53 protein-coding genes and 3 tRNA genes (1 of these 56 only partly in view) are annotated in these 57,671 nt (G+C 54.7%); 13 read left to right on the top strand and 43 right to left on the bottom strand.

Features of this window, described 5'->3' with window-relative positions:
• Positions 1-117 precede the first annotated feature (117 nt).
• The 26 genes from AC5JQH_RS18385 to AC5JQH_RS18260 form a co-directional block, all read right to left on the bottom strand.
• On the bottom strand, positions 118-396 hold the full coding sequence (locus tag AC5JQH_RS18385) for a hypothetical protein (protein WP_273155930.1): 279 nt from the start codon (positions 394-396) through the stop codon (positions 118-120).
• Positions 397-1,685: 1,289 nt separating this feature from the next.
• Entirely contained in the window at positions 1,686-2,084 is a 399-nt protein-coding gene (locus tag AC5JQH_RS18380) for a hypothetical protein (protein ID WP_493805819.1), read from the bottom strand.
• Between the two features lie 95 nt (positions 2,085-2,179).
• The gene (locus tag AC5JQH_RS18375) at positions 2,180-2,635 is read right to left on the bottom strand and encodes a hypothetical protein (RefSeq protein ID WP_058342149.1); all 456 of its coding nucleotides are present in this window, start codon (positions 2,633-2,635) and stop codon (positions 2,180-2,182) included.
• 895 nt (positions 2,636-3,530) lie between these two features.
• Positions 3,531-4,031, bottom strand: coding sequence for a hypothetical protein (locus tag AC5JQH_RS18370; RefSeq protein WP_493805818.1), 501 nt, complete (start codon positions 4,029-4,031; stop codon positions 3,531-3,533).
• A gap of 1 nt (position 4,032) precedes the next feature.
• A complete protein-coding gene (locus AC5JQH_RS18365; RefSeq protein ID WP_474544779.1) occupies positions 4,033-4,347 on the bottom strand; it encodes a hypothetical protein in 315 nt (104 codons plus the stop codon).
• A gap of 1,726 nt (positions 4,348-6,073) precedes the next feature.
• On the bottom strand, positions 6,074-6,352 hold the full coding sequence (locus tag AC5JQH_RS18360; RefSeq protein ID WP_058342148.1) for a hypothetical protein: 279 nt from the start codon (positions 6,350-6,352) through the stop codon (positions 6,074-6,076).
• Positions 6,353-6,469: 117 nt separating this feature from the next.
• Complete coding sequence (locus AC5JQH_RS18355) at positions 6,470-6,748, bottom strand: hypothetical protein (protein WP_228346582.1); 279 nt, start codon at positions 6,746-6,748, stop codon at positions 6,470-6,472.
• 1,713 nt (positions 6,749-8,461) lie between these two features.
• Entirely contained in the window at positions 8,462-8,878 is a 417-nt protein-coding gene (locus AC5JQH_RS18350; RefSeq protein ID WP_493805817.1) for a hypothetical protein, read from the bottom strand.
• Positions 8,879-9,337: 459 nt separating this feature from the next.
• Positions 9,338-9,667, bottom strand: a complete 330-nt coding sequence (locus AC5JQH_RS18345; RefSeq protein ID WP_493805816.1) for an SMI1/KNR4 family protein — start codon at positions 9,665-9,667, stop codon at positions 9,338-9,340.
• An 87-nt stretch (positions 9,668-9,754) separates the two neighbouring features.
• A complete protein-coding gene (locus tag AC5JQH_RS18340) occupies positions 9,755-10,246 on the bottom strand; it encodes a hypothetical protein (RefSeq protein WP_493805815.1) in 492 nt (163 codons plus the stop codon).
• A gap of 36 nt (positions 10,247-10,282) precedes the next feature.
• Positions 10,283-10,573 carry a HigA family addiction module antitoxin gene (locus AC5JQH_RS18335; RefSeq protein WP_493805814.1) on the bottom strand — a complete coding sequence of 97 codons (291 nt, stop codon included), beginning with the start codon at positions 10,571-10,573 and terminating at the stop codon, positions 10,283-10,285.
• Positions 10,574-10,590: 17 nt separating this feature from the next.
• Positions 10,591-10,881, bottom strand: coding sequence for a type II toxin-antitoxin system RelE/ParE family toxin (locus tag AC5JQH_RS18330; RefSeq protein ID WP_493805813.1), 291 nt, complete (start codon positions 10,879-10,881; stop codon positions 10,591-10,593).
• A gap of 559 nt (positions 10,882-11,440) precedes the next feature.
• Positions 11,441-11,845, bottom strand: a complete 405-nt coding sequence (locus AC5JQH_RS18325; protein WP_493805812.1) for a VOC family protein — start codon at positions 11,843-11,845, stop codon at positions 11,441-11,443.
• A gap of 906 nt (positions 11,846-12,751) precedes the next feature.
• The gene (locus AC5JQH_RS18320; RefSeq protein ID WP_200365435.1) at positions 12,752-13,066 is read right to left on the bottom strand and encodes a HigA family addiction module antitoxin; all 315 of its coding nucleotides are present in this window, start codon (positions 13,064-13,066) and stop codon (positions 12,752-12,754) included.
• A 10-nt stretch (positions 13,067-13,076) separates the two neighbouring features.
• A complete protein-coding gene (locus AC5JQH_RS18315; protein ID WP_349557827.1) occupies positions 13,077-13,355 on the bottom strand; it encodes a type II toxin-antitoxin system RelE/ParE family toxin in 279 nt (92 codons plus the stop codon).
• 95 nt (positions 13,356-13,450) lie between these two features.
• A complete protein-coding gene (locus AC5JQH_RS18310; protein ID WP_493792027.1) occupies positions 13,451-14,332 on the bottom strand; it encodes a COG3904 family protein in 882 nt (293 codons plus the stop codon).
• Between the two features lie 166 nt (positions 14,333-14,498).
• Entirely contained in the window at positions 14,499-14,795 is a 297-nt protein-coding gene (locus AC5JQH_RS18305) for a hypothetical protein (protein ID WP_008171112.1), read from the bottom strand.
• A 479-nt stretch (positions 14,796-15,274) separates the two neighbouring features.
• Positions 15,275-15,595 (bottom strand): helix-turn-helix transcriptional regulator, encoded by a 321-nt coding sequence (locus tag AC5JQH_RS18300; RefSeq protein WP_493805811.1) that lies wholly within the window; start codon positions 15,593-15,595, stop codon positions 15,275-15,277.
• 104 nt (positions 15,596-15,699) lie between these two features.
• On the bottom strand, positions 15,700-15,885 hold the full coding sequence (locus tag AC5JQH_RS18295) for a type II toxin-antitoxin system RelE/ParE family toxin (RefSeq protein ID WP_493805810.1): 186 nt from the start codon (positions 15,883-15,885) through the stop codon (positions 15,700-15,702).
• 572 nt (positions 15,886-16,457) lie between these two features.
• Positions 16,458-17,120 carry a hypothetical protein gene (locus tag AC5JQH_RS18290; protein WP_493805809.1) on the bottom strand — a complete coding sequence of 221 codons (663 nt, stop codon included), beginning with the start codon at positions 17,118-17,120 and terminating at the stop codon, positions 16,458-16,460.
• A gap of 917 nt (positions 17,121-18,037) precedes the next feature.
• A complete protein-coding gene (locus AC5JQH_RS18285; protein WP_493805808.1) occupies positions 18,038-19,822 on the bottom strand; it encodes a hypothetical protein in 1,785 nt (594 codons plus the stop codon).
• Positions 19,819-20,298: a hypothetical protein gene (locus tag AC5JQH_RS18280; protein WP_475165004.1), complete on the bottom strand. Its 480-nt coding sequence runs from the start codon at positions 20,296-20,298 to the stop codon at positions 19,819-19,821. Before AC5JQH_RS18280 ends, AC5JQH_RS18285 begins: the two co-directional genes overlap by 4 nt.
• Positions 20,298-21,476 (bottom strand): dsDNA nuclease domain-containing protein, encoded by a 1,179-nt coding sequence (locus tag AC5JQH_RS18275; protein ID WP_493805807.1) that lies wholly within the window; start codon positions 21,474-21,476, stop codon positions 20,298-20,300. The genes AC5JQH_RS18280 and AC5JQH_RS18275 overlap by 1 nt, the downstream gene beginning before the upstream one ends.
• Before the next feature lie 191 nt (positions 21,477-21,667).
• A complete protein-coding gene (locus AC5JQH_RS18270) occupies positions 21,668-22,066 on the bottom strand; it encodes a DUF6930 domain-containing protein (protein ID WP_008170669.1) in 399 nt (132 codons plus the stop codon).
• Positions 22,067-22,180: 114 nt separating this feature from the next.
• Positions 22,181-22,498: a hypothetical protein gene (locus tag AC5JQH_RS18265; protein WP_053113006.1), complete on the bottom strand. Its 318-nt coding sequence runs from the start codon at positions 22,496-22,498 to the stop codon at positions 22,181-22,183.
• A gap of 521 nt (positions 22,499-23,019) precedes the next feature.
• Positions 23,020-23,298, bottom strand: coding sequence for a hypothetical protein (locus tag AC5JQH_RS18260; protein ID WP_228346582.1), 279 nt, complete (start codon positions 23,296-23,298; stop codon positions 23,020-23,022).
• Positions 23,299-24,060: 762 nt separating this feature from the next.
• Here AC5JQH_RS18260 and AC5JQH_RS18255 point away from each other — a divergent pair.
• Entirely contained in the window at positions 24,061-25,047 is a 987-nt protein-coding gene (locus tag AC5JQH_RS18255) for an integron integrase (protein ID WP_405419159.1), read from the top strand.
• 45 nt (positions 25,048-25,092) lie between these two features.
• Here AC5JQH_RS18255 and AC5JQH_RS18250 read toward each other — a convergent pair whose 3' ends face one another.
• Positions 25,093-25,440, bottom strand: coding sequence for a 4a-hydroxytetrahydrobiopterin dehydratase (locus AC5JQH_RS18250; RefSeq protein WP_008172116.1), 348 nt, complete (start codon positions 25,438-25,440; stop codon positions 25,093-25,095).
• A gap of 128 nt (positions 25,441-25,568) precedes the next feature.
• Between AC5JQH_RS18250 and imuA the strand changes: the two genes are divergently transcribed.
• From imuA to AC5JQH_RS18235, 3 genes are read left to right on the top strand one after another with little or no spacing between them, the layout of a single operon-like run.
• Entirely contained in the window at positions 25,569-26,258 is a 690-nt protein-coding gene (gene imuA, locus AC5JQH_RS18245) for a translesion DNA synthesis-associated protein ImuA (protein ID WP_092031874.1), read from the top strand.
• A gap of 9 nt (positions 26,259-26,267) precedes the next feature.
• Entirely contained in the window at positions 26,268-27,686 is a 1,419-nt protein-coding gene (locus tag AC5JQH_RS18240) for a Y-family DNA polymerase (RefSeq protein ID WP_008172120.1), read from the top strand.
• Complete coding sequence (locus AC5JQH_RS18235) at positions 27,686-30,805, top strand: error-prone DNA polymerase (protein WP_273157770.1); 3,120 nt, start codon at positions 27,686-27,688, stop codon at positions 30,803-30,805. The genes AC5JQH_RS18240 and AC5JQH_RS18235 overlap by 1 nt, the downstream gene beginning before the upstream one ends.
• 52 nt (positions 30,806-30,857) lie before the next feature.
• Here the strand turns inward: AC5JQH_RS18235 and AC5JQH_RS18230 are convergent, their stop codons facing one another.
• The 4 genes from AC5JQH_RS18230 to dbpA form a co-directional block, all read right to left on the bottom strand.
• Positions 30,858-32,192 (bottom strand): sodium ion-translocating decarboxylase subunit beta, encoded by a 1,335-nt coding sequence (locus tag AC5JQH_RS18230; RefSeq protein ID WP_039881922.1) that lies wholly within the window; start codon positions 32,190-32,192, stop codon positions 30,858-30,860.
• 14 nt (positions 32,193-32,206) lie between these two features.
• Complete coding sequence (gene oadA / locus AC5JQH_RS18225) at positions 32,207-33,994, bottom strand: sodium-extruding oxaloacetate decarboxylase subunit alpha (protein ID WP_273157769.1); 1,788 nt, start codon at positions 33,992-33,994, stop codon at positions 32,207-32,209.
• Positions 33,995-34,035: 41 nt separating this feature from the next.
• Complete coding sequence (locus AC5JQH_RS18220) at positions 34,036-34,287, bottom strand: OadG family protein (protein WP_008172126.1); 252 nt, start codon at positions 34,285-34,287, stop codon at positions 34,036-34,038.
• Positions 34,288-34,510: 223 nt separating this feature from the next.
• Positions 34,511-35,884: an ATP-dependent RNA helicase DbpA gene (gene dbpA, locus AC5JQH_RS18215; RefSeq protein WP_008172127.1), complete on the bottom strand. Its 1,374-nt coding sequence runs from the start codon at positions 35,882-35,884 to the stop codon at positions 34,511-34,513.
• Between the two features lie 106 nt (positions 35,885-35,990).
• Between dbpA and AC5JQH_RS18210 the strand changes: the two genes are divergently transcribed.
• On the top strand, positions 35,991-36,527 hold the full coding sequence (locus tag AC5JQH_RS18210; RefSeq protein WP_008172128.1) for a DUF2058 domain-containing protein: 537 nt from the start codon (positions 35,991-35,993) through the stop codon (positions 36,525-36,527).
• 133 nt (positions 36,528-36,660) lie between these two features.
• Positions 36,661-37,101: a hypothetical protein gene (locus AC5JQH_RS18205; RefSeq protein WP_491713715.1), complete on the top strand. Its 441-nt coding sequence runs from the start codon at positions 36,661-36,663 to the stop codon at positions 37,099-37,101.
• Between the two features lie 85 nt (positions 37,102-37,186).
• On the opposite strand, the gene AC5JQH_RS18200 is transcribed toward AC5JQH_RS18205, so the two are convergent.
• Positions 37,187-38,845 (bottom strand): choice-of-anchor F family protein, encoded by a 1,659-nt coding sequence (locus AC5JQH_RS18200; protein ID WP_092031879.1) that lies wholly within the window; start codon positions 38,843-38,845, stop codon positions 37,187-37,189.
• A 681-nt stretch (positions 38,846-39,526) separates the two neighbouring features.
• On the opposite strand from AC5JQH_RS18200, the gene AC5JQH_RS18195 reads away from it, so the two are divergent.
• Positions 39,527-41,383 (top strand): HAMP domain-containing methyl-accepting chemotaxis protein, encoded by a 1,857-nt coding sequence (locus AC5JQH_RS18195; protein WP_053114927.1) that lies wholly within the window; start codon positions 39,527-39,529, stop codon positions 41,381-41,383.
• A gap of 16 nt (positions 41,384-41,399) precedes the next feature.
• On the opposite strand, the gene AC5JQH_RS18190 is transcribed toward AC5JQH_RS18195, so the two are convergent.
• From AC5JQH_RS18190 to alaS, 8 genes are all read right to left on the bottom strand, one after another.
• Positions 41,400-41,909, bottom strand: coding sequence for a BCAM0308 family protein (locus tag AC5JQH_RS18190; RefSeq protein ID WP_053114926.1), 510 nt, complete (start codon positions 41,907-41,909; stop codon positions 41,400-41,402).
• Between the two features lie 37 nt (positions 41,910-41,946).
• Positions 41,947-42,138: an SPOR domain-containing protein gene (locus AC5JQH_RS18185; protein WP_053114925.1), complete on the bottom strand. Its 192-nt coding sequence runs from the start codon at positions 42,136-42,138 to the stop codon at positions 41,947-41,949.
• A gap of 364 nt (positions 42,139-42,502) precedes the next feature.
• Positions 42,503-42,579: transfer RNA gene (locus tag AC5JQH_RS18180), tRNA-Arg, on the bottom strand.
• A gap of 25 nt (positions 42,580-42,604) precedes the next feature.
• A tRNA-Arg gene (locus AC5JQH_RS18175) sits at positions 42,605-42,681 on the bottom strand.
• 63 nt (positions 42,682-42,744) lie between these two features.
• A tRNA-Ser gene (locus AC5JQH_RS18170) sits at positions 42,745-42,834 on the bottom strand.
• Between the two features lie 126 nt (positions 42,835-42,960).
• On the bottom strand, positions 42,961-43,158 hold the full coding sequence (csrA, locus tag AC5JQH_RS18165) for a carbon storage regulator CsrA (RefSeq protein ID WP_008172808.1): 198 nt from the start codon (positions 43,156-43,158) through the stop codon (positions 42,961-42,963).
• 189 nt (positions 43,159-43,347) lie between these two features.
• A complete protein-coding gene (locus AC5JQH_RS18160) occupies positions 43,348-44,586 on the bottom strand; it encodes an aspartate kinase (protein WP_014576751.1) in 1,239 nt (412 codons plus the stop codon).
• A gap of 105 nt (positions 44,587-44,691) precedes the next feature.
• Positions 44,692-47,322 (bottom strand): alanine--tRNA ligase, encoded by a 2,631-nt coding sequence (alaS, locus tag AC5JQH_RS18155; protein ID WP_008172812.1) that lies wholly within the window; start codon positions 47,320-47,322, stop codon positions 44,692-44,694.
• A gap of 141 nt (positions 47,323-47,463) precedes the next feature.
• Here alaS and AC5JQH_RS18150 point away from each other — a divergent pair, with 141 nt between their 5' ends.
• A complete protein-coding gene (locus tag AC5JQH_RS18150; RefSeq protein ID WP_008172814.1) occupies positions 47,464-48,003 on the top strand; it encodes an RDD family protein in 540 nt (179 codons plus the stop codon).
• 29 nt (positions 48,004-48,032) lie between these two features.
• On the opposite strand, the gene lptG is transcribed toward AC5JQH_RS18150, so the two are convergent.
• Positions 48,033-49,094, bottom strand: a complete 1,062-nt coding sequence (gene lptG / locus AC5JQH_RS18145) for an LPS export ABC transporter permease LptG (protein WP_062784951.1) — start codon at positions 49,092-49,094, stop codon at positions 48,033-48,035.
• Positions 49,081-50,190, bottom strand: coding sequence for an LPS export ABC transporter permease LptF (gene lptF / locus AC5JQH_RS18140; protein ID WP_008172817.1), 1,110 nt, complete (start codon positions 50,188-50,190; stop codon positions 49,081-49,083). Before lptF ends, lptG begins: the two co-directional genes overlap by 14 nt.
• Positions 50,191-50,432: 242 nt before the next feature.
• Between lptF and AC5JQH_RS18135 the strand changes: the two genes are divergently transcribed.
• The 5 genes from AC5JQH_RS18135 (at position 50,433) to AC5JQH_RS18115 (ending at position 56,831) form a co-directional block, all read left to right on the top strand.
• Entirely contained in the window at positions 50,433-51,926 is a 1,494-nt protein-coding gene (locus AC5JQH_RS18135; RefSeq protein WP_491713857.1) for a leucyl aminopeptidase, read from the top strand.
• Positions 51,913-52,425, top strand: coding sequence for a DNA polymerase III subunit chi (locus AC5JQH_RS18130; RefSeq protein WP_092031892.1), 513 nt, complete (start codon positions 51,913-51,915; stop codon positions 52,423-52,425). Before AC5JQH_RS18135 ends, AC5JQH_RS18130 begins: the two co-directional genes overlap by 14 nt.
• 83 nt (positions 52,426-52,508) lie before the next feature.
• Positions 52,509-55,361, top strand: coding sequence for a valine--tRNA ligase (locus AC5JQH_RS18125; protein WP_092031894.1), 2,853 nt, complete (start codon positions 52,509-52,511; stop codon positions 55,359-55,361).
• Between the two features lie 5 nt (positions 55,362-55,366).
• The gene (locus AC5JQH_RS18120; protein ID WP_053114922.1) at positions 55,367-56,260 is read left to right on the top strand and encodes a ketopantoate reductase family protein; all 894 of its coding nucleotides are present in this window, start codon (positions 55,367-55,369) and stop codon (positions 56,258-56,260) included.
• Between the two features lie 13 nt (positions 56,261-56,273).
• Positions 56,274-56,831 carry a cob(I)yrinic acid a,c-diamide adenosyltransferase gene (locus AC5JQH_RS18115; RefSeq protein WP_493805806.1) on the top strand — a complete coding sequence of 186 codons (558 nt, stop codon included), beginning with the start codon at positions 56,274-56,276 and terminating at the stop codon, positions 56,829-56,831.
• 46 nt (positions 56,832-56,877) lie between these two features.
• On the opposite strand, the gene AC5JQH_RS18110 is transcribed toward AC5JQH_RS18115, so the two are convergent.
• Positions 56,878-57,671, bottom strand: the 3' end of a protein-coding gene (locus AC5JQH_RS18110) for a methyl-accepting chemotaxis protein (protein ID WP_053114921.1). The gene runs 1,237 nt beyond the window's last position; the window shows 794 of its 2,031 coding nt (coding positions 1,238-2,031); its start codon lies off the right edge, out of view; its stop codon occupies positions 56,878-56,880.

Below are 57,671 nucleotides of genomic sequence, written 5' to 3'. Positions count from 1 at the left end.
AAAACACCAAACCCAAGAACACCGGAGTAAGGCCTTTAACGCCTGCGGTAACCGGTGCCGGAGCGCAGCGGAGGGAACCAAAAGCGCCCCGCTTTTGGCGTCCGGTTGACCGCCTGGTTATACGTTTTCACCCAAGGCCTGTTTCATCAGGACAAATGCTTGGTCCAAGCACTCGCCAGCTTTTGAGTCATAGTAAGTATTTGACTCAAGCATCATGCGAAGAATGGAGTACAGACCATTCTTGTGGGATGGGATGATGCTGCCCATACCTTGAATGCGACTAATCAGTTTCTCAGTATCTTTAACCGAGCCATCTAAACCCTCAGATTTCAAGATAGGCACAGCTTTACTTAGCTGATCAACTATCTCTTCAAATTGTGGTTGTCTGGTAGACATGCTCAATTCTTCTTTTACGTATAACGCCGCTCAGCATGCGCGGCTGCGGAATGGAGGCGAAGCCGCAATGTAGTAGGCGTCGCCGTGACTGGCTTGGTTATATCAGATATACAAGTCGTCATCCCGACGAAACTCTAACAACCCATGCCCGACATAGATTTTTTGACAAGATGGGCATTTGTAAAGCTGCTTGGGGTCGTTGACAACAAGTATGTGATACCCCAAACAAACGAGCACTCCAAATACACTCACGACGCTTTGAAAAACGGCAGCAAGCGCAACGCTGAGAATCAGCAGCAAGAGAGAGCGTTGGCTCCGGCTGTCTCCGGTCCATGTAAAAGCCCCAAAGGGATAGCCCACGTACGGGGCAGCATTGAGCTTCACGGTGCCCGCCTTGACTAGCTTTGTGCTACACCTCTTACACCGGAGCATAATTTTTCATTCGGATATAACGCTTTTGTTTAGCGGCGACTACGGAGCGCAGCGTAGTAGGCGTCCGGTGTAGGGCCGTCGGCCCGGAACGTACTACAACTACTGGTTAGAAGCCGGTTCACCCGTTGGTTTCCAGCCCTGCTTCTCGGCTTGCATGCGAACGCCAAAGAAGCCCCGCATCGGCTCGTGATCCGGCACCGATACTAACCACCAAACTACCCGTCCCGAGCAAATTTTGCGGTGAACAGCCCCACAACCTGGGCACCCTGCCGATAACCCGAAAGATGCCAACGCTGGTTTCCAAATTGGGCGACAGAGTTGCTGGCCTTGGCAACGATGCGAAACCAAAAGCTACCACCGAATTTGCCGCCAAGGCCCATGCACCCAGCTACTATAAAAATGACCGATGCCTTGGCTTATAACGCTAAGGTAACCGGCGCCGGAGCGCAGCGGAGGGAACCAAAAGCGGTACGCTTTTGGCGTCCGGTTGACCGCCTGGTTAATGGCCGTTCACCACCGCGGTTGAGTCTGGAATCAAAGGCCGCATGCCCTCTCCCGGACAACTTGCACCAACTCAACGGATGCGACAGGGACCAGAACGCAAAAGCCGCCGGCCCGATTACCGTTTAAGACGGACGGCCCCGAGACTGGGGCACGCCATGAATACCAATACCGCAGACTATTTTGGCAACCAAACCCGACAGCGAATTTTCCGGCCTTGGCGATCACCAGCATGAGCGGGCTTTGCACCAAACCTGATGCCAAGGCCTTTGCACCGCACCAGCCAAAAACGCAAAAGCGCCTGGCCGTTAACGCCTTGGTAAGCTGCCCCGCCAGGGGTCAGCTTGAACAATTTGTTATGCATTTTTCCACAATATTACTGAATCTGATTTTTTACTCATTGGATCGCCATACTGTAACCTGATACGCTCTCCAAGAGATTTGTCTACGTCAATCATTAGGACAACTTTACTATCAAAGCTACAGGTTTCTAGGTAGATCCATAGCGATCCTGCTTGGTCTTGGACATGTAACGGTTGCAGACCCAATATACTTTCTGGTAGATCCGCTAAATCAATACTTTTAATTCCTTCTTGGCTCAAAAGCTTTTGGGAGTCCTCAAAAATTGATTTCAATTCGCCTTGATTGAGATTCATAGTTTTTTGAACTATATCAGAACCTTCATTGCAGGAGTCATCAACTCCACACCCTTGGAGTAATAGACTTACAACAAAAGCAACATATATATGCCTCAAGCTCTAATACTCCTAATGCATAACGCTGAAATAAGCGGCGGCCCGACAGGGGCGTCCGGTGGAGGCCGAAGGCCGGAACGAACTTGATTGACTTGTTACAGGGCATTGGTCAGCTCCTGAATTTGGCGCCTACGCAGGGCTTCGTAGTCTCCGAAAACCTGATGGAAACGATCCTTTCTTACGAAGGGAAACTGGAGATGGTAGTGACGGCTAAAGCCCTGTACGTGACAAGTTTCTTTGCCGTAGATCGGGTTTTCGTCACACCACTCATTGTTAACGCCACGCACGGTAGCTCTGTAAACACTAATGGTTTGATCTTTGATATCCACGATGTAGGTGGCAAACGCACCTTTGATAAGGAGATAACCTTTGCATGACGACTGCTCAACGAACTTTGAGTGATCGGTTTGTCCAATCATGACCGGGACATCCCTAAACGTCTCAATTTCACCGAAATTCGTTTTGATCGTCATGCCGTAGGCATCACAACCCATCCGGAACTCTCCGAGAGGGTTGAGCTCAATATGCTCGACTACCGCTTCCCTTCTCATGACCTGCTTTGCAATTCCCTGTAACGCGAAGCTAAGCGGCGCCCTGACAAGGGCGTCCGGTGGACGGCCGTCAGGCCGGGAACAAACTTAAGCGACTGGTTAGCTGGGGGTAACTGAGGAACCTGATCCCTGGCAAACAACACGACGGCCTGCTCCATTGCCCTTGCACCGACACCTGCCAATGCAACGTGATTAAAACCACCGCCATTGATGCGGTGAATGAACCTGAACTTCAGAGTAGCAGATCGCGATTCAGTTTTCGGCGGATTGCCCCGCACGGTGAACACCGAGTTTGATACTTACCCAATATTCCGATTGAGCTGACAGCAAGACCGCGAGTTTTAACGGCCTTGGCGCAACTCCGAAAGTACCAGTTTTGCTACCCGCTTGCGGCCAAGGCCCAATGGCACCGAACCACCCAAAAGCCCCAAGGCACTACCAGCTAACGCTGCGCACAACGGCGCCCTGACAAGGGCGTCCGGCGGCCGCAGGCCGCGTATTGATGCGCCTGGTTAAGGGCCGTTCACCCGATTACTTATTTTGGCACCCAATGCTGAATGCCCACTCTCCCTGTACTGTGTACTAACTTGATCCATGGCGCCAGGAACCAGAACACCGAATGGACGGAAGCTGACCAATGAATGCGCCGGATTGCCCCGCGACCTGAGCACCGGAATAGCGACTAAAACCGTAGCCGAACCGGGGGCTGTTTACTTGCGAGGCCAAACACCGGAACCGACACCAAACACCGCGCCCAAGAACACGACAGCCAGGCCTTTAACGCTTGCAGCATGCGCGCCCACGGAATGGAGCCGAAGGCGCAATGTAGTGGGCGTCGCCGTGCCTGCACTGGTTATGGGCTTTAGAGTGATAACCGAAACCAGATTCAGGGGAATTAAAGGTGACTGGCGAATATTTTTTTGATTTCCTTTTTACTTAAAAAATTCGACTCTATTTTATATGTTTTATTGCCGGAACCTTCTTCTAATAAAAATACCGTAGATTTATCAGACCCGATAAAGTAGAAAATCTCTTTATTGCCACTTCGCCAAGTTCCCGAATCTCTGTTTTTCATAAAAACGTAACGAAAAGACTCAACAGCCTCTTCGTCACATTCAGATGCGTCTTTGCCTAGCACAGATTTAAAGAAAACCCTCGGGCCACAGCCACCAGTATTTACCTCCTTATCTAAACTGAAGCCAATAATACTTTTCCCTGGCTCGTCGCTATATTTTGCAATTAGAATTTCGCTATCTGTTCCAAGATATCCAATCACGCTAGGATTGCTGGGAATATAGAAATCGAGTTCTCCGTAAACTACACGCAAATCATTTCCACTCGCCCACAAAGACAGAGGAATAATTGACATAATCATAAAAACAAAAAGTGTTTTCATATTAAAGGCCCCACAATGCCGCGCGAATATGAGTTTTATAATTCGCCGCAACTTGATCCCGGCACATATTGTACAAAGAGGTATCTCCGGAAATTATGCGTTGCCCAATTTTTGCAATTTCTTTGATTATGTAATTAATGCTTGGCGTGTAAGTCGGTCTTGGAACTAAATCTATAGAAGCAGTACATGACTGCGCCTCGGTAAGGGCCTCGTACATCACTTTTGCTGCATTCTCGTTCACTGAGTGAGGTTGTGCCAAACCTTGCCAGAAAAAATTGATTACAGCAGCTATGTATTCCCTGTCATCTGATTGCATTCCGTTCTCCTTTTTGCAATGACTCTTCGGCATCTTCCTATGCCGGCAAAATTCTACCAAGACGGCCCATGTACCTCCAGAATTGAACTCGATGAGATTTACGATGGCCAATGCCCATAACGCTGATGGTAACCGGCGCCGGAGCGCAGCGGAGGGAACCAAAAGCTGTAAGCTTTTGGCGTCCGGTTGACCGGCTGGTTAGTGGCCGGTCACCACCGAGGCCTCCCCAGGCACCCAACCTTGCATGCCCTCTCCCGAACAACTGCACCTACCCAACGGATGGCGAAAGGAACAAGAGCGCAAACAGCACCACCCCGATTACCGTTTGAACTGGACGGCCCCGCGACTGGGGCACACCCTGAATAACCATGCTGCGGGTGAGGTTGGCAACCAACCCCGACAGCCACTTTTCCGGACTTGGCCATCACCCACATCAGCGGCTTTGCAGCCACACCCGGTGCCAAGGCCTTTGCACTAACCCAGCCAAAAATGAAGAAGGCCAGGACCAATAACGCCAGCGCACAACGGCGTACTTGTAGTGGAGGCGCAGCCGCAACGAAAAGGGCGTCCGGCGGCCGCAGGCCGCGAATTGATGCGCCTTGTTAGATGCCGGTAACCCCGGCAATTTATTACGGCACCCAATGCCGAATGCCCACTCCCGATACCTTGCACCAGCGCGACCCATAGCGCTAGGAACCAGAGCACTGAATGAGCGGGAGTTGTCCGCGTCTATGCCGGATTACCCCGCGATCCGAACACCAGATTAGCTGCGAAAACCGCTGCCAAACCGAGGGCTGTGTTCTGCCCAAAAACCACTGCCAAGCCGCGCCCAAACACCAAACCAAAGAACGCCGGAGCCAGGCATTTAACGCGAAGCTTAGCGGCGCCCTTGTAATGGAGGCGAAGCCGCAATGAAAAGGGCGTCCGGCGGCCATCGGCCGCGTACTACAGCGACTGGTTAGTGGCAGGTAATGACACTGCCGGCTCCCTGGCACTGACCTTGACGGCCTACTCCGTAACCCGGCACCGACATGAGCCGATGCACTCTGTTTGAAACACCGCCAATGATGCGGTGAATGAACCTGAACTCAAAGGTAGCAGATCCAGACCCAATTTTCGGCGGACGACCCCACACGGTGAACACCGAATTTCCCGCCAAAACTCTTGCTTACTGATGCAACCAAACCGAACGCGGATTCGGACGGCCTTGGTGCTCACCAGAATATGCGGGTTTGGCAACCAAGCACGGCACCAAGGCCACTGGCACACCGCAGCCCAAAAGGACCGAAGCCACAGCCACTAACGCTGAGGTAACCGGCGCCGGAGCGCAGCGGAGGGAACCAAAAGCGGTACGCTTTTGGCGTCCGGTTGACCGACTGGTTAAGGGCCGGTTACCCGTTGTTTTGTATTGGCACTCAATGCTGAATGCCCACTCCGGATACTTTGTACCAACTTGACTCATGCCGCCAGGAACCAGAGCACCGTATGAGAGGATTTCCTCCAGGGAATGCGCCGGATTGCCCCCCGACCTAAACTTCTGATTGGCCGCCAAAACCGTTGCCAGACTGAGGGCTGTTTTCTGCCTGCAGGCAACCACCCAAGCCGCGGCAAAACACCAAACCCAAGAACACCGGAGTAAGGCCTTTAACGCCTGCGGTAACCGGCGCCGGAGCGCAGCGGAGGGAACCAAAAGCGCCCCGCTTTTGGCGTCCGGTTGACCGCCTGGTTATACGTTTTCACCCAAGGCCTCTTTCATCAGGACAAATGCTTGGTCCAAGCACTCGCCAGCTTTTGAGTCATAGTAAGTATTTGACTCGAGCATCATGCGAAGAATGGAGTAAAGACCATTCTTGTGTGATGGGATGATGCTGCCCATACCTTGAATGCGACTAATCAGTTTCTCAGTATCTTTAACCGAGCCATCTAAACCCTCAGATTTCAAGATAGGCACAGCTTTACTTAGCTGATCAACTATCTCTTCAAATTGTGGTTGTCTGGTAGACATGCTCGATTCTTCTTTTACGTATAACGCTGAGCTAAGCGGCCGGTTTGGAGTGCAACGGAAAACCGGTCCGGTGGAGGGCCGACGGCCCGGAGCGTACTTAAGCGACTGGTTATGTGGCTAGGCATAGAAAGCTATCCCCACTGCCGCAAAAACCACGATCTTAATGATTAACTCTCCGATCGAGCGATGCCATGTTGCCTTCGAACCCTCTGGGTTTGACCACTCACCTGGAGCGTCATCGTCCAAGGTAACCAAATGACCCAACGCAGCCCAACCAGAAAAAACTAGTGCAGGCGCAGCGATATACTTGGCTGGAGATTGATACCCCATAAACATCGCGACGGCAGCTGCCAAAAGCGAGGCGACAAAAATCCCTATAACAACTCGTTGCAGCATCCTCAATTACTCGCTGGTTCTGCCCACATAACGCTGAATGTTAAGCGGCGCCTGCGGAGCGCAGCGTAGTAGGCGTCCGGCGGACGGCCGCCAGGCCGGTAGCGAACTTGAACGATTGGTTATACATAAGGCTACCACCCCCACCAATGCCAAACCTTGGCTATGCCGCGCCAGACACCCCCGAGAATAGACGGAAACAGTTTCGGGAGCAGCAACGCCAACACCGCGAAAACTACGATGCAGGAAATAAGGTAACGACTGCTGAGAAAGCCATCCCAGTAGACGGCCAACTCCAAATTGACCCAGAGCCAAACGAATACTGCCGTTGGGATAGAGAAAAACAGCGATGCAAAAAGGCTGATCAACCTTGTTTCAATCGGCCCATCTTGGCCGCGATTCCTTGCCATGATCTATGAACATTCCTTGTGTATAACGCTGAGCTTAGCGGTGCCCTGACAAGGGCATCCGGTGGACGGCCCTTGGGCCGGGAACGTACTACAGCGACTGGTTAGTTGGGGGCATCAATAAAGCCCAATCCCTGGCAACCAACATCGCAGCCTACACCGCTGCCCTTGCACCCAAATTCGCCGGTGCATCATTATTGAAACCACCGCCAACGATGCGGTGGATGAACCTGAACATCAGAGTAGCAAGTAAGCAAGGAACCGTTTACCGGCGGACAGCCCCACACGGCCAACGCCAAATTTTAAACCACTACCGATAGCCAGTTGGGCTGCCAGCAAGGCGACAATTTATCGGGCCTTGGCAGAGCAATAAACCGTCCGGCTTTACTGCCAGCTTTCGGCCAAGGCCTTAGAACCCAGCCACCCACAAGGGACAATGCACTACCAACTAACGATTAGGTAACCGGCACCGGAGCGCAGCGGAGGGAACCAAAAGCGGTACGCTTTTGGCGTCCGGTTGACCGCCTGGTTAATGGCCGTTCACCACCGTGGTTGAGCCTGGAAACCCAGACCGCATGCCCTCTCCCGGACAGCTTGCACCAACTCGACGGATGGCGAAAGGAACCAGAACGCAAAGGCTACCCGCCCGATTACCGTTTGAGACGGACGGCCCCAAAACTGGGGCACGCCATGAATACCAACACCGCTGGCCATTGTGGCAACCAAACCAGACAGCGAATTTTCCGGCCTTGGCGATCACCAGAGTGAACGAGCGTTGCAACCAAACCCGGTGCCAAGGCCTTTGCACCGCACCCGCCAAAAACTCACAAATGCCGGGCCAATAACGCTGAGGTAACCGGTGCAGGAGCGCCAGCGGAGGGAACCAAAAGCGGTACGCTTTTGGCGTCCGGTTGACCGCCTTGTTAATGGCCGTTCACCACCGTGGTTGAGCCTGACACCCAGGCCGCATGCCCTCTCCCGGACAGCTTGCACCAACTCGACGGATGGCGAAAGGAACCAGAACGCAAAAGCCGCCGACCCGATTACCATTTAAGACGGACGGCCCCACGACTGGGGCACGTCATGAATACCGACACTGCTGGGCATTGTGGCAACCAAACCAGACAGCGAATTTTCCGGCCTTGGCGATCACCAGAGTGAGCGGGCTTACAACCAATCCCGGTGCCAAGGCCTTTGCACCCCACTTGCTAAAAACTCACGAATGCCGGGCCAATAACGCAAAGCTAAGCGGCGCCCTGCTAAGGGCGTCCGGTGGAGGCCGTAGGCCGGAACAAACTTAAGCGACTTGTTACACAGCACCGAAACGCCCTCGGAGAATGAACAAAATAGGCATCAGAAGCACAAACGCAACAAAAAAAGCCGGGAACAACGACCGAGCCAACAATACCGAAAAGGTAGGCCTCGTATTCAGAATCACCCCTGGAAGTTCATCTGAAACCCAAACTTCCATTTCAGCACCTACCACCAATTCTTCGTCGGGGGTGTATGGAGGAGGGGTAATAAAATGAATCGGCCCCTTCCCTTCGATTCTAATGCCCAGTCGAGCCAATTGATCCAGAGCAGCACGGTGATTTTGCTCAACCAACGCTTGGGTTTTTCTGGCCCCGAACAATGGTTTTAGTTGAGAAAAACGAACCAATGCGACCAGTAAAAAAATCGCTGAGACCACTATCACGTAGTAAACAATAAACTCTGATGTGCTCATGGCCTATTCATGGTGTGTAACGCTGATGGTAACCGGCGCCGGAGCGCAGCGGAGGGAACCAAAAGCGGTACGCTTTTGGCGTCCGGTTGACCGCCTTGTTAATGGCCGTTCACCACCGTGGTTGAGCCAAAACCAAGTGCCGCATACCCTCTCCCGGACAGATTGCACCAATTCGACGGATGGCGAAAGGAACCAGAACGCAAAAGCTGCCAGCCCGATAACCGTTTGAGACGGACGGCCCCATGACTGGGGCACGCCATGAATACCAACACCGCTGACCACTTTGGCAACCAAACCAGACGGCGAACTTTCCGGCCTTGGCCATCACCAAAGTGAGCTGGCACTGCAACCAATCCCGATGCCAAGGCCTTTGCACGGCACCAGCCAAAAACCTACAAGTGCCTGGCCATTAACGCTGAACGAAGCGGCGCGTCTCACGCGTCCGCCTTCCGTGACTTGTTAGGGCTTGGGGTCAATGCCGAACTTTTTGGCAAATTCAGGATCGACCCAAACCGACTTGACCTGCCCAGGCTCCAGTTCCACTTCTGACGGAGCTGCACACCCGGCGATAAACTCATTGACAGAATTCGCGAGGATCGTAAATTTGCTGGTTTCATGATCCCAAAAATGAATGCTTCGATTCTCTCTGACGAAATAGTTTCCACACTCATCTTCAGCGATAACATCTGACTCTGAAAGCTCTTCAGGGAGCGGCGCTGAGGTCTTTCTAATGACCCCGAACTCACTGCCGTCGCTGGTTCTGAAGACTTTGCCGAAAATTTGGTTCACGATTACGAGCCCTAACGCTGAAATAAGCGGCGGCCCGACAGGGGCGTCCGGTGGAGGCCGAAGGCCGGAACGAACTTGATTGACTTGTTACAGGGCATTGGTCAGCTCCTGAATTTGGCGCCTACGCAGGGCTTCGTAGTCTCCGAAAACCTGATGGAAACGATCCTTTCTTACGAAGGGAAACTGGAGATGGTAGTGACGGCTAAAGCCCTGTACGTGACAAGTTTCTTTGCCGTAGATCGGGTTTTCGTCACACCACTCATTGTTAACGCCACGCACGGTAGCTCTGTAAACACTAATGGTTTGATCTTTGATATCCACGATGTAGGTGGCAAACGCACCTTTGATAAGGAGATAACCTTTGCATGACGACTGCTCAACGAACTTTGAGTGATCGGTTTGTCCAATCATGACCGGGACATCCCTAAACGTCTCAATTTCACCGAAATTCGTTTTGATCGTCATGCCGTAGGCATCACAACCCATCCGGAACTCTCCGAGAGGGTTGAGCTCAATATGCTCGACTACCGCTTCCCTTCTCATGACCTGCTTTGCAATTCCCTGTAACGCCTCAAACACCGGCGCAGCTATGCTGCGTCCGAGTGCTTTGACTTGTTACATGCTTGCTGAAATTAAAGGCTGAACGTGATGATCGGGGCGATTAGCAGATAGATCATGTATGGACTGTAAGTTAAGCCAAAATTCCGGCGTAGTACTTAAAGCCTCAGAAAATAACCAAGCCGTTTCTGGCGTAACGCCACGTTTACCACGGACAATTTCATTAACTCGCTGCATGGAAATACCCACGTGCAAGGCAAACGCTTTTTGCGTTAACTGAAGAGGCTCCAAGAACTCTTTAAGCAAAATAACGCCTGGGTGTGTTGCAGTTCTATTTGAAGGAATCATAAATCACCTTATCAAGTTTAGTGGTAGTCCATAACTTGGACATCATGTGCGGCATTGGCTACCCAGCGAAATACTATTCTCCATTGTGAGTTTATACGGATACTATGGAAGCCCTTAAGATCGCCTGTTAACGGTTCAAGTCGATTCCCCGGGGGAGACTTGAGATCATTCAGCTCTTGAGCAGCATTAACAACATCCAACTTATAGCGAGCAGTCTCATGTATCTGATTAGGAAGCTTACGCACATGACGGCTTGATATACCGTGAAATAGATCAGATGTAGTTTTATCGCCAAAAGATATAATCATGCATCTATATTAACGGATACACGGTATTCGTGCAATATCATCGGGTAATGTGGCATGTAACGCTTTTGTTTAGCGGCGACTACGGAGCGCAGCGTAGTAGGCGTCCGGTGTAGGGCCGTCGGCCCGGAACGTACTACAACTACTGGTTAGAAGCCGGTTCACCCGTTGGTTTCCAGCCCTGCTTCTCGGCTTGCATGCGAACGCCAAAGAAGCCCCGCATCGGCTCGTGATCCGGCACCGATACTAACCACCAAACTACCCGTCCCGAGCAAATTTTGCGGTGAACAGCCCCACAACCTGGGCACCCTGCCGATAACCCGAAAGATGCCAACGCTGGTTTCCAAATTGGGCGACAGAGTTGCTGGCCTTGGCAACGATGCGAAACCAAAAGCTACCACCGAATTTGCCGCCAAGGCCCATGCACCCAGCTACTATAAAAATGACCGATGCCTTGGCTTATAACGCCGCCAGCATGCGCGGCTACGGAATGGAGGCGAAGCCGCAATGTAGTAGGCGTCGCCGTGCCTGGCATTGTTAGGAACTGCCAATGGCCCCGCCATTATGTCAGGTCCTGATAAGGGTTATAGGCCACTTCCCAGTAATGCCCTTCCGGGTCTTGGAAGTAACCGGAGTAACCACCCCAGAAAACCTCTACCGCTGGTTTGATAAGTTGAGCTCCGGCTGATACCGCCTGACTAAGGACAGCGTCAACCTCTGACTTACTCGCCACATTATGGGCCAACGTAATGCCAGAAAAGCCAGCTTGAGTGGGAACGGGTAATCCAATGTCCCTGGCCAACTCCTCCCGAGGATAGAGCGCTAACCAGGTTCCTTCCAGACTGAAAAAGGATATATTGCCACCTTCAAAGTCGTACTTTGGCAGGCCAAGACCCTCGCCATAGAAGCGGGTGGCCCTTTCCAAGTCCTCCACACCAAGAGTGACAATGCTGATTTTCGGTTTCATGATTCCCTTCCTAACGCTGAGGTAACCGGTGCAGGAGCGCCAGCGGAGGGAACCAAAAGCGGTACGCTTTTGGCGTCCGGTTGACCGCCTTGTTAATGGCCGTTCACCACCGTGGTTGAGCCTGACACCCAGGCCGCATGCCCTCTCCCGGACAGCTTGCACCAACTCGACGGATGGCGAAAGGAACCAGAACGCAAAAGCCGCCGACCCGATTACCATTTAAGACGGACGGCCCCACGACTGGGGCACGTCATGAATACCGACACTGCTGGGCATTGTGGCAACCAAACCAGACAGCGAATTTTCCGGCCTTGGCGATCACCAGAGTGAGCGGGCTTACAACCAATCCCGGTGCCAAGGCCTTTGCACCCCACTTGCTAAAAACTCACGAATGCCGGGCCAATAACGCGAAGCTTAGCGGCGCCCTTGTAATGGAGGCGAAGCCGCAATGAAAAGGGCGTCCGGCGGCCATCGGCCGCGTACTACAGCGACTGGTTAGTGGCAGGTAATGACACTGCCGGCTCCCTGGCACTGACCTTGACGGCCTACTCCGTAACCCGGCACCGACATGAGCCGATGCACTCTGTTTGAAACACCGCCAATGATGCGGTGAATGAACCTGAACTCAAAGGTAGCAGATCCAGACCCAATTTTCGGCGGACGACCCCACACGGTGAACACCGAATTTCCCGCCAAAACTCTTGCTTACTGATGCAACCAAACCGAACGCGGATTCGGACGGCCTTGGTGCTCACCAGAATATGCGGGTTTGGCAACCAAGCACGGCACCAAGGCCACTGGCACACCGCAGCCCAAAAGGACCGAAGCCACAGCCACTAACGCCCGGCTCACGCGCCGGTTTGGAGCCGCGAAGCGGCGGAAAATCGGTCGCTGTGCAGCCGCTGGTTATGCCCTATGTCCGATTTCGGATACAGCAGTCCACGGACGAATATTCTTCAACTGATCCTCTAGGGCATCTTCGGCAATCTCAGTGTCATAGGCTGCCTGAGCTCGCAACCAGTAGCCGTTAGACAAACCAAAGAAACGACAGAGCCGCAGGTCCGTGTCGGCGGTAATCGAACGTTTTCCCGCAATGATCTGGCCTATTCTCTGGGCAGGCACCCCGATTTCTTTGGCCAGGCGGTACTGAGAAATGCCCATCGGCTCCAGAAAATCTTCTTTGAGCAACTCGCCTGGTGTAACAGCGTCAATGTTGCGCATGAGCCACCTCCTAATGGTAATCAACAATTTCGACATCTTCCGCGCCGGCCTTGGTCCAGCGGAAGCAAACCCGGAACTGCCTGTTGATTCGAATGCTGTGCTGACCTTGGCGGTCACCATGCAATGGCTCCAACATATTTCCGGGCGGTACTTTGAGATCATCCAGCTGGCTTGCAGCCTGAAGTTGCCGAATTTTCCTCAAGGCAACTCGCTCAAAATTGACGAAGCGTCTGACGCGGCGTCCGCTTGCTAGCTTCTCAGTATCCTTACACTTGAACGATATGATCATGGCTCAATAATGACGGGGTGCGTTATTAACGTCAAGCGTCATTATCTGGCAAATAGATCTGGAGAAAGGCATAACGCTTAAATAAGCCGCGCAGCTTACTGCGTCGGCTTGATTTTTTTGTTAGGCTCCAGAAGTTCTTTGGCTGTGTCTTTAATGATTTTGTGGTACGTGAAAATATAGGTATTGGCATTGTCTTCTTCACATTTAGAGCGTTTTTCTGAAAGTTCTACATAAGGTTGAAGTCGTCCTTCTCTCTCTAATTGCAGTGCCATCAAAGCCTTTTCCGCAATATCATCACCAAAACCTTTTGCTGGAACCTTGAGAGTGTAAGCAGCTCTGATGGCGTGCAAGGCGCTAATAGCTCCAAGGACACGCTCTTCCTCCTCCGTGTATCGCCCACACTTCGAAGCAAGCCACTCATCATAAAAAGGTAACCTGTATCCAAATATCGCCTTTGTTTGTGCCTCATCTAAATAGTCAATGTCAGATGAATTGGTTTTGAAGATCCTCTCAATCATATCTTGAGGAACGTCCATCTCCTTAAGATAATCCACGCTCTCTTTTTTCAACTCGTCATATTTCAGCTTGGCATCTAACGGATTCAACTGTGCAAAGTATTTCTGATCATAATAAGGACGATGGAGGCCGAGTCGGCCTCTTGCAACTCTTTCAACGCCAGCAACAAAAATGAATACACACGCACTTGAACACTCTTCTCCGGTCCAGATGGGTATGTAACTCTCTCTAATGATTCGACCAATTTTCATTGCTTCTTCTAGATCGCCGCCGGGGGAGTCAATATGAAAAATTGTCGGAGGCTTTTCCCAAGACGCGAAATGGACCATAAAATTGACGAAGTCGCCTTGCCGTACTTCCCCGTGCATAGAAAACGTTCCACCCACGCGATGGAACTCTAACGCGACCGCCGACGAGGACAGTAGTCCCAACAGAACAGCAAACACCAGGCAATTTTTCATCACTACATCCTTGCTAAATCGAAGCACAACGAAGCCTAACGCCAATATTCAGCGGCGGCCTTTGCGTAGCGAAGCGGAGAAAAGGCCGTCCGGTGGAGGGCCGTTAGGCCCGTAACGTACTGGAATGACTGGTTAGCACTGCTCAACTGAACACCTGCGGCTAAAGTCAAAATGGTAATCCGTCTTCGTCTTCTGTTGCATCTAATTCGGTAGACGGCTCTGGGCCAAAAAGTGCGTCTTCAACTGGCATCAGCTCCCACAACTCGTTCTGATGGAGCCAGATCGGATCAGCATTCTCCTGGATGAACTGATCTACAGGCATACCATCCACGGTTGGTGGCCGCTTGATTCTGACTTGCTTACCGTTCATAAAGACCCACTGGTACTTCCTTTGCCGCTCTGCCTTCGCGGCTTTCTTTGCTCTCTTTTGAGCCGGAGTGAGCTTTTTCTTAACCTTTGCCATATCTGAACTTTTTGGTGCTAACGCTGAGGTAACCGGTGCAGGAGCGCCAGCGGAGGGAACCAAAAGCGGTACGCTTTTGGCGTCCGGTTGACCGCCTTGTTAATGGCCGTTCACCACCGTGGTTGAGCCTGACACCCAGGCCGCATGCCCTCTCCCGGACAGCTTGCACCAACTCGACGGATGGCGAAAGGAACCAGAACGCAAAAGCCGCCGACCCGATTACCATTTAAGACGGACGGCCCCACGACTGGGGCACGTCATGAATACCGACACTGCTGGGCATTGTGGCAACCAAACCAGACAGCGAATTTTCCGGCCTTGGCGATCACCAGAGTGAGCGGGCTTACAACCAATCCCGGTGCCAAGGCCTTTGCACCCCACTTGCTAAAAACTCACGAATGCCGGGCCAATAACGCCCGCCATCACCGGTGACAAAACCAGAGCGAAGCGGAGGTTTTGGCATCCGGTGCATGGCCTGGTTATGCAGCATGTAGCGGCTTGATCCGATCCACTTCTTCCTTGACCGACTGAGCGGCGGTCCAAAGATCAACAGATCGCTGCGCATTCAGCCAGAATTCCGGCGAATTACCAAACAAACGTGCAAGCCTAAGCGCCATTTCAGGGCTGACAGCACGACGCTCGCGCAGTAATTCATTAACTGACTGGCGAGAGACACCCAGAGACTCAGCCAACCCCGAAACAGTCAGGCCATAGTCCGGAAGAAAATCCTCCCTCAGCATTTCGCCAGGATGAGTCGGTTTGCGCTGCATACCGGCAGTATTAAGAATAGCCATAGTCATCCCCTCACTCAGTGGTAGTCACACACCTCGACTTCATACGCATCGCCATCTTCAAAACGAAAACAGATACGCCACTGATCATTTATTGAAATTGCATGCTGCCCCTACCTGTCTCCCGACAGCGGGTGAAGGCGATTGCCAGGCGGCACTTTCAAATCCTCTAACTGTACGGCCAGATCCACGTATTCAAGTTTTCTAGCGGCTCTCGATGCAACATCCGCAGGAAATTTCTTTGACTTGCCCTTGGAGTAAAGTTCTTGGGTTCGTTTGTCAGCAAAGGATTTGATCATGAAACGAAGTGTATTGCGTCACGTGACGCTTGTCAATATGGCCTGAGAATTACTGCATAACGCTGAGCTTAGCGGTGCCCTGACAAGGGCATCCGGTGGACGGCCCTTGGGCCGGGAACGTACTACAGCGACTGGTTAGTTGGGGGCATCAATAAAGCCCAATCCCTGGCAACCAACATCGCAGCCTACACCGCTGCCCTTGCACCCAAATTCGCCGGTGCATCATTATTGAAACCACCGCCAACGATGCGGTGGATGAACCTGAACATCAGAGTAGCAAGTAAGCAAGGAACCGTTTACCGGCGGACAGCCCCACACGGCCAACGCCAAATTTTAAACCACTACCGATAGCCAGTTGGGCTGCCAGCAAGGCGACAATTTATCGGGCCTTGGCAGAGCAATAAACCGTCCGGCTTTACTGCCAGCTTTCGGCCAAGGCCTTAGAACCCAGCCACCCACAAGGGACAATGCACTACCAACTAACGCTGAGCTTAGCGGCGACCTTGTAATGAAGGCGAAGCCGCAATGAAAAGGGCGTCCGGCGGCCATCGGCCGCGTACTACAGCGACTGGTTAACTTTCGTCTTTGAGCTTTTCTGGAAGCACCACCTTGCCGCTCTCAACGTAATCTCCGAGGATCCGTAACCGGCGGTAGTGGGCCATGAGAACTTTCAAAGTCACTTCGGGGTCTCCAGTTTTTTCCTGAAGTTTCTCCAAACTTTGGAAACCTAGGTGCTTTGCAAGCTCCTCGGACATATTGTTCAACTCTTTTGCTTCCGATGCTGCCAGTGACGCATATTCCCGATTCTGCTGGCGTCGACGCCGCCCTATATCTAGTCGAGCTCGATCAATTCGTTTGAACGCCTCTACGGCACCAACTCCCGCACTGAGTAAAATCCCTACCGACTGAGCCACCTTCAGGGCAACATCAGGGTTAATCAGGAGGTCTATCCATCCGGGAGAGGCATACTGGATAGACTGCACGGTTGGGCGGTGTTGTTTTGGAATCTGATTGAAAAGCACCGAATAGAGATTTACGTAGCTATATCCACCCTGCCATGGGTATTCATGGAATGTCTTGTTAACCCGATCGACTATTCGAGAATCTAGCTCTTGGCCACCATCAAAGTGGTAAACAAAGGAATGAGCTTGTGAATACGCATGAGGAAACCCATAAAGGTCTTCCAAAGCCCAACGCTCATCCATCAATACTCGGTAGATACTTGAATCTTCCACCCTCACTCCCTAAAAAGTTAACGCTGAAGCACAGCGGCGCCCTGACAAGGGCGTCCGGTGGCCGTAGGCCACGAACTGCTGCGACTGGTTAGATGCCGGAGCTGCCCGGCAATTTATTGCGGCACCCAATGCTGAATGCCTACTCCCGATACTTTGCACCAGCGCAACCCATGGCGCTAGGAACCAGAACACTGAACAAGCGGAAACAGCCCGATGTTTACGCCGGATGGCCCCGCGACCCAAACACCGAATTGGCCGCGAAAACCGTCGCCAAACCGAGGGCTGTGTTCTGCCCGAAGACAACTGACAGCCAGTGACCAAACACCAAACCCAAGAACGCCGGAGCCAGGCATTTAACGCTTGCAGCATGCGCGCCCTTGGAATGGAGCCAAAGGCGCAATGTAAAGGGCGTCGCCGTGCCTGCACTGGTTATGTGCTGAGAAGCTCACGCTCAAATTCGACAACTGACACCGTTTTGTAATCGATCCGATTTATCAGACTAGCCGCTTTATCAATCTTTTCCCTGGGCAGTCCATTCAAAAGCTGCGGAATTTTTGGAAAAGTGGCGACCAGTGGATAGGTATTCCGAACATCAACCACTTGGATGTAGACAGTGCCACACTCCGCAGCGCATTCGAAACACCGCACCCAGGAGTAGCTGGGCACTGTCACTTCTCTGAGTTCTGTTCCACAGTCCGGACAAAACTTCACCATCTAGAATCATCCCTGAACACATAACGCCCGCAACACCGGACAATTTGAAGCGAAGCGTAAAATTGTTCCGTGTGCTTGCGTTTGTTATACGTAATCCGCGCCAGCATCACTATTTCCACATTCTGTAAAAATCGGGCATACAATTTATTCGACTTTTTATGGCATTCCAACCTTCAAAATTTCATATCTTAACTTTACAGGGCCTAGCTAGGTGCTTGATTATTATCAATTACACCTAAGTACATTGGCTGTTCAAAGCCAGAAAATTCCGGCTTCCACTCTACGTCCCCTTCTGCTGCGTTGTAGTGGTACTCTGTGGTAGAGAAGACGATCTGAGCTCGATTACCTTTGCAGATACTTTTTAACCTGGCGATAAATGCTGCAAAATCTTTAGTTTCAATATCATGTTGCCGTGGCGTATCAAATATCAGGAACTCTATGGAAGTGCATTCCATGGAAATGAACAATTCAAAGAAGGCAGCCCTGAGAGCAAGGACTGTTCGCAAAAGTGTACTACCACTGAATTGGGATAATTTTTCCGCCCCAAACAAAACATTAAAATCAGAATCGACAGCAATGTCCCTCGAAACGTTCTTTGTACTGAGCACATCAAGCCATTCGACAATCTTCTTACGATAAGAATTTCTGAATTCGAGAATTCTGATATCACCCAAACCCGCTCCGCCTTCAAAAGAAGATATATCGCCCTGAAGGCCCTTACGCTTATTCAATAGCTGAACATAATCATGTTTCTCGGATTCGATCCTTTCCAATACGTCTTTTTTTCCTTGGCGATCAATAATTGATCGTGTTAATGCACTTATTGCAGCTATCAAAGACGTTGTATGGGAATTCTCCTCTTCCTTCGTCAAATTGGATTCGAGGGAGGCAATTTCCTCATCGATCTTTCTTAATCTCGATATATATTCATCCAACCTTATTTCTTGAAATTTTGTGTTTCTGTCTAAGTCTTTGATTTGATCGCGAAGATAAAGCAAATTTTTTCCGTACGAATCGGAACTTGATGTAAAAAGACCACAACCTGGTGCTGCACAAATTTCTTTAAAAGAACTGAACAGCCGTCTAGACTCTTCGTTAAGAGACAAGGTATTAATTTCGATCTCTATTTCGTTCTTTATCCTATTGAACCCTGATATCCGGCTTTCTAGATCCTTGATCGAAGCCGCAAGATTAAGCCGTTCATTCTGCTTCTCGCGAATCAGTCTTTGTAGTACATAATCGGCATCGTTCGTCGCATCAAAACTATTACGGAGCTTTTCCAGCTCGCCTCTAAATTGCTCCAACTCTTCCTCAATCTCAGAAACAGAAATGTTACCAATATCGGATTGCTCTTCAAGTTTGCGTATGAATTCCTCAGTGTTGACGATTTGAATATTTACTAAATCAAGCTCCCTTTTCTTTTCTATGAGAAAACGCTTAGCCTCGAACGAGTGCTTCGGAGCAATTCCAAGCCCCAGCCTGACCATCTCCGCGTATTGATCTTTTATGAAACTACCTGGAGGCCTGTAAGCACTTGTGTAACCAGCATCTTGGTCAATATAAAAGAGCGGTAGGAATGTTGAGATATACGGATAAGTAGGCTCATTATTATTGGTCGTCAACGCGAGTGATGACAGCCCAAGCCTCGAGAATAGGTACTCAGAAATCTCTTTTTCGTTGTAGAAAATACGTGCTTCCTTGGAACCTTTTTCCGATACTTCTATGTGAAACTTATCAGAAAATGACCTCTCGAAAGTGAAGAATTCCTCTTCATGCTCTACAGTCAGGCGAACTGAAGAGCATTTCACCATAATATCGTCCCTGTATCTAACAGGGTAGCCAAGCGCGAAGGCAATAGAATGAATGACAGGCGTTTTCCCTGCGCCGTTCGGTCCATATAGTTGGGTGATATCGCTAGCAAACACAAGATCCTTCGAACCCCAACCGGCCTTCCCTGAAGGATGAATTTTTAATTCAACAAGTTTCATTCCAAATCCATTGCAATTTGTTTTTCTATTTGTAGATCAAAATAATTTCGTTCAATTAGCTGGAGTGTGTAACCGAGGTCTGATTGTACATCTATTGCTTTTGATACGACCTTTTTCCCAAACTCGGTGACTTTAATGCGAGAATCATGGCGATCGACCTCAACAAGGCTTACTGTCTCAAGAAAGGTTAGCGCCTTAACTGTCCGCATCCTAAGGTTTGCCGACCATCCCAAGTGTTGGGATGAACCTTTAAAGCCTGAAAATGTTCTCTCAAAACACTCGCCAATCAACTGACCTAGTTCGTCTGACTTAGGCTTACGGCGTGTTTTAGACAACAAGAGAATAGTCATCGCGAGCAATGGAAGATGAAAAAGCGCTTCATTGCTAAGCCGATGAGGTGCCGAACCACTGAACTGATCTAGAGGCAATACAATTTCTTTTTCAGACGCTTCTTGAAAGAATTCTTCGTAATCCATCACGCATTTCCTCTAACTAAAAACGAGAAAACAGCGCCTAGAAGGAGTTCACGATTAAGAGTGGCAGACAAACCTTCAGTATCCAAGGCAGACAATACTATATTGATTCGACTTTGAAGCAATGGAAGGCTTTCTCCTAATTTCACCCACTCAGCAGCATTTTTCTCTATTTCTTCTAAAATGAAATTCAGGTCAAACTCTGGAATAGTATGGCGTTTGTCCCTAAACCATATATCCCATCGAACCTTACAGTCAGACACGAACTCTATCATTCGCTCTGACGCCCCGGTCTTACTCATCAATCTGTGAATAATAGAAGCATTCTTGATGGCTTGTGAGTCGCCGCTATCTTTTAAGCTCTGATATGCCGCTTTGGAGATACTAAGAATATCGAGCATTTCGGCAAGACTAACGCCTGCTATATCATCGAGGTCGCGCTCTCCTATTTCCTCTAATAGTTTGCCAAACGACTTCCGTTCGACAAGAGATATAAGACTGTTAAGGATTTCCTCACACTCTGAACGCTGCAAATCTATTTCACTGTATTTATAAATGGTCTCTCTTGCCTCAGAGAAAAATTTATCATCGTGTGGATTTAAATAAGAAATATTAGACTTAATCTGAAGCTTCTTAATACGCTCTATAACACCCTGATCTTCTATGGGCGCTTCTGGGCACAAAGCGTCATTAAAATTTTCAAGCAATAATTTGTAATAGTTGTTATCACTATCGTCCTGTATGGCATCTCGCAATCCCTCTAAACCATCATTTAGATGCACATTGGTGAGAAAAACGACGTTACCACAGGAGTTCTCGAACCTGATTGTATGGATCAGGAGTTTTCCAACGTAGCTATCGGTAATCTTGGCTGGCTCGCATGTCTTAGCGCCTTTCCTTATCCCCAAGACATCGTTTACAGACCATTGGTAATTCAATTTTCCCTTGGTTTTGACCTGAAAAAAATTATAGACATAACTCCCCTCGACATTGAGGCGAGCCACGAAATCGTCTTGATAATCACAATAGACACGGTCTAGCGTCTCATCCTCCAATAGAGACAAACACTCGAAAGCCGCTCCGCGAAACTGGGCTTGATAGCGGGCAATGGTTTCCCTTCCAACATTCTCCCGTGGCTCGACTTCATGAAGCTTTGGACTACGGATATTTTTTTCTGCCACGCTTATCTTCCTTCAGGAAATATTCTTCGATTTATGATGCGCATTTCCTGATCCTTTTATTGATCCTTGAGAGTAACTCAGTGTGACCCATCGTATAACGCCGTTGTTCAGCGGTGCCCTTGTAGCGCAGCGAAAAGGGCATCCGGTGGAGGGCCGTCAGGCCCGGAACGAACTGGAACACTTGGTTAGATTTATTGGATCCTACCGCCTGAAACATGGGCCGCGAAACCTTCCCTCGCTTCCTGTGTTATGCCGGATAGATCTTTGGCCGGGACTCGCTCAACTTCAATCCCCATGGCCTCAGCGACTTTGACCAGATCATCCGCGTGGTACTCAGTCGCTATGAACAATTTTTGGGGTCTTGAGCCAGATTGGCCTTCAGCGTCGGCCAACAATTTCCGTGACAGGAATTCCGGCAAACCAGACATGCTTACCTGAACAAGCTCCATGCCAAAGATCATCCCCGTTGCCACCTCCATGATGGCCATAGCGTTGAAATCTCCATCGGCCTCCGTCATCACCGGTGCTTCGTTCAATTGGAAAAGCAGCCAGGCTTCATTGTGGGCATAATCAGACGGCTCAATTGGCAACGTACTCTCCTGATTCTTTTAAATCTAACGCTTTTGTTTAGCGGCGCACATGCAGCGCAGCGAAATGGGCGTCCGGTGTAGGGCCGGAGGCCCGGAACGAACTACAACTACTGGTTATGCAATTTTGCCGAGCCCGAAGTAGATGGCTGCGACAAAAAGCACCAAGTACAGCAACATAAAAGACAATCCGAATACGCCTTTTTGCCAAAACCGAAGCCCCAATTCATCAAATTCCTTGATCGCAACTGCCGCAGAAAACGCAAGGTAACCAAAGGCATAAACCACCAAGAGAAAGATCAGTCCATGGATAACGAAGGTGTTGCTGCCTGGCTTATCAAGCCCACGAGTGAGAAGCGCTGCTGCCACCAGCATTGCAGTTGGCGAAACAAGGCGTTTTATCGCCGAATCAATGGTATCAAGGACTTCCTTCACCTCACCCTCCTTGGTTAGATCTCAGTACCTGCATAACGCTGAGGTAACCGGTGCAGGAGCGCCAGCGGAGGGAACCAAAAGCGGTACGCTTTTGGCGTCCGGTTGACCGCCTTGTTAATGGCCGTTCACCACCGTGGTTGAGCCTGACACCCAGGCCGCATGCCCTCTCCCGGACAGCTTGCACCAACTCGACGGATGGCGAAAGGAACCAGAACGCAAAAGCCGCCGACCCGATTACCATTTAAGACGGACGGCCCCACGACTGGGGCACGTCATGAATACCGACACTGCTGGGCATTGTGGCAACCAAACCAGACAGCGAATTTTCCGGCCTTGGCGATCACCAGAGTGAGCGGGCTTACAACCAATCCCGGTGCCAAGGCCTTTGCACCCCACTTGCTAAAAACTCACGAATGCCGGGCCAATAACGCTGAGCTAAGCGGCCGGTTTGGAGTGCAACGGAAAACCGGTCCGGTGGAGGGCCGACGGCCCGGAGCGTACTTAAGCGACTGGTTATGTGGCTAGGCATAGAAAGCTATCCCCACTGCCGCAAAAACCACGATCTTAATGATTAACTCTCCGATCGAGCGATGCCATGTTGCCTTCGAACCCTCTGGGTTTGACCACTCACCTGGAGCGTCATCGTCCAAGGTAACCAAATGACCCAACGCAGCCCAACCAGAAAAAACTAGTGCAGGCGCAGCGATATACTTGGCTGGAGATTGATACCCCATAAACATCGCGACGGCAGCTGCCAAAAGCGAGGCGACAAAAATCCCTATAACAACTCGTTGCAGCATCCTCAATTACTCGCTGGTTCTGCCCACATAACGCCGAAGCACAGCGGCGACCTTGGAATGGCGACGAAGGAGCCATGGAAAGGGCGTCCGGCGGCCATCGGCCGCGTACTGCTGCGACTTGTTATGGTTCTCTTTGAACGCTGGAAGGTGGGCAAGGCGCGGAAACTTGGTATTTCATGCACTAGACCAAAAGTTCATGCATGAAGCCCGTCACTATTTGCCACTGCCTTCACCGACCTAGATGACACAGCCGCGGGCGCTATTTTCAGGTCTTACTAGCCCAACGGGATTGTGCTCCTACTAATCGGCAAAGCGCGCCCTATTCAAAAGTTTGGTTAACATAGAATCCTCCCTCAGAATAGAATTATTACCCATGTCAAAGGTATGCCAACCTGCTCGCTTCAGCAACCATAACAGCTAATTATACGAACGCGTTCGTATATCACCCGTTCGTAAAACTCCATTCGAAAATACTCAAGAAAATACGAGTTTGTTGAATAAAAACAAGCTCTTGAGCGCCACTTACCACGGCTACCGCCGGAGTTATACGCCCCCTCTTGAGCCACTCCTGCTCCCGCCATAGGCGTATAACTCCGCCATTACTTTTCTAACTTCTCAACCCTATCAGATAGTTACCGTCATTTCTCATGTGATTTTTGGAGTTTTGCGAACGCGTTCGTATAACTCCGCCAACATCACTCTCTTGACTTCAACCCAAACCGAAGTACTGTATATAAAAACAGCACTAAAGGATGAATGGATATGGATATCCCCACCCCGATACCTGCACAACCAACCCGTTTTTTGGACAAGGTTCGGAGCTTCATACGCCTGCGGGGCATGGCGTATAAAACAGAGAAAACCTATCTGTTCTGGATTAAACGTTTCATCCGTTTCCATGGCCTCCAGCACCCTGAAGCCATGGGCTCTGGAGAAGTCGAATCGTTTCTGTCTCATCTGGTTTTGCAGGCAAACGCAAGCGCTTCAACCCAGAGAGTCGCTTTGAACGCCTTGGTATTTTTATACCGTGAATTCCTTGGCCAACCTTTGGACGACCTGAAGTTCGAACAGTCCAGAAAGCCGGTGAAGCTTCCAACGGTATTCAGTAAGGAAGAAGCCAGCTCTGTGATTCGCAACCTGGGCGGAGATTACAAGCTTGTTGCCATGCTCCTCTATGGGTCTGGTCTGCGTATCAACGAAGCCCTGCGCCTAAGAGTCAAAGATGTTGATTTTGATATGCAACAGTTGATTGTTCGAGGCGGCAAAGGCTCTAAAGATCGGATTACACTGCTACCGGATCGCCTCATCGAACCGTTAAAGCAACAGATCGATTCCGCGCTGTATTTGCATCAGGCGGATCTCTTGAAGGGATTCGGCTCGGTTTATCTTCCGGCAGGCCTGGACCGCAAATATCCAGGCGCCAGTCAGGAGCCCGCCTGGCAATACATCTTCCCAGCGCAGGAGCTTTCGCGAGATCCTCGCTCTGGCACTCGCCGGCGGCATCACTTGCTCGACCGAACTGTTCAGAAGCACTTTCGCCGGGCTATTCAGGCGGCAGGTATCCGCAAACTCGCGGGTAGTCATACCTTTCGTCATAGTTTTGCTACCCGTTTGCTTGAGGCCGGCTATGATCTCCGCACTATCCAGAAGCTGCTTGGCCACTCGGATGTACGCACTACAGAAATCTACACCCACGTTGTTCGCAAGGGCGGTTTTGGTGTGCGCAGTCCGGTTGATGAAGGCTTCTAGACTCAGGAAGGACCGCGGCGGAAGGCGATTCCGCCGCGTATGAGGTTATTGCATGTCGTTGAAAGCAGCGTCGGTTCTCGCTGCCAGGATGAAGTCGTTCTTGTGCAGGCCGCCGATTTCGTGGCTCCACCAGCTCACTGCAACTTTGCCATATTCCAGAACAACCACCGGGTGATGGTCTTCTTCTTCGGCAAGTTCGCCAATCTTGTTGGTGAACTCCAGGGCCTTCACAAAGTTTTTAAGTTTGTAGACCTTATGAAGCTGTTCTTCCCCGTCAATTTCCAGAATTTCCCAGTCTGGAACCTCTTTATGCAGCTGCTGCTTTTCTTCCTCGGTCGCCTTGCTTGCGTTCGGGCTGCAAGCTTCACAGCTGTGTGCTTTCAGGTCACTCATTTCAACCTCCATGGTTGATGGCTGTATTACAAGCGTGGGTCGTGCCCTTCGCTTTATCAACCCTTCTCTTGAAATCCGGCGGCTTTCCGAATACTGTATATTTAAACAGTATTTTGAGAGTTTTCATCATGAGCGAGCTTCTGAACACGCTGATGCAGGATGCCCGTGTCTGGCAGGGGCACCGCCACACCCAGACCACACAGCCTGCGCAATCAACCGGTTACCAGGTGCTGGATAACCAGCTCGGAGGCCTGGGCTGGCCCCGGGGTGCCTTGAGCGAATGCCTGCTGGATGCACCGGGTATTGGTGAGCTGCATTTGCTTCTGCCGCTGATGCAACGGGTGTGCGAAGAGGGCAAAAGCGTGTTCTGGCTGAACCCGCCGCATACGCCCTATGCCCCTGCCCTGGCCCGGGAAGGCGTCAACCTGGACCAGGTGGTGCTGATCCATACCGATGATGAGGGCGACTTTTTGTGGACACTGGAGAACTGCCTGCGCTCACCAGTAACAGGCCTGGTAATGGCCTGGCCGGGCAAGCTGGCCTCACGGGAAGTCCGTCGCCTGCAACTGGCCGCCGAAGCCGGGAGCAATGTGTGTGTGCTGTTCCGGGAACGACGTTACGCCGGGCAGAATTCTCCGGCTGCCCTGCGGCTGGAGCTGGAACCGGGGGAGCAGCAGGATCTCAAGGTGAATGTGCTCAAGCGCCGGGGTAGCTGGCCCGGGCAGCGCTGTTCACTGGCCATGGCCCAGCGGGCCGATCTCTCCTTCCGTGAAACCACCCGGGTTGTCCGGGGCCCCTGGTCGGGTTCAACCGGGTAATAACGCTCCATGCTCTGGCTGTATCTGCATTTCCCGCACCTGGTGCTGGACCATATTCGGCGCACCCGTGAAGATGAGGGCGCCCTGGTGGTGGTTGAAGGCTCTGGCCAGAAGGTGATCCAGGCCTGCCCGGACGCCAGGAGCCAGGGTATTCGTAGCGGCATGCGCCTGAAAACCGCCATCAGCCTGGCTCCGGATCTGGGCATGGTGCGGGCTGATGAAACCCAGGAAGCCAGGATTCTGGAAGATCAGGCCCGCTGGCTGTACCGCTATGCGGCCCATATTGTGTTGGTGCCGCCCGATGGTCTGCTGGCCGAAATTGGCAGCCTTCAAAAACTGTATGGCGGGCTGCCCGCCGTTTGGCAAACCGTGGAACAGGGGCTGAATGAGCGCCAGCTGAATGCCTGGATCGGTATTGGCTATACCCCTCTGTCGGCCCGGCTGATTGCCCGCGCCGGCAAGGGGGAATGCACGGCAGACAAAGGCCACATTCTTCGAAGCCTGAGCCAGATGCCCCTGTTGGCAGCTGAATTCAACGAGAAAGCCTGTACCCGTTTGCAGCGCCTGGGGCTGAACACGTTGGGGGAGGTGTTTGATTTACCGCCCGGCGAACTGGCACGGCGTCTGTCTCCGGAGTTACTGGCTTACATCCAGAAAATCCAGGGCACCCGGCCAGATCCCCGCACGCCCTGGCAGCCGCCCCACTCGTTCCGGCAACAGGCGGATTTTGTGCAGGAAATAGAACACACCCAGGGGCTGCTGTTTCCGCTCCAGCGCATGCTTGTCGAACTGGAAGAGGATCTGTGCTGGCGCCAGCAGGATACCGACAGCCTGCGGCTGGTTCTGAAGCACCGGCATGCGGAACCAACCCGGCTGCAGATTCGCACATCCGGGCCGGAGCACCGGGCCGATCATTTCTTGAACCTGGTTCGTCTGCGGTTGGAGCAACATTCCCTGAGCGCCCCGGTTATCTCCATGGTTTTGCTGGTGAAGCGTTTCCTGTCACGGGAAGCACCCTCCGGGCAGGATCTGCTGGGTGAAACCCAGGATCTGAATGAAGCCTGGCATACCCTGATCAGCCGGCTGCAGGCGCGCCTGGGCGATCAGGCTCTCAGGCAGCTCTCGCCCCAGGCGGATCATCGTCCCGAACGGGCCTGGTCGGCCTCGGAAGTTCTGCGTAAAACCGGAACGCCGCCAGTACCGGCAGCAGAACTGCCCAGGCGGCCGCTCTGGTTATTGAAAGGCCCGCAACCGCTGACCGAGGCGCCCGTTACCTGGTTTTCCGGGCCTGAGCGCATCAGCGGTGGCTGGTGGGATGGCCAGCGCGTGCACCGGGATTATTACATTGCCCAGTTGAGCAGCGGCCAGTTGGCCTGGGTCTTCCGGGATGCCCGGGAAGGCTGGTTTGTGCATGGGTGGTTTGGCTGATGTCCGGGCAGCAGTATGCAGAGCTGTTTTGCTTCAGCAATTTCACCTTCCTCACCGGGGCCTCTCATCCCCACGAACTGGCTGAGCGAGCGCATGAGCTGAGCTACACCGCCCTGGCCATCACCGATGCCTGCTCCGTTGCCGGCATTCCCCGGGCCTGGGCGGCGCTGGCAGAAAGTCCTGTAAAACTCATTACCGGCAGCTGGTTTGAGTTGTCGGATGCCCCCACCGGCGCCGCTTCTCCTCGCTTTATCCTTCTGGCCCGCACGCGCAAAGGCTATGGCCAGCTTTGCCAGTTGATCACTACCGGCCGCCGGCGGGCTGAGAAAGGCCATTACCAGCTGTATTACCGGGACATTGAAACCCACACCCTGGATGACTGCCTTTGTCTGTGGCTGCCCCCATCGCCTACCGAAGCGGATTCCGATCAGGCGCTGGCCTGCGGCGAGTGGCTGGCCCGACTGTTTGACCCCCGGATCTGGATTGCCGCGGCCCGCACCCTGGAATCCGGCGAGGAGCAGCGGCTGGCACGGATACACTGGCTGGCCGATCAGCTGCGCATTCCCGTGGCTGCCGTGGGCGAGGTGCACATGCACAGCCGGGAGCGCCAGCCGCTGCAGGATGTACTGACAGCCCTGCGCAATCACACCAATCTGGAGAATGCCGGCCACTGCCTGTTCCAGAATGGCGAGCGATACCTGCGCCCCCTGCCCGTTCTGCAACGGCTGTTTCCGGAAGCCTGGCTGCATGAAACCCTGACCATTGCCAACCAGTGCACCTTCGAGCCCGGCAGCCTGCGCTATGAATACCCGCCAGACCTGGTGCCGGAGGACGAGACTCCGGCCGGCTACCTGAAACGGCTGACCCGCGAAGGCGAGCGCCGGCGTTACCCGGATGGCACACCACTGCAGGTTCAGAGCCTGATCCGCAAGGAGCTGGGCCTGATCTCGGAGATGAACTACGAGCATTACTTCCTCACCATCCACGATATTGTCGACTTTGCCCGCAGCCGGGGGATTCTCTGCCAGGGGCGGGGGTCGGCAGCAAACTCTGCGGTTTGTTATTGCCTGGGCATCACCGAGGTGAACCCGGCCCGGGTGGAACTGCTGTTCGAGCGGTTTATTTCCAAAGACCGAAACGAACCGCCCGATATCGATGTGGATTTCGAGCACGAACGTCGTGAAGAGGTTATCCAGTATATCTACCGGCGTTATACCCGTGAGCGCGCCGCCCTGGCTGCCACGGTGATCCGTTACCGGCCCAAAAGCGCCATTCGGGATGTCGGCAAGGCCCTGGGGTTTGATCCGGCCCTGGTGGAACAGCTGCTGGAAGGCATCGACTGGCGGGACAAGGCCACCAACTGGCGCCAGCAGATTCTCGACAAGAAAATCACCCGCAACCCACAGGTGGCGGACCAGTTCTTCACCCTAGTGAATACCCTGCTGAGCTTCCCCCGACATCTGTCCCAGCACGTGGGCGGTTTCGTGATCAGCGCCGGGCCACTGGCCGAACTGGTGCCAGTGGAGAACGCTGCCATGGCCGACCGCACCGTAATCCAGTGGGACAAGGACGACCTTGAGAGCCTGGGACTGATGAAGGTGGATGTGCTGGCCCTTGGCATGCTCTCCGCCATTCGAAAAGCGCTGGAACTGATCAGCGATGAAAAAGGCCAGCCTTTCCGGATACAGGACATTCCCCAGGAAGACCGTGACACCTACGCCATGCTTCAGACAGGCGACAGCATCGGGGTTTTCCAGGTGGAGTCCCGGGCCCAGATCAACATGCTGCCCCGCCTTAAACCGGAAACCTATTACGACCTGGTGATCGAAGTGGCCATCGTGCGGCCGGGCCCCATCCAGGGTGACATGGTGCACCCGTACCTGCGCCGCAAGCACGGCCTGGAGCCGGTGGATTACCCGAACGATGCCGTGCGCAAGGTGCTGGAGCGCACCCTCGGCGTGCCCATCTTCCAGGAACAGGTGATCAAACTGGCCATGGTGGCGGCCGGCTTCTCCGCCGGCGAAGCCGACCAGTTGCGCCGGGCCATGGCGGCCTGGAAATCCCACGGCGACCTGACCCCGTTCCGGGAAAAGCTAGTCACCGGTATGCTCGAACGTGGTCACGATGCCGACTTCGCCGAACGGCTGTACCAGCAAATCTGCGGCTTTGGCGGCTATGGCTTCCCCGAATCCCACGCCGCCAGCTTTGCCCTGCTTGTCTACGTCTCCGCCTGGATCAAGCGGCACTATCCGGCGGCGTTTTACTGTGCCCTGCTGAACAGCCAACCCATGGGGTTCTATTCGCCTTCACAACTGGTGCAGGACGCCCGCCGGCACAATGTCACCGTGCTGCCGCCGGATGTAAATGCCAGCCAGTGGGACCACAACCTGCAAGACGAAGACCGCCATCTGCGACTGGGCCTGAGGATTATCCAGGGTCTGTCCGTTAGCGGCGCCGAGCGTATCCACCAGAACCGGCCAGCCGAGGGCTACCGCTCTGCCAGCGAGCTTCGCCGCCTGGCCGCACTCAACCAGCGGGATATGGAACTACTCGCCGGGGCCAACGCCATGCCGGCATTCGCCGCCAACCGCCACCAGGCGTACTGGCAACTGCTCGACCATGAACAACCTGCTGAGCTATTCGCTCAGGAAACAGCGGTCGACTACCAGCCGGACTACTGCCAGCAATTGCCGGAACCCTCGGAAGGCCAGAACGTGCTGGCCGACTACGCCAGCCAGGGCCTCACCCTGCAGCGTCACCCACTGGCATTACTGCGGGAACAGGGCCATCTGAAGTTCTGCCTCAGTGCCGAGCAACTGAAAAGTACCAAAGCCGGCATTCCGGTTCAGGTCGCCGGCCTCGTCACCGGCCGCCAGCGCCCTGGCTCCGCCTCCGGCGTCACCTTCGTCACTCTGGAAGACGAAACCGGCAACGTGAACGTGGTGGTGTGGCTGGAAACGGCACGGCGACAGCGCAAGCCGTTACTGACTGCCCGGTTGCTGCATGTGAAGGGAGTGCTGGAGCGACAGGGAGACATTGTGCATGTGATGGCAGGTCGGCTTTCGGACCTCAGCCACCTGATTCAGTCGTTACCCGTGAATTCCAGGAATTTTCATTAGACACAAAAAAACCCCGCACAGAGGCGGGGCTTTTTGTACTGCGGTGAACAAATCAGCCAAGAAGCTTGATCATTACACCCGCAGCAACCGCAGAGCCGATAACGCCGGCCACGTTCGGACCCATGGCGTGCATCAGCAGGAAGTTCTGCGGGTTGGCTTCCAGGCCCACCTTGTTGGAAACCCGCGCTGCCATCGGCACCGCAGATACACCGGCAGAACCAATAAGCGGGTTAATGGGTTCACTGGTGAACTTGTTCATCAGCTTCGCCATAAGAACGCCGGTTGCCGTACCAACACCAAAGGCCACAATGCCCAAGCCCAGGATGCCCAGGGTCTGGCCATCCAGGAACTTGTCTGCCATCAGCTTGGAGCCAACAGACAAACCCAGGAAGATGGTCACGATGTTGATCAGGGCATTCTGAGCGGTGTCGCTCAAACGCTCAACCACGCCACATTCCCGCATCAGGTTACCGAAGGTGAACATACCCAGGAGCGGCGCTGCATCCGGCAGGAACAGAACCACGGCAATCAGTACCACCAGCGGGAAAATGATCTTTTCCTGCTTGCTCACGGGACGGAGCTGGGACATCTTGATAGAGCGCTCTTTCTGGCTGGTCAGCGCCTTCATGATTGGCGGCTGAATCATCGGCACCAGCGCCATGTACGCATAGGCGGATACCGCGATTGCACCCAGCAGATGCGGAGCCAGAACACTGGACACGTAGATAGAGGTAGGACCATCGGCACCGCCAATGATACCAATGGCGGCTGCTTCCAGAATGGTGAAATCCAGAATTCCGGTCCAGTCCAGCAACGCCGCACCGATGACCGTACCGAAAATACCGAACTGTGCAGCGGCACCCAGCAGCAGGGTCTTGGGGTTGGCCAGCAGCGGACCGAAATCCGTCATTGCACCTACACCCATGAAGATCAGCAGCGGACCAATGGTGCTGCCGATGATAACGGAGTAGAAGTTGTACAGCATGCCATTGCCGTAACCGAAATCCTGAGCCAGGGAGTTAGCCGCCGCCATTTCAGAGTAGCTTGCCTCTTTAACAGCCTGCTTGAAGGCTTCCTTAAGCTCAGGCGTCACCGCCTGCCCTGCCTGATAAGCCACATCCAGGGGTGCAGCCAGAGCAGCCAGAATCTGGGTTGACTCACCCTTCAGGGCAAAGTGGATCGCATTTTCCGCCGCAGTCAGGGCCAGGCCTGCCTCCGGAATATTCGCCAGAATGCCACCGAACCCGATGGGTACCAGAAGCAACGGCTCAAATTTCTTGTTGATCGCAAGATAGAGAAGACCGAGGCCGATGGCGATCATGATCACCTGGCCGATCTCGATGTTGAACAGGCCACTGCCTGTCCAGAGTGTCATTAATTTTTCCATGGAATGCTGGCCCTTTATGCGATTGTCAGCATTTCGTCATCAGGGGAGACGGCATCACCGACCTTGATGAAGACTTCACCGATTGTGCCGGCTTTCGGCGCGCGAACCTCGGTTTCCATTTTCATGGCCTCGAGGATAATCATCACATCGCCCTCTTCCACGGTGTCACCCGGAGAAACCAGGACCTTGAAGATGTTGCCACCCAGCGGTGCAACCACAGGCTCGCCTTCACCCGCTGCGGGTGCCGGAGCCGAGGAAGCAGCCGGTGCAGAAGCGGCACCGCCCTCGCCCTGGATCTGGCTGATCTCGCCACCTTCAGAAACGGCAACCACAAACTTCTTGCCATTCACTTCAACGGTGTAGGTCTCGGGGCCTTCAGACTTGGCAGCCGGAGCAGCGGTTTCAGCGGTCGGAACCGGCTCGAACGCGTCCGGATTGTCACGATTCTCCAGGAACTTCAGGCCGATCTGCGGGAACAGCGCGTAGGTGAGAACGTCGTCTTCAACGTTGTCAGCCAGCTTGATGCCCTTCTCGTCGGCCAGCTTCTTGAGTTCGTCAGTCAGCTTGTCCATTTCGGGCTCAAGCAGATCTGCCGGACGACAGGTCACAGGCTCTTTGCCATCCAGAACACGTTCCTGCAGTTCCTTGTTCATCGGTGCCGGTGCAGCACCGTACTCGCCTTTCAGGATTGCAGAGGTTTCTTTGGAGATGGACTTGTAGCGCTCGCCGGTCAGAACGTTCAGTACCGCCTGGGTACCGACGATCTGGGAAGTCGGGGTTACCAGCGGGATGAAGCCCAGGTCTTCGCGAACCTTGGGAATCTCGTCCAGAACCTGGTCGAACTTGTCGCTGGCGTTCTGCTCACGCAGCTGGTTTTCCATGTTGGTGAGCATGCCACCCGGTACCTGGGCAATCAGGATGCGGGAATCAGTGCCACGCAGGCTGCCTTCGAATTTCGCGTACTTCTTGCGTACCTGGCGGAAGTAGCTGGCGATTTCCTCAAGCAGGTTGAGGTCCAGGCCGGTGTCACGGTCTGTACCCTCCAGGATCGCAACCACGGCTTCTGTGGGCGAGTGGCCGTAGGTCATGCTCATGGAGGAAATGGCCGTATCCACGTTATCGATACCTGCCTCCGCAGCCTTGATGGCGGTAGCGGTCGACATGCCGGTGGTGGCGTGACACTGCATGTGGATCGGAATATCCAGCTCTTTCTTCAGACGGCTGACCAAATCATAGGCCACGTAAGGCTTGAGGATACCGGCCATGTCCTTGATCGCAATGGAATCCGCACCCATGTCGGCAACTTCTTTCGCCAGCTCTACCCACATCTCGATGGTGTGCACCGGGCTGGTGGTGTAGGCAATGGTGCCCTGGGCATGCTTGCCGGTCTTGCGGACGGCTTTAATGGCACGATCCAGGTTACGGGGATCATTCATCGCGTCGAAAATACGGAATACGTCAACGCCATTTTCAGCGGCACGTTCACAGAAACGGTCCACCACATCATCCGCATAATGACGATAGCCCAGCAGGTTCTGACCGCGCAGCAGCATCTGCTGCTGGGTGTTGGGCATGGCTTTTTTCAGCTCGCGGATGCGCTCCCAGGGATCTTCGCCCAGGTAGCGAATGCAGGAATCAAAGGTAGCGCCGCCCCAGGATTCCAGGGACCAGAAACCGACCTTGTCGAGTTTCTCGGCAATTGGCAGCATGTCATCCAGCCGCATACGGGTGGCAAGCAGGGACTGGTGGGCGTCACGCAGGATAACGTCCGTAATCCCCAGCGGTTTCTTTGTGTCAGTCATCGTGTCAGCCTTCTGTTTAAAGGTTCTAGTCTTTTACCGGTTCACTTCTTGTGGCGGGACCGGAATTGTGCAATCGCCTTCTTGATGGCCTCGGCGGTGTCAGGGTCAACCGACGCGGGCGCCTTCGGCTTGGCACGTGGCGTTTTGGCCGGGGTTGCCGGCTCTGGCGGCGCAAACCGTCCTATGAGCTTGGACATGAGGAGTGTCGCGAACACCAGAATAATGAGGAACACGAATACAAACCCCATTCCGGCAATCATCAGATCGACGGCTTGTGACATCAGGTCATTCATATCGAACAGCTACCTGTATTGATTTATATTTCTCCCGATCTGTGCCCGGACTGACCAGTTAGACTAAGGTCTAACACGCTTCCGCGACAATTCGGGGGGCAAAATCCTGCGTAATTTACCGTTTTCAGGGTGCCCGGGCAACCTGAATGCAAAAATCTATACGGGGTTTCCGAGCGTCGCGGTCCGAAAAGACACGCATTTATACAGACGAAGCAATTCTCATTCAGGCATATCGAACGCGTATTTTCCGCCCCTTGACCTTGCCACTTTCGAGCCTGGCCAATGCCTTAGCTGCAAGCGACTTCTCTACCGCGACAAAACACTGATGATCAAACAGATCAATCTTGCCGACAGCTTTGCCAGGCAGGCCTGCTTCGCCCGTCAGGGCACCCAGGACATCGCCGGGACGAACCTTGTCTTTGCGACCACCGGCAATGCACAGGGTCTTCATGGCGGGCACGACCGGTTTCAGCGGCGTCGCCAGGAGTTTCTCTGTGTCTCCCCATGTCACGCTGCGGCCTCTTTCGGACTCGATGCGGGTAATCTTGTGCCCCTGGGCCGGCGTGCAGAAGGTAACAGCATGACCCCGCTCCCCTGCCCGGCCGGTGCGCCCGATCCGATGGGTATGCACTTCGGGATCCCGCGCGGGCTCGGCGTTGATAACCAGGGGCAGAGACTTTATGTCGAGGCCACGGGCAGCCACGTCGGTGGCAACCAGGATGGAGCAGCTCTGATTGCCAAACCGCACGAGCACGCTGTCTCGATCCCGTTGCTCCAGATCGCCATGCAAAGGCAGCGCAGAGAAACCCCGCTCACCAAGTTCCGCCGCCATGTCGTCACACTGCTGTTTGGTGGTGCAGAAAACGATGCAGGACTCGGGCTGACGCTCGGAAAGCAGCGCTACGATGGCATCCGATTTGGAATGTGGCGACACTTCGTAGAACAGCTCTTCAATGTCCGGGTTGTCACCGGCTTCCTCGGCCCGAACGTCTACCGGGCTTTTCTGGTACTGCTTACTCAATTCACGGATGGGCGCCGGCCAGGTCGCCGAAAACATCATGGTCTGGCGTGATGGCGGAGTCTGGGACAGGATGTCTTCCATCGCTTCCTGAAAACCCATATCCAGCATTCGGTCCGCCTCATCAAGCACCACGGTTTTAAGCCGCGCCAGCGAGAGGGTCTGCTTGCGCAGGTGGTCCTGAATCCTGCCCGGGGTACCCACAACAATATGAGCGCCATGGCTCAGGGACCCGATCTGGGGACCGATGGCAACACCGCCGCACAAAGTCAGCACCTTGATATTGTCCCGGGCCCGCGCCAGCTCACGGATAGCTTTGGCGACCTGGTCTGCCAGCTCGCGGGTCGGGCACAGCACGAGCGCCTGAACCGCAAACAGTCGGGGATTGAGCCGCTCAACCAGGCTGATGCCAAACGCCGCCGTTTTTCCGCTACCGGTTTTGGCCATAGCAATGATGTCTTTTCCCGCCAGCCCAGGGGCAATGGCCTTCGCCTGAATCTCCGTGGGTTGGGCAAACCCCAGCTGGTTAAGGTTCGAGCACATGGCGGTAGACAGGCCAAAGTCGTTAAAAGAAGACATAGAAGAAAATCCCGGATTCAGCGGAAGCTGGTTATGAAGGCAATAATGAGGGCGTATACTAGGCCGAAATGATACCAGAATCTGCAACGAAAGAACGGAGTTACTGATGGCATCCCTGCAGGACCAATTGCTGAAGGCCGGCCTTGCCGACGAGAAAAAAGCCAAGGCCATTCGCAGCGAAAAACGGAAGAAAAGAAAGCAGCAACCCAAGGGTGCTGTGGAAGTTAACGAGGCCGAGACCCGTGCACGTCAGGCCCGTGAGGAAAAAGCAGAGCGGGATCGCCAACTCAACCTGGAGCGCCAGCGCGCTGCCGAAAAGAAAGCCATCCAGGCCCAGATCCGGCAATTGGTAGAAACCAACCGGCTGGACCGAAGCCGCGGCGAAACCTCCTATCAGTTTGTTCATGACAAAAAGATCAAGAAGCTCTTCGTAGACGACACTATGGTCGATCAGCTATCCCGCGGCCGCCTGGCAATTGTTTTCGTGAACGATAACTACGAGATTGTGGCGGAAGGTGTTGCCCGAAAAATCATGGAGCGGGATGAGAGCGCCGTGGTGGTACTTCATGATCGCAAACAGGACGATGCAGGCGAGGATGATCCTTACGCAGGCTACGAAATCCCTGATGATCTGATGTGGTAACGCACTACTCAACCGCAGATACACCCTTTTGGTACTACATGCACCCGGGAAATACATAGGTACTACTCATAACCCCAAAACTTCTGACTTGGCCTATACTTTAGTTATATCCATAGAACGAAGGGGATTAACCATGAGAGTGAAAAAATCATTGAGCTTGATAGCTGGCGCCACGTTACTGGCGTCTTTGGCCAGTATGCCGGTTGCCGCCCAATCGGACGACCAGGTTTTCGGACGGGAACTGATGACCCAGCAAGAGCTGCAACAGCACCGGGAAACCATGCGCAACCTGAACACCGACGCCGAGCGTGCGAAGTACCGCCAGCTGCACCATGAACGGATGATGGAACGAGCCAGAGAGCGTGGCGTTGAGCTCAGAAACGGCATGGGACAGGGTTCCGGACAAGGCATGGGTAAAGGCCAGGGCATGGGCCAGGGTATGGGGCAGAAAAACGGCCAGGGTATGGGGCAGAAAAACGGCCAGGGTATGGGCCAGCAAAATGGACAGGGCGCCGGGGGTGGCGGTAACGGCAAGAATCAGCAGTATAAGATGAAAGGCTCGAACAGCCAGTAGTCGGACATTGCTGTTCAGGGCCACAAAAAAATCGGGGCTGATTGTCAGCCCCGATTTTTATTTGCGCCTTTTACCTCGAGATTATTCAGGCATTGCGTAGACGCTTACGCGCCCACAAGCCGCCCATCGCCATCAGCACCAGGCCCGGCAGAACCGGATCGAACGGAGCACCTGGTTTGCCTGCGGTGCAACCAAAGATGGTACCGCCGCCACTACTGGACGCTGCAGTGGGCTCTTCAGGCTCGGGTTCAACCGGAGTATCTGGAATCATCGGATCATCAACTGCACCATTCAGACCGGTAACCCTGAACGTGAAGCTACAAGTCGTACTCACACCATCACCGGTACAGGTTGGCCAATTGGCAGCCGCGCCCACTGAAATTGTGGGGTTGATATTGACGTTGGCGAGATCTTCAATCGGGCCTTGAACATAACCGGCAACGCGTTCATATGCCGCTTCATCAGCCAGAATCGTCGCGTTTACAGCCTCAACAGTTTCGAACGAACCGTCTGCCAACTCATACAACCCATCCTCACCCTCATCAGACCTCCATGTAGCGTAGAGGGAGCCGTCTGAAGTATTGAGCACTTTCGGAGGTTGATTAGCCCACTCGGCGAAGGCATCAATGGCTACAGCCTCGCCATCGATCAGGACTTTGAAACCCTCGCCCGTATTGTTGTAATCGGCAACATACAGGCCAGCAGCAGAAGACTGATTCAATGAAATTGCATCAGGTACAGTATCTTGGGCATCCCCCTCACCCAAGGTATCCACAATTGGCCCTACATCGTCGGCTACGCTCGGGTCGAAGTTAATGCTGTTGGGATCCCATCGATCAGCGAGAGTATCTACCGTATTGTCGCCATCGGCATCTACCTCAACTGTCGTACTAAAGACTTTTTCATAAGTCTGCCAATCCGGCGCGGAAGCCGTTCCGGCGTTATAAGCCAGAAGGATCGAGTCGTTGGCCGGATTACCATCGTGATCAATAAACCATCCCGTGGGCGTTTCGCTCAGCGTCCGCCAATCACCAAACAAAGAACTGTACTGCGTGGCAATGGTGCCATTGGTTTCAAGCACATCTCCATCATCAGCCGTAGCAAGCGATTCAGTAAATGGAGCAACCTCGGTGCTGAAGAAAGGCAATCCCTCAACTTTACTACCGCCGAAAAGGCCGCCGGGGTACTTACCAACAGGCCCGATACTCAGTTTAGCGCCATCTGCAAAGCCGAAACCCAGACCATCACCAACAGATGAACGCATAAACTCGCTTCCAACCCCAAAACCGAGCTCGAAACGGATCGCATTCAAATCACCGCCAACCGAATTGGAGGCGTCGGTAAGATTGGAAAACTTGCCAATCACCCGATAGAGACTTACCGAATCATCGGCTGACACATCGACAACAATGTCGATGGGACCATTGGTTTCGGTTGTTTTAAGCTTGAAACGCTTTCCGGAATCAGGCGGGGCTGTACAGTTGTCGCCGGGGGCACGATCGGGCTGAGCCATCAGGCAACCGGCAAAATCGTATGTCTGCTGGGCGGTGAACGGCTCGTTATAGACCTTGATCCCCAACCCTACATTGCCAAAATCGTTAACCGGATCGAGCCACCCAAAGCTGGCAGTTCCCTCTGTATCGGTATACACCAAGGTTTTACCTTCAACCGGTGGAACCGCAAGGTTTTCTTCGTTCACTCCCTCCATCGTTGCCGCAACAGCCACACACGGCAGGCCAATCATGGAACAAAACACGGCGCTAGCAAGTCGATGTCTCGCAAAATCATTTTTATAGTAGTCATAATGCTTTCCCTAATGCAGTTCAGAAAATCCAAAACATAGAGCAGTTCAAGATTACCGTTCATTCACAATCGTAAAGCACAAAAACCGATAAGCAAATGCTTTTTAGTTACAACTAGTAGAACAATCTAGCACGAACAGTTCTCATGCTTTTGCCAGAAGCGCAAAGCTGCAACATCGCGATCGGCCGTATACCCAGCCATGAGGCGCCCACGAACAGGAATCTCAAGACAATTACCTGTGAAAGAAAACTCCATTACACCGCTCGCAGTTGCAGCCAGTCGTTCCTGTCTAGCCACCGAATCGATAGGTGTGACTTTTTGTCGCACCCTCAAAGCCGAGCAGACCTGAATACCAATCAGGCAGTGTTCACCTTCGAGTCCTTGTAGGCTCACTGCTTAATGATTTTATATTTCGGAGAATTGCTGCATTTCCGTATCAAATAAACTCGTCCAGAAACTATCTGTTACGGTATGCCTCTGGATTCTTTTGATAAAAGCGGCCTTAATAGCTGCAAATAAAAGATTCCAAATTTCCTCGGTGTATCAATTTCGTTTGCTGCCTCGCGCTAAAAATGAGGCAAAACCACGCTTTGATGCTGCCCTCAAGCAAGTAAGGAAAACCATGACAGTCTCGAGCTTCCTCACCAACATGACCATCCGGACCAGATTGGCTGGCGGCTTTGCGGTTCTCCTGCTGCTGACCATCGTAGTGGGATTGGTAGGTGATCGGGCCCTGGAGAGCTATGGCCAACGTTCGAACATTGTTGCCATGCTCGGGCAGGTAAACACCAACCTGACCGAAGCCCGGGTTGAGGAGAAGAACTTTCTGCTGACCGGTGAGGCGCAGGCTGTTGCCCGGACTCAGGCCCAGGGCGACCGGGTTCTGGAGCTGACCAATGAGATCAAGCCGCTGCTCGCAGTCGCCAAGGATATTGAAACCTTGGGCCAGATCCAGGCAGACGTAAAACAATACCAGCGGCTCATGGGCGAGGTTGAAACCAACATTGGTGAACGGGAGGCAGCGCTCGAGCGCCTTGAAACCAGTGCCCGCATCTTCGGATCTTCTTTGAAGGCCCACAGCTCTCTGTTCTTCGCTTCAGCCATTTTCGAGGATATGCGTCGCTCTGAACGCAAGTTCCTGATCGAACATGATGACGCCAGCGTCAAGGCTTATCTCGATGATGCGAAAAGAGTCCAGGGCCCGCTGAAATCAGCGGCGATCACGACCGAGGAAAAAGACCAGATCAATGCTGCGCTGAAGACCTATGTCAATGAATTTCAAACGGTCGTGGATCTCACCAACTCCGGAAAACAGCTGTCGGATGATATGGTCAGCACAGCTCGCAGTGCCATCGAATCGGCAAATAACCTTCGGGCACTTCAGACTGAGAAAATGGAGGCTGATCGTGAGCAGGCTTCCTGGTTGATCTTCGGCGCGACCGGTATCGCCCTTATTCTTGGCATCCTGATGGCCCTACTCATTACCCGCGCCATCGTCTCCCCTGTTAACCAGGCAGTGAGCATCGCCTCCGAGGTGGCTTCTGGCAACCTGACCGTGGATATCAAGGCCAGCGGTACCAACGAGATCGGACGACTGATGGCTGCCCTGGCTACCATGGTGACCAGCCTCCGGGAATTGGTAAGAAGTATTGAGTCGGGGGCCTCCAATATTGCAGCCTCGGCAGAAGAACTCTCAACTGTTACCAGCCAGACCAGCGATGGCATCAATCGTCAGAAGCAGGAAACCGATCAGGTTGCTACCGCCATGAACGAAATGACCGCAACCGTTGGTGAGATCGCCCGCAGCGCCGAACAGGCCTTTTCCGTGGCCGCCGATGCGGCCAGCCAGGCCAGCGACGGTGAGCGGGAAGTCCGCGCGACCGTAGATCAGGTCAACAATCTGGCACGGGAAGTCAGCCAGAGCATGGAGACCATCCAGGGACTCCAGAAAGAAACCGCGAACATCGGCACCGTTCTGGATGTGATCAAATCCGTCGCCGAGCAGACCAACCTGCTGGCGCTGAACGCCGCTATCGAGGCAGCGCGGGCTGGTGAGCAGGGTCGCGGCTTTGCCGTGGTGGCCGACGAGGTGCGCTCTCTCGCACAGCGGACACAATCATCGGCCCAGGAAATCGAGACTCTGGTAACGTCACTTCAGAACAGCGCCGGTGACTCGGTGTCCGCGATGGAGTCCAGCACCACCATGGCCTCGAACACCCTTGAACGTGCCACGGCAACCGGAACGACCATTGAGCGCATTGCCCGTGCTGTAGAGGAGATCAAACAGTACAACAGTCAGATTGCCACAGCTTCCGAACAACAGACTTCGGTGGCCGAGGAAATCAACCAGAACATTACCAGCATTCGGGATGTTACGGATCAGTCCGCCGCCTCATCGAACCAGACCGCCAGCTCGAGCAGCGAACTGGCAAGGCTGGGCAGCGACCTGCAGAACCTTGTTTCACGTTTCAGGCTGTAATTGAACAGCCTGCTGCCTAATCATCCCGATTCCAGTACACCCGAACGAGGTTCGATTCCTTGGTGTACTGGATGTCCAGATTACCGTCGTACGCTCGCTCAATAGCCTCCCCGGTGCCCCGGGGTAGATGCAGATCGGTGAATTTCACCACCAGCTCTCCCTCTGGACCGTCTTCCACACTCATAAGACGTTTCATCGGGTGCTCGAGCTTTTCTTCCTCGACCTTGTTGTGGATGAGTTTCAGGATTGCATCTCGATGCTTACCCAGAAAGCCCCCGGAGAGAGTCAGTATTCCAGCTGGCATATTATCCCGGATTCGCTCACAAGCCGGACACATAAGCTCGTTAAGCTCGCCTGCGGGTGGCGTTGCCCACTGCCAGCGCCCTTTATGGAAAGCTGCACCGCACTCGGAGCATATCGCTGGCTCCTTGGGCTTGGATCTGGCTACGTATGGATCGTGAATCTCTTCTTTGAGAAGCCGGTCATCCCGTCCGTGGCCAGCTGCAACACTGTCTTTGCCGCTCATGCCCTCACTCCTTTCCCTGATGACGGAATCTGGTCGTTCATTGCAGCCCGTGACGGTCAAAAATTTCCCTGACCTCACGTTCGGTCTCTGCAGGCACGATGACCTTGACCAGCTTGGCGTCTTCGTCGATGTAGATGTTATCCCGGGGAATGCCGGTCGCAATCAAGTCATCCCAGGTATTCTTGGCCTGGTCGCGATCCCGATAGGCGCCGTTTACTGTTTTGCTCATGAGTGAAACCTCCTGTTTGATTTCGATTTCCTTACATCTGAAAGAATAGGCAGGGAGGGTGGAGCTGTGCAAATATTGATCAACCGGAAATTGACGGAGAGCAAGACTGGAAGGCTAAAGCAAAACGCCCCAGCCTGTGGGGTGCACAAACTGAGGCGCTTTGGACTTTATTTGGCACGGCTGGGAGGATTATTCGGGCCTTTGGCCCTCACCCCTTCGGGGTCGCCGTCGCATTGCTCCGGCGTTCCTCAACCCACTGCGTGGGTTTCGGTCGAACCTCTTATCGGTTCAAATCCTCCCAGCTATACAAAGCAAAACGCCTCAGCCTGTGAGGTTCACAAACTGAGGCGTCTTGATCTTAATATGGCGCGGCTGGGAGGATTCGAACCTCCGACCGCCTGGTTCGTAGCCAGGTACTCTATCCAGCTGAGCTACAGCCGCTTAAAACTTGTGGCAGGTTGATCGATGGCGCGGCTGGGAGGATTCGAACCTCCGACCGCCTGGTTCGTAGCCAGGTACTCTATCCAGCTGAGCTACAGCCGCACATTGATCACTTGCTGTGGTTGAGTGCTACTTCAACCTGTCTCTCTTTCCTCAAAAAGGAAATGGCGGAGAGGGAGGGATTCGAACCCTCGGTACGATTGCTCGTACGGTTCCTTAGCAGGGAACTGGTTTCAGCCACTCACCCACCTCTCCTTGAGAACGGGGCGTATACTACCATAATTTTTCTGTTTTCATAGGGTTGACACGAGATTTTTCGGGCCCGTTTCCCCACACCATCAAAAAAGCCGTTCAGGTTTCCCTTGAACGGCTTTCTGACTCTCAGCTGTTGCCGGGCTCGGGCTCTTCAGAGCCTTTTTCCGACTGAATCCGCTGGTAGATTTCTTCACGGTGTACCGCGACTTCTTTCGGGGCATTGACGCCAATGCGCACCTGATTGCCTTTCACTCCCAGGACGGTGACGGTGATATCGTCGCCGACCATCAGAGTTTCGCCCACGCGGCGAGTCAAAATCAACATATCCCTTACTCCCTATCCAGAGCTACCTGTTCCGATAAATGGTTTTTTGATCTATTTATTGCTTTTATAGTGGGATCACTTACTGATCTGTAGACGCACATTCCCTTATACGGTGCACGTTTGTCATAGGCTCAGTATATGACGCCCTTTTTTCGGAGGCCCCGCAGACCGACCTTTTATCTGCGGTTTTCAGGCCTCTTCCGATACCGCGGGCTTGTCCAGTTCAAATGCACTGTGAAGTGCGCGAACCGCAAGCTCAAGGTATTTCTCGTCGATCACCACGGAAATCTTGATTTCTGATGTGGAGATCATCTGGATATTGATTCCCTCGTTGGACAGCGCCTCGAACATCTGAGTGGCCACACCAGCGTGAGAACGCATACCGACACCCACGATACTGACTTTGGCAATCTTGCTGTCACCGGCCACTTCACGAGCACCCAGTTCGTCAGCAACACGCTGAAGCACTTCTTTCGCACGCTTGAAATCATTGCGATGGACGGTGAACGTGAAGGCTGTGCGGTTATCCTCACCCACGTTCTGCACGATCATATCCACTTCGATATTGGCGTCACTCACCGGCTTCAGAATACGCAGCGCGCTGCCCGGGGTATCCGGTACGCCGGCAATGGTCAGTTTGGCTTCATCACGGTTAAAAGCGATGCCGGAAACAACCGGTTGTTCCATGGCGTTTTCATCCTCAAGAGTAATCAGGGTGCCCTCGCCTTCCTGGAAGCTGGAAAGAACCCTTAATGGAACGTTGTATTTACCTGCAAATTCTACAGAGCGGATCTGGAGCACTTTCGAACCCAGACTCGCCATTTCAAGCATTTCCTCGAACGTAATCCGTTCAAGCCTGCGCGCAGTGTCGACAACCCTTGGGTCGGTTGTGTAGACACCGTCAACGTCAGTGTAGATCTGGCATTCGTCTGCCCTGAGCGCTGCCGCCAGAGCCACCGCTGTGGTATCGGAGCCGCCACGCCCGAGCGTAGTGATGTTTCCACTCTCGTCTATGCCCTGGAATCCGGCAACCACAACCACTCGACCAGCATCCAGATCTTCGCGCATGCGCTGCTCATCGATCTGTTTGATCCGCGCCTTGGTATGGCTGCTGTCGGTCAGGATGCGCACCTGAGAACCGGTGTAGGACCGTGCTTCACAACCGAGCTTCTGCAGCGCCATGGACAGGAGCGCAATGGTTACCTGCTCACCAGTGGATACCAGCACATCCATCTCACGCGGTGTCGGCTCCTCCATGATGTTGTTGGCCAGGGCGATCAGCCGGTTGGTTTCACCGCTCATGGCGGAAACCACGACAACAACATCATGACCTTCCTTCCGAAAACGGCTCACCTTCTCGGCTACCGCTTCAATACGCTCGGTTGTTCCAACCGATGTGCCACCAAATTTCTGAACCAACAGAGCCATTATTTTCCCAATATCCGAAACGGGGACTCACAGCGGAGTGACACTCCGCCACTAAGAAGAAACGGGCGAGATTATAAACCCCAGCCCGCCGACAAAAACAGTTGCTTAAGCGATATTTTTCTCGACCCAGCCGGCAACACCCGCCAGGGCATCCTCCAGCTTGGATGGATCGTTGCCACCACCCTGAGCCATGTCGGGTCGCCCCCCGCCCTTGCCATCGACCTGCGCGGCCAGATGCTTCATGAGGTCCCCGGCCTTGATCCGGCCCGTGGCCGATTTTGTAACACCGGCAACCAGAGTCACCTTGCCATCTTCCACGCTGGCCAGAACCACAACGCCCTCGCCCAGCTTGTTCTTCAGCTGATCAGCCGTCTCCATCAGGGCCTTGCGGTCAGCACCTTCCAACTCGGAAGCCACCACCTTGAGCCCGCCGACGTCGACAGCGGTGCTGGCCAGATCGGTACCGGCCGAGGAAGCAAGTTTTGCCTTCAGCGCGCCCACTTCCTTCTCAAGCTGACGGTTGCGGTCAATCGTCTGCTGGACCTTTTCAATGACCGACTCGCGGGAGCCTTTCACCAGACGGGCCGCCTCGCGAAGGGTACGCTCGGTGCCGTCGATCCAGTCCAGCGCGCCCATGCCGGTAACGGCTTCGATACGACGGACGCCGGATGAGATGCCACTTTCAGAGGTAATACGGAAAAGGCCAATGTCCCCGGTACGGGAAACGTGCGTACCACCACACAGTTCAACGGAGTAATTGTCGGTACCCATGCTGAGTACCCGAACCACATCCCCGTACTTTTCCCCGAACAGCGCCATGGCACCCTTTTCCTGGGCCTTTTCCATGTCGGTAATTTCGGTCTGGACCGGGCTGTTTTCCAGGATCTGCTCGTTCACCTGGCGCTCAATCTCGCGAAGCTGCTCCGGAGTAACGGCCTCGAAATGGGAGAAATCGAAACGCAGTTTATCCGGGTCCACCAGTGAACCTTTCTGGCTAACGTGCTCACCCAGTACCTTGCGCAGGGCCGCGTGCAGTAGGTGCGTAGCGGAGTGGTTACGCTTGGTTCGCTCGCGACGGGCGTGATCAATCCGCGCATCGACTTCCAGCCCCGGAAACAGCTCGCCCTCGATCAGGGTGCCAAGGTGCAGGTGGTTATCCCCCTCCTTGCGGGTATCCGTTACCTTGAACCGGCCGCCGCTCCAGGTCAGCAGACCAGTATCGCCGACCTGGCCACCAGACTCGGCATAGAACGGCGTACGTTCGAGCACCACAACGGCCTCATCACCGGCTTCGGCGGTCTTTTCCTCGCCGTTCACGATGACTGCACGGATTTTCTCGTGGCCGTCAATGTGCTCGTAACCGGTGAACTCGGTCTTGCCCTCGAGCTGTAGGCCCGCGGCGTTGTAGTCGATGCCGAATTTGCTGGCTGCCCGGGCGCGCTCGCGCTGACCTTCCATCGCCTTCTCATAACCTTCGTAATCCAGCGTCAGGCCTCGTTCGCGAGCGATGTCGTTGGTCAGGTCGACCGGGAAACCATAGGTGTCATAAAGCGTGAAGATTGTCTCGCCCGGAATCTCGGCACCCTTGAGTTCGGCAATGTCCTGCTCAAGCAGACGCAAACCCTTGTCCAGCGTCTTGGCAAACTGCTCCTCTTCCTGCAGCAGAACCTTTTCAATCTGTTTGCGGCTGCTGACCAGCTGCGGGAAGGCCTCGCCCATCAGCTCGCACAGTGCACCGGTGAGTTTGTAGAAAAACGGCCCGGTTGCACCCAGCTTGTTGCCATGGCGTGCCGCGCGGCGAATGATACGGCGCAGCACAAAACCGCGCCCCTCGTTTGAGGGCATGACGCCGTCCGCGATCAGGAAGGCGCAGGAACGGATGTGGTCCGCGACCACACGCAAAGATGCTTCCGTGGTTGCGGCACCGCCCAGAATCTGTGAGGCGGCTGCCAGCAAATCCTGGAACAGATCAATTTCATAGTTGCTGTGAACACCCTGCAGAACCGCCGTGATGCGCTCCAGACCCATGCCAGTGTCAACAGACGGCTTGGGCAGCTTCAACATCTCACCGTCAGCGGTGCGGTTGTACTGCATGAACACCACGTTCCAGATTTCGATGTAGCGGTCACCGTCCTCTTCCGGTGATCCGGGGGGACCACCAGCAACATCCGGGCCGTGATCGTAGAAGATTTCGGTGCAGGGACCGCAGGGACCGGTGTCCCCCATCTGCCAGAAGTTGTCTGAGGCGTAACGGCCGCCTTTGTTATCGCCGATACGGACGATACGGTCTGCCGGCACGCCGATTTCCTTGTTCCAGATGTCGAAGGCTTCGTCATCTTCCGCGTAAACGGTAACCCAGAGTTTCTCCTGAGGCAGGTTCAGCCAGTTCTCGCCGGTCAGGAATGTCCAGGCGTAGTTGATGGCTTCCCGCTTGAAGTAATCACCGAAGCTGAAGTTGCCCAGCATCTCGAAGAAGGTGTGGTGACGGGCGGTGTAACCGACGTTTTCGAGGTCGTTGTGCTTGCCGCCAGCGCGGACACATTTCTGGGACGAGGTTGCCCGGGTGTAGTCGCGCTCTTCACGACCCAGGAACAGGTCCTTGAACTGGTTCATTCCCGCATTCGTAAACAACAATGTGGGGTCGTCCGCAGGTACCAGCGAACTACTTGGAACAATGGTGTGACCTTGCTGCTTGAAATAATCGAGGAATGCCTGTCGCAACTCTGCGGTTTTCATAGCCCTTTGATACCTTTCCAGAAACCCGGCGGAAATGCCGCCCGGTCCGCGATTGAATACGGATACTTACATGCTTGTGCAAATCCGCTACTCTAGCACACGCCGAGAACAGGAAAAACGTGAAACATCACAGGAGATTCCATGCCCCGACGCTTCCATGACGCCGAGGAACTATTCCCACCAGCCACCGCCCTCAAACGTGCCCTTGCCATTATTTACGACGGTTTGATCAGCATTGCCGTGCTGCTTGTCGCTACCTGGGGATACACCATGGTGGCTGGCTGGATCACCGGCTGGGACAGGTACGAACAGATGGCCGAGGCAGGCCAGCTTTCCGGGGACCCGGGGCTGACGTTCACGTTGTTCCTGATCCTTTACCTGTTCTTTGCCTATTTCTGGACGCGCATTGGCCAGACCCTGGGGATGCAGGTCTGGCGGATTCGAATTGAAAACATTGATGGTACTTCGGTGAGCTGGAGCAAGGCGCTCAGGCGTTACGTGACGGCGGCGGCTGTGATCTTCCTGACACTTCTGGGCAGCTACTACCTCGGAGCTGCCACCCTGTTTCTGGGCATCCCGGCTATTGTTGCGCTGTTCTATCCGATCAATGGTCTGTCCATTACCGACCGCCTCTCTGACAGCGTGGTTGTATCCATACCCAAAGAAGCGACCAAAAAGTAATGGTTTAGCCGGTGGGATAGCAGGGCTGGTCAACCAGCCCGCCGCATCAGGATGCCACCAGCCACGGCGCTTACCGCGATGGGCACCAGCACCGCAAGCATTGGGTTGAACCCGTATACAAGGCTCATTGGCCCAAGAAAATCCTGCATATATTTGAACAGAAGCCCCACCAACAGCCCGGTAAACACCCGGAATCCCATGGTTACCGAGCGCAACGGCCCAAAGATGAAGGATATTGCCACCAGCACCATGACCGCCGTTCCCAGAGGCATGAGCGCCTTCTTCCAGAACGCCAGCCAATAGCGGGAGGCGTTGAGGCTTTGCTCGCCAAGATAGGTGGCGTATGTGTAGAGTCCGGTCATCGAAAGATTCTCAGGCTTCACGATCAACACGCTGAGAACGCCGGGCGAGAGGCCGGTTTCCCAGCGCAGGGTCCGGTCGTCAACGCGTACTGTCCGATCATCCTCGAAGCTCGTGGTGCGAACATTCTCCAGCAACCAGTGGTCGCCCTGATAAATCGCTCGCTCCGCAAAACTTGCGGCCAGCAGCTGCCGATCATCATCAAACTGGAAACGCGACACTCCATGCAGGACGCCATTCGGTTGCACGGCATTCAGATGGATGTATGAATCCCCTTCCTTGTGCCAGACCCCCGAAGCCGACGCCACGTTGCTACCGGCGCCCAATGCCACCGCCTTGTAACTCTGGGCCACGCGCTCGGCAGGCGGAGCCAGATATTCGCCTATCAATACACCCATAACCACGATAACCAGCGCCGGCTTCATTGCGGACCAGACAATACGCTTGAGCGATACGCCGGCAGCCCGTACAACCGTCAACTCCGAGGAACTGGCCATAGAACCCAGGCCCACCAGGCAGCCCATGAAGGCACCCAGCGGCAGATAATCGTAGATTCGTCTTGGCAGGGTCAGAAAGACATACCAGAGTGCGTCCAGGATCTGGTAGTTGTTGCGGATGTCATCCAGTTCGGCGATGAACGCAAAAATGAGATCAAGGGACAACACCACCATCATCACGAGGAACATCGCACCGCCAACCGTGCGCATTACATACCCGTCAATCTTGCGCACGAGCACCCCCATCCCGAATCAGGCGCCGGCGGTACAACCACGCTGGGCCGAACTGAAGCCATAGCCCGAAGCCGAGGAACAACGCGTGGACCCAGAGCATGCCCAGCCATTCCGGGACCTTGCCGGCCGCCAGCCAGTCCCGGGCGACAATGAGCAGCCCGAGATAAGTAATGTAGACAAGCATTGCCGGTAACAGATGAAAGAACCGGCCCTGGCGTGGATTCACGCGGCTCAGCCTCACTGCCAGCAACGTCACAATTGGCACGATGAGCGGCAGCGAAAAACGCCAGTGCAGCAACGCACGATCTTCCAGGCGGTCTGACTGCATCAGGCTCCAGGTACTGGCGCCCTCTTCCCGCTGCTTGGTGCCAGCCTCGCCGCCCTCAATCTTCAGACCGTAGGCTTCGAAATCGATCACATTGTAATTCAGCTGGCCCGCGGCGCCCTCAAAGCGACCGCCGTTTTCCAGAATGAGAAAACGGCTGCCGGTTTCCGGATCGATCAGCTGGGAGCCGGAATCTGCGGTTATGATCGTCAGGCCACGCCCGTCCGGCGCGTACTCGGCGATAAAAACGCCCTGCAACTGGCGCTTGTCTTCACTCAAAGCCTCGGTATAGGTCACCCGTCCGCCAGAGGAAAAATCCTGGAAGCGCCCGGGCGCAAGCATTTCAAACTCGGTTGCCTTTCGTTGTTCGTTCAGAATTTCCTGAACCTGATTCATTCCCCAGGGCGACACGTAAAGACTCATGGCACCGACAATGATCATCACTGGCAGACTGCCCAGAAGCGTTTTTCCCAACAGTGCCTTGTCACTCACCCCACAGGCGGACAGGACCGTCATTTCGCTTTCGAGATACATACGCCCATAGGCGAGCAGGATACCGATGAACAGCCCGAGGGGCAGAATCAGCTCAAGAAAACCCGGAAACCGAAAGGCCATGATCTCCAGCAGCACACCGGCCGAAATGCTGCCCTGGGCCGCACTGTCGAGATATTTCAGGAAACGGCCACTCATGAACACCAGCAGCAGGATGCCCGAAACGGCAACCATGCTGATCATGATCTGGCGTATGAGGTAACGGAAAATGATGCTCAAATCGGTCTCTCTGGCGGTATCCGCTGAAACGTGGAGGTCGCTGGGAACTGCGCGTATTCTATGTAACCTTGGTGCCGAATGACAGAGTAGCGGTATTACACCGGCATAAAGGCACAGACAGGCACGGAAGCGGCGCCAATCGCTTGATAATTTCCCCGCAAGCCCCAATGCTAGACTAGATCACAATCAAGAACGATTCCCGCCGCCGGCGGGAGCCTCGTGAACAATCAACAGGAGTTGCCATGAATTTCAGCCTGAGCAGTAAAGCCATCGCCAGCACCAAAGCAGACTGTCTCGTAGTTGGCTTGCCTGAGAAAGGCACCTGGCCCGATTCGACGAATCAGGCCGATGAGGCTCTGGGCGGGATGATCAAGACACTCCAGAAGGCCGGTGACCTGTCCGGCAAGAATGCCACGACGCTGACCATTCCTCTGGCTGATCAGCCCTGGACTCGCCTGCTTGTGGTTGGCACTGGCAAGGATGAAGATCGCAACCCTGCCAACTACCGTAAAGCGTTGATCGCGATGATGACCGCGCTCAAGGACGGTCCGTCCAAAAGCGTCGCGATCGCCCTCGCAGATACCCCTGTAACCGGCGAAGAAGCAGTGAGTTCTGAAGCAGCCCGTGTCAGTCTGCTTGGCCGGACCCTTGAAGATCAGCTTTACACCTTCAGCGACTTCAAGAGCGAAAAACCCGCCGCCCGGAAGCTCAACAAAGCTATTGTGCATGCCTCCAGTGCCGGCAAGGCCCTCAAGGATGCCTTCAACCTCGGTCTGGCCACCGGCCGTGGTATGAATCTCACCCGGGATCTGGGCAACACGCCGCCCAACATCTGCCACCCGGAATGGCTGGCTCAGCAAGCCAAGAAGCTGGCCAAGGATTACGACTGCATCAAGACCGAAGTGCTTGACGAAAAGCAGATGGAAAAGATGGGCATGAACACCATCCTGGCCGTGGGCAAAGGCAGCACCCAACCGCCGCGACTGATCGTGATGGAATACCGTGGTGGCAAGGCCAAGGACAAGCCCCACGTACTTGTGGGCAAAGGTATCACCTTCGACACCGGCGGTATCAGCCTCAAGCCCGGCGAGGGCATGGATGAAATGAAGTACGACATGGGCGGCTCCGCCAGTGTCTTCGGCGCCATGAAAGTGCTCGCCGAAACCCAACCCAAGATCAACGTGGTGGCTGTGATTGCCGCAGCAGAGAACATGCCGGATGGCGGCGCTTCCCGCCCTGGCGACATCGTGACCACGCTCTCCGGCATGACTGTTGAAATCCTCAACACCGACGCCGAGGGGCGCCTGGTATTGTGCGATGCCCTCACCTACGTGAAGAAGTTTGACCCGGCCGCCGTCATCGATCTGGCGACCCTGACCGGCGCCTGCATCATTGCACTTGGCAATCACGCCACCGGCCTGCTGGCCAACAACGATGAACTGGCCAACGAGCTTCTTGCTGCCGGCGAGCGTGCCGGTGACCGGGCATGGCGCCTGCCGCTCTGGGACGAATACCAGAGCCAGCTCGACAGCAACTTTGCCGACATGGCCAACATCGGTGGCCGCCCTGCAGGGACCATAACAGCGGCCTGTTTCCTTTCCCGCTTTGCCAAGGACTATCGCTGGGCGCACCTGGACATCGCCGGCACCGCCTGGCACTCCGGCAAAGCCAAGGGCTCATCCGGTCGCCCGGTGCCCATGCTGGTCGACTACCTGATGTCCCATGCAGGAAAGTAAGCCCTCCAGCTCTTCGGAGACCGGCAGCCCGGCTGCCGGCCACTCCGGACAGGAAGACCGGAACCAGCGCTACTGGTTTCACATCCTTGCCCAGAACATGCCCGCCGCACGCAATCTCCACGCGGCAAAACTCGTGGACAAAGCCTGGCAGCAGGGCGACCGCGTGTGCGTCGTGTGCGATACCATGCAACACGCAGATGAGCTGGACGACCTGCTCTGGAACTTCAGCCCGGACGCATTCATCCCCCATAGCGTTGTTCCGGACTCCGCCACAACCTGCTCCGACCCCGTTGGCATTCTGCTTTGCCCGCCGGCGCCAGAGGATTGGGATACCGTGATCATTCTCTCCGCAACCTTGCCGGCGGATGCCGACCGGTTCAAGCGACTGGCCCTGGTTGCCCATAACGACCCGAATGTTCTTAATCAGGCGCGGTCACACTTCAAGCAATTGCGGGCACTGGGGATTGAACCCCGGGTGCATGATCAGAGGAAGCGTTAGGTTCGCCGCAAACAGGGCGACCATGTATAATCGTGCGTCTCAATTTTCCCTTGTGAATCAACCAACGGTCACTGCAGAACCCCATGGAAAAAACCTACCAGCCAGAAAACATCGAGCGCCAGTGGTACGAAAACTGGGAATCCAAAGGGTACTTCCGCCCCAGCGGTGAAGGCCAGTCCTACAGCATCGCGATCCCGCCGCCCAACGTAACCGGCAGCCTGCACATGGGCCACGCGTTCCAGCACACCATCATGGACACCCTCACCCGCTTCAAGCGCATGCAGGGCCGTAACGCACTGTGGACGGTTGGTACCGACCACGCCGGCATTGCCACCCAGATGGTGGTTGAGCGCAAACTCGCTGCGGAAGAGGACAAGACCCGCCACGATCTGGGCCGGGAAGAATTCATCAAGCGCATCTGGGACTGGAAAGAGCACTCCGGGGGCACCATCACCCGCCAGATCCGCCGCCTTGGCAATTCCGTGGACTGGGACAACGAACGCTTCACCATGGACGACGGCTTCTACAAAGCCGTTCAGGAAGTGTTTATCCGCCTGTACGACGAGGGACTTGTCTATCGCGGCAAGCGGTTGGTGAACTGGGACCCGAAACTGCACACCGCCATCTCCGATCTGGAAGTTGAAAACAAGGAAGAAAAAGGCTTTTTCTGGCACCTGCGTTACCCGCTGGCTGACGGCACGCAAACCCAGGATGGCAAGGATTACCTGATCGTTGCCACTACCCGGCCGGAAACCATGCTCGGTGACACGGCCGTGGCCGTGCATCCGGAAGACGAGCGTTATCAGCACCTGATTGGCAAGCACGTGATGCTGCCGCGGGTGAACCGCCGTATCCCCATCGTTGCCGACCATCACGCCGATCCGGAGAAAGGCTCCGGTTGCGTGAAGATCACGCCGGCCCACGACTTCAACGACTATGCCGTGGGCAAGCGCAACAATCTGCCGATGATTAACGTCATGACCCAGGACGCCAACATCCGGGACGTGGCCGAGGTGTTCAATGCCGACGGCACCGAAAACACCGAACTCGACGGCACCATGCCGGGCGCCTACGCTGGCCTGACCCGCGAAGCGGCGCGCAAGCAAATCGTTGCCGATATGGAAGCCGAGGGGCTGGTCGAGAACATCGAGGATCACGCACTCAGCGTTCCACGCGGTGACCGGTCGGGCCTGATTATCGAGCCCATGCTCACCGACCAGTGGTTTGCCGATGCCAAGACCCTGGCCAAGCCGGCCATTGAAGCGGTGGAAGACGGTCGTATCCAGTTCGTACCCAAGCAGTACGAGAACATGTACTTCGCCTGGATGCGCGATATCCAGGATTGGTGTATCTCGCGCCAGCTCTGGTGGGGCCACCGCATTCCGGCCTGGTACGACGCCGACGGCAATATCTACGTGGGCCGCAGCGAAGATGAAGTGCGCCAGAAGCACAACCTGGACGCCAATGTCGCCCTCGAGCAGGATGAAGACGTTCTTGATACGTGGTTCAGCTCTGCCCTGTGGACGTTCGGCACCCTGGGTTGGCCAGAGATCACCGAGCGCCTGAAAACCTTCCATCCGACCGACGTGCTGGTCACCGGCTTCGACATCATCTTCTTCTGGGTAGCCCGGATGATCATGATGACCATGCACTTTATGAAGAACGAAGACGGCAGCCCCCAGGTGCCCTTCCATACCGTCTATGTCACCGGCCTTATCCGTGATGAGCACGGCGACAAGATGTCCAAGTCCAAGGGTAACGTGATCGACCCGCTGGACATGATCGACGGCATCAGCCTGGATGACCTGCTGGAGAAACGAACCGGCAACCTGATGCAGCCCAAGCTGGCCGAGAAAATCGGCAAGCGCACCAAGAAGGAATTCCCGGAGGGCATCACCGCCCACGGCACCGATGCCCTGCGCTTCACCCTTGCCGCCATGGCAACGACCGGCCGCGACATCAACTGGGATATGAAGCGCCTGGAAGGCTACCGCAACTTCTGTAACAAGCTCTGGAACGCAGCCCGCTACGTGTTGATGAACACCGAAGGCGAAGACTGTGGCGTGAATGACGAGCCCGTGGAACTGTCTCTGGCAGACCGCTGGATCATCAGCGAGCTGCAGAGCTGCGAGCAGGACGTGATCCGTCACCTGGACCAGTACCGCTTCGATCTGGCGGCCTACGCGCTCTATGAGTTCATCTGGAACGAATACTGCGACTGGTATCTGGAGCTGTCCAAGCCTGTGCTCAGTGATGAAGACGCCAGTGCCGAAGCCAAACGTGGCACCCGTCGCACCCTGGTGCGCGTACTGGAATCCGTTCTGCGCCTGGCGCACCCGATGATGCCGTTTATCACCGAGGAAATCTGGCAGCGGATCGCGCCCCTGGCCGGCAAGACTGGCGACAGCATCATGCTGCAGGCCTACCCGCAACCGGATGCCACCAAGCAGGATTCAGCGGTTACCGCTGATATTGAATGGCTCAAGGGGGTGATCGTTGCCGTGCGGAACATCCGGGGCGAAATGAACATCTCGCCGGCGAAGAAGATCCCGGTATTGCTGCGTGGCAAAGACGCCGAGGATCAGCGCCGCATGAATGACAATCGCCAGTTCCTGAGTTCCCTGGCCAAGCTGGAGAGCCTGGACTGGTTTGAGGGTGACAAAGCCCCCATGTCTGCCACCCAACTGGTGGGAGACATGGAAGTACTGGTTCCCATGGCCGGCCTGATTGACAAGGAAGCCGAACTCAAGCGTCTGGACAAGGAGCTGGAACGCCTGCAGAAAGAGATCGGTCGCCTGGAGGGTAAACTGGGTAACGAGAAGTTCACGGCCAAGGCTCCGGCCGAGGTGGTCGAGAAGGAACAGGAAAAACTCCGGGACGCCCAAAGCAGCCAGGCCCGCCTGAGCCAGCAAAGGGCCGATATCGAGGCCATGTAACCGGCATGATCGGTATTCTCGGTGCAGGCTCTCTGGGAAGGCTCTGGGGCGCAATGCTACCCAACGGTTGCGTTGCCTTCGTCGCCAAACCGGGCGAGCCCACCGACTCAAGCGTCGATTACCGTTTCCGGCCCTTTGAGGGGCCGGAATCCTCCATACAGATTCCCTTCCTCACGACCGGCGACACGCCGGACCTGATGCTGGTGACAACCAAGGCCGGTGATACCCTGAGCGCTGTAGCAGGCGTGATCGACCAATTACCCGTTGATATCCCCATCCTGCTTTTCCAGAACGGACTGGGCAGCCAGCAAGCTGTCGCCGAGCGGTGGCCGGAGCGCCCGATCCTGGCCGCAACCACCACCGAGGGCGCAAATCGACCTGAACCGGGGCTTCTCGTCCATGCCGGTACCGGCGATACCTGGGTGGGTCCGCTGACGGAGCAGGCCAGATTCTCGGTGGACCGCGCGGTCGCCATGCTGGAAGACTCCGGCCTGGCCATCCATCGGGAGCCGGCCATCCTTCAGCGACTCTGGCAGAAACTGATCGTCAATGCGGGCATCAATCCCTACACCGCCATCCTGAACTGCCCCAATGGCGACATCCTGTCTGCAGGGCTATATCAGAACACCATCGACGAGCTTTGCCGGGAACTATCAGAGCTGATGAGCGCCGCCGCCCAGATCACGGAAACACCGGATTCCCTGCGCCAACGCATTGAACAGGTCGCTCAAAACACCGCGGGTAACACATCGTCCATGCGTGCCGATGTTCTCCGCAAACGCCAAACCGAGATAGACTTTATCAACGGGTATCTGGCAAAACTAGGAAAAGAACTCGGTATCGACACGCCGGTGAACCAAATGCTGACCGAACGGGTACAACAACTGTCGTCACATTAACAGGAGCAGACTGATGGGCATCCGCCTTTCCAAGATTTACACCCGTACCGGAGACGATGGCTCCACGGGCCTGGCCGATGGCAACCGGATTGCCAAGAATGCCCAGCGAGTTGAAGCCATGGGCACCGCTGATGAACTCAACTGCCATATCGGGTTGCTAATCGAAACCCTGGACAGCGACGACGAACTGGTGGAGAGCCTGCGCCGCATTCAGCACCATCTGTTTGACCTGGGGGGCGAATTTGCCATCCCCGGCAGCCGTGTGATTGGTGACGAACACATCGAATGGCTGGAGGGCACCCTGGACCGGCACAACGAAGGCCTGCCACCGCTGAAGAATTTTGTCCTGCCCGGAGGCAGTCCCGGCGCCGCCCAATGTCACCTTGCCCGGGCGGTCTGCCGTCGTGCAGAGCGGGTTGTCGTCGCCCTCGGCCATGAGGACTCTATCAACACCGCTTCCCGACACTACCTGAACCGTCTATCGGATCTGTTGTTTGTCATCGCCCGCGTACTGGCCCGGCGCGAGGGTGGCGAAGAGATTCTCTGGGAACAAAAAAAATCCGGCCTCTAAGGGCCGGATTTTTTATGCGCCTGATCGCGCGCAAAGGTCGCACCGATCAGACCTTGAAGGCTTCCACCAGACGCTGAAGCGACGCTGTCAGTTGCGACATTTCTCTGGAAGAACCCAGGGTTTCTTCAGCATTGGCGGCGGTTTTCTGGCCCAGCTCGCCAATCTGCTCAACGTTCGAGTTCACGTTTTTCGCGACGGCAGACTGCTCTTCGGCGGCCTGGGCGATCTGGTGACTCATATCCACGATCACGGAGATGCCCTTGGCGATTCTATCCAGGGCCTCTGTCACCTCTCCGGACTTCTGCACCGTTGCCTCGGTCACGTCCCGGCTGTTGGTCATGGCCGACACCGCGTCTTTGACGCCGCTCTGGAGCCGGGAAATCATGCCTTCGATTTCTTCCGTCGATTTGTGCGTGCGCTGTGACAGCGAGCGAACCTCATCGGCAACCACCGCGAAACCACGCCCCTGCTCCCCGGCCCGGGCCGCCTCGATCGCGGCGTTCAGGGCGAGCAGGTTGGTCTGCTCGGCGATGGCCTTGATCTCGACCAGCACCTGACTGATGTTGTCACTGTCCTTGCTGACCCGGTTGATCACTTCCACCGCGCCTGAGATTTCACCCGCCAGCTTGTTGATGGTTTCAACCGTGTCGGCCACCACGCCCCGGCCGGTTTCTGTGTCCTGTTCGGCATTGCTCGCGCTGTCCGCAACCCGGTGCGCGCTTTCGGTGACTTCATGAACCGCCTCAACCATCTGGTTCATGGCTTCATTGATCTGGCCGCTTTCTTCCATCTGACGCGCAACCGCTTCGCTATTGGCCGCAGCGGTGTCATTGACCCGGG

The organism is Marinobacter sp. H13 (genome assembly GCF_059072335.1).
Note: the sequence above shows the minus strand (reverse complement) of the source record. Positions and strands in the feature narration are given on the sequence as shown.

Coding starts and splice junctions, on each gene's coding strand:
- AC5JQH_RS18385 (WP_273155930.1), bottom strand. CDS start 396: ATGTCTACCAGACAACCACAATTTGAAGAGATAGTTGATCAGCTAAGT.
- AC5JQH_RS18375 (WP_058342149.1), bottom strand. CDS start 2,635: ATGAGAAGGGAAGCGGTAGTCGAGCATATTGAGCTCAACCCTCTCGGA.
- AC5JQH_RS18370 (WP_493805818.1), bottom strand. CDS start 4,031: ATGAAAACACTTTTTGTTTTTATGATTATGTCAATTATTCCTCTGTCT.
- AC5JQH_RS18365 (WP_474544779.1), bottom strand. CDS start 4,347: ATGCAATCAGATGACAGGGAATACATAGCTGCTGTAATCAATTTTTTC.
- AC5JQH_RS18360 (WP_058342148.1), bottom strand. CDS start 6,352: ATGTCTACCAGACAACCACAATTTGAAGAGATAGTTGATCAGCTAAGT.
- AC5JQH_RS18355 (WP_228346582.1), bottom strand. CDS start 6,748: ATGCTGCAACGAGTTGTTATAGGGATTTTTGTCGCCTCGCTTTTGGCA.
- AC5JQH_RS18350 (WP_493805817.1), bottom strand. CDS start 8,878: ATGAGCACATCAGAGTTTATTGTTTACTACGTGATAGTGGTCTCAGCG.
- AC5JQH_RS18335 (WP_493805814.1), bottom strand. CDS start 10,573: ATGATTCCTTCAAATAGAACTGCAACACACCCAGGCGTTATTTTGCTT.
- AC5JQH_RS18330 (WP_493805813.1), bottom strand. CDS start 10,881: ATGATTATATCTTTTGGCGATAAAACTACATCTGATCTATTTCACGGT.
- AC5JQH_RS18325 (WP_493805812.1), bottom strand. CDS start 11,845: ATGAAACCGAAAATCAGCATTGTCACTCTTGGTGTGGAGGACTTGGAA.
- AC5JQH_RS18320 (WP_200365435.1), bottom strand. CDS start 13,066: ATGCGCAACATTGACGCTGTTACACCAGGCGAGTTGCTCAAAGAAGAT.
- AC5JQH_RS18315 (WP_349557827.1), bottom strand. CDS start 13,355: ATGATCATATCGTTCAAGTGTAAGGATACTGAGAAGCTAGCAAGCGGA.
- AC5JQH_RS18310 (WP_493792027.1), bottom strand. CDS start 14,332: ATGAAAAATTGCCTGGTGTTTGCTGTTCTGTTGGGACTACTGTCCTCG.
- AC5JQH_RS18305 (WP_008171112.1), bottom strand. CDS start 14,795: ATGGCAAAGGTTAAGAAAAAGCTCACTCCGGCTCAAAAGAGAGCAAAG.
- AC5JQH_RS18300 (WP_493805811.1), bottom strand. CDS start 15,595: ATGACTATGGCTATTCTTAATACTGCCGGTATGCAGCGCAAACCGACT.
- AC5JQH_RS18295 (WP_493805810.1), bottom strand. CDS start 15,885: ATGATCAAATCCTTTGCTGACAAACGAACCCAAGAACTTTACTCCAAG.
- AC5JQH_RS18285 (WP_493805808.1), bottom strand. CDS start 19,822: ATGAAACTTGTTGAATTAAAAATTCATCCTTCAGGGAAGGCCGGTTGG.
- AC5JQH_RS18280 (WP_475165004.1), bottom strand. CDS start 20,298: ATGGATTACGAAGAATTCTTTCAAGAAGCGTCTGAAAAAGAAATTGTA.
- AC5JQH_RS18260 (WP_228346582.1), bottom strand. CDS start 23,298: ATGCTGCAACGAGTTGTTATAGGGATTTTTGTCGCCTCGCTTTTGGCA.
- AC5JQH_RS18255 (WP_405419159.1), top strand. CDS start 24,061: ATGGATATCCCCACCCCGATACCTGCACAACCAACCCGTTTTTTGGAC.
- AC5JQH_RS18250 (WP_008172116.1), bottom strand. CDS start 25,440: ATGAGTGACCTGAAAGCACACAGCTGTGAAGCTTGCAGCCCGAACGCA.
- imuA (WP_092031874.1), top strand. CDS start 25,569: ATGAGCGAGCTTCTGAACACGCTGATGCAGGATGCCCGTGTCTGGCAG.
- AC5JQH_RS18240 (WP_008172120.1), top strand. CDS start 26,268: ATGCTCTGGCTGTATCTGCATTTCCCGCACCTGGTGCTGGACCATATT.
- AC5JQH_RS18235 (WP_273157770.1), top strand. CDS start 27,686: ATGTCCGGGCAGCAGTATGCAGAGCTGTTTTGCTTCAGCAATTTCACC.
- AC5JQH_RS18230 (WP_039881922.1), bottom strand. CDS start 32,192: ATGGAAAAATTAATGACACTCTGGACAGGCAGTGGCCTGTTCAACATC.
- oadA (WP_273157769.1), bottom strand. CDS start 33,994: ATGACTGACACAAAGAAACCGCTGGGGATTACGGACGTTATCCTGCGT.
- AC5JQH_RS18220 (WP_008172126.1), bottom strand. CDS start 34,287: ATGAATGACCTGATGTCACAAGCCGTCGATCTGATGATTGCCGGAATG.
- dbpA (WP_008172127.1), bottom strand. CDS start 35,884: ATGTCTTCTTTTAACGACTTTGGCCTGTCTACCGCCATGTGCTCGAAC.
- AC5JQH_RS18210 (WP_008172128.1), top strand. CDS start 35,991: ATGGCATCCCTGCAGGACCAATTGCTGAAGGCCGGCCTTGCCGACGAG.
- AC5JQH_RS18205 (WP_491713715.1), top strand. CDS start 36,661: ATGAGAGTGAAAAAATCATTGAGCTTGATAGCTGGCGCCACGTTACTG.
- AC5JQH_RS18200 (WP_092031879.1), bottom strand. CDS start 38,845: ATGATTGGCCTGCCGTGTGTGGCTGTTGCGGCAACGATGGAGGGAGTG.
- AC5JQH_RS18195 (WP_053114927.1), top strand. CDS start 39,527: ATGACAGTCTCGAGCTTCCTCACCAACATGACCATCCGGACCAGATTG.
- AC5JQH_RS18190 (WP_053114926.1), bottom strand. CDS start 41,909: ATGAGCGGCAAAGACAGTGTTGCAGCTGGCCACGGACGGGATGACCGG.
- AC5JQH_RS18185 (WP_053114925.1), bottom strand. CDS start 42,138: ATGAGCAAAACAGTAAACGGCGCCTATCGGGATCGCGACCAGGCCAAG.
- csrA (WP_008172808.1), bottom strand. CDS start 43,158: ATGTTGATTTTGACTCGCCGCGTGGGCGAAACTCTGATGGTCGGCGAC.
- AC5JQH_RS18160 (WP_014576751.1), bottom strand. CDS start 44,586: ATGGCTCTGTTGGTTCAGAAATTTGGTGGCACATCGGTTGGAACAACC.
- alaS (WP_008172812.1), bottom strand. CDS start 47,322: ATGAAAACCGCAGAGTTGCGACAGGCATTCCTCGATTATTTCAAGCAG.
- AC5JQH_RS18150 (WP_008172814.1), top strand. CDS start 47,464: ATGCCCCGACGCTTCCATGACGCCGAGGAACTATTCCCACCAGCCACC.
- AC5JQH_RS18135 (WP_491713857.1), top strand. CDS start 50,433: ATGAATTTCAGCCTGAGCAGTAAAGCCATCGCCAGCACCAAAGCAGAC.
- AC5JQH_RS18130 (WP_092031892.1), top strand. CDS start 51,913: ATGCAGGAAAGTAAGCCCTCCAGCTCTTCGGAGACCGGCAGCCCGGCT.
- AC5JQH_RS18125 (WP_092031894.1), top strand. CDS start 52,509: ATGGAAAAAACCTACCAGCCAGAAAACATCGAGCGCCAGTGGTACGAA.
- AC5JQH_RS18120 (WP_053114922.1), top strand. CDS start 55,367: ATGATCGGTATTCTCGGTGCAGGCTCTCTGGGAAGGCTCTGGGGCGCA.
- AC5JQH_RS18115 (WP_493805806.1), top strand. CDS start 56,274: ATGGGCATCCGCCTTTCCAAGATTTACACCCGTACCGGAGACGATGGC.